The organism is Pseudomonas sp. 2 (assembly GCF_056627435.1).
This window is the reverse complement of record NZ_JBWXNG010000028.1, coordinates 1-41,108: the sequence shown is the minus strand read 5'-3', so window position 1 is coordinate 41,108 and position 41,108 is coordinate 1. Positions and strand designations below refer to the sequence as shown.

Genomic DNA, 41,108 nt, shown 5'->3' with positions numbered 1-41,108 from the left:
TGGTCAGTGGATTCTGGGTGGTGATCAGGCCCTTGCTGTTGTCGAGGTCGGCATTGTTCAAATCCAGATTCAGTGCTGCGGCGCCCAGCAGCGAGCCGCCGATGTTATTGATACCCGTGGCCTTGGCGTCGAGGGTCTGCGCGGCGTTGATCAGCCCGTCGTCGTTGTTGGTCAGCAGCCCATTGACGTTGAGTGTGAGGTCGCCGCGGCTGGTCAGGGTGCCGCCGCTGTTGTCCAGCATGCCGGCCTGAGCGTCGACGCTGGCCGCAGCGATCATGCCCTTGACGTTGCTCAGCGCGTTGGCGAGGCGCACGGTCAGCGCCTGGTTGCTCAGCAGTTTGCCGTTGCCGTTGTCGAGGCTGTCGGCGCCAAACGTGAAGCCTTGGGCGCTGGAGATTTCGCCATTCTGGTTGTTTACCGCGCCGAGGTTTTTCAGCAGCAGCGCGCCGGGGGCGTTGAGCAGGCCGTTCTGGTTGTTGAGCTGACCATGATTCAGATCCAGGCTCAGGCTGCCATTGCTGAACAGCTCACCACATTGCTGATCGAGGCCGGTGACGCTGGCGGTGAGCGCTCTTTCAGCGGCGATACGGCCGCTGTCGCGGTTGCTGACCTGGCCTGCGTTGAGGGTCAGGCTGTCGGCACTGGTCAGTTGACCGCCCTGGCTGTTGTCCAACGACCCGGCGTTGACGACGGTCGCGCCTTTGCCGGAAATCTTGCCCTGATTGCGGTTGTCGAGGCTGACAGCGGTCAGGCTCAGGCCTGCGTCGGTCACCAGTTGCCCGCCCTGATTGTCGATCAGGCCGGTGCTGGTGAGGGTCAGTTGCCCAGCACTGGACAGCACACCCAGGCGGTTGGCGATGCTGTTTGCACTGACGCTGAGCAGGCCTTCGCTGCTGATCAGGCCGCCCTGGCCATTGAGCAGCCGGTTGGCAATGACCGCTACATCTTTTTTGCTCAGCACACGCCCGCTGCGCTGGTTGTCGAGGGTGCCCGCCTGAATCCGTGTGCTGCTCTCGCCGCTCAAGGCTCCGGTCTGGTTGGTCAGTGTCTGCGAGGCGCTGGCCTGCAACGAACGACTGGCAATCACACTGCCGTTGTTCGTCAGATTCTGCGCACTGATCACCACATCACCCACGCCATTACGGCTGTTGTCGGCATTCACCCCCGCTTCGACGATCGCGTTGTTGGTCAACTGGCCGTTGCTGTTCAGGCTGATGCGGTCGCGGGCGGCGATGTTCTGCTGCACGCTCAAGGCGTCGCGGGTCTGCACATCGACGCTGGCGCCATACATCGCGCCCTGCACGTTGGCGCTGGCGGCTTTGACATTGACCGCGCCTGCGGCCGAGGCCTGGGCGATGTTGAGCTGGCCGTTGGCGTCGATCTGGACATCGCCTGCGCTGGCGGCCAGGTTGCCCGCCAGTTTCACGCCGACCCCGGCTTCGGTACCCACCAGTTTGATGGCGCCGGCGTACATACCGCCCAGCGCCGAGCTGTCGATGGCCAAGTTCGGGGCATTACCGTCGGCGGCGCGGGCGGTGGCGTTGAGGGTCTGGGCATCGACGTCGTTGTGACCGGCGACGATGGTCAGGCGCTTGGCATTGATCTGCGCGTTGATCTGCGCGGCGCGGGTGATGATTTCGAACTGGTCGACGTTGTCGGCATTCAGCCCGGCGCCTTCGATGGCGACGTTGCCGCCGTCCACCTGAAAATGATCGAGACGGCCGTTGTCCAGCACCGGTTTGCCGGTGGTGAGGGTCGCGCGCGGGGTGTTGATGAAGCCGCAGCCATTGCAGCTGATGCCGTACGGGTTGGCGACGATAACCCGCGCCGCCTGCCCCGCCACCTCGGTGTAGCCCTTGAGCTGGGTGGCGTTGGCGCCGATCACCTCGTTGAGGATGGTGCCGGCCGCCACGCCGTTGAGGTTCGGGTTACCGAGGATGATGCCGCCCAGTTGCGTGCTCTGAGTACGGTCGGTGGCGTTGTTGAGGATCACGCCCTGCGAGCCGACGTTGTACTGCTGGTATTGGTTGTGCGACAGGCCGCTGGCATTGGGTGCGGCGATGTTGACGATGGGCACGCCATTGCCGGCCTGGCCCAGCGTGGTGTTGGTGGTGCCGCTGACGGCGATGCCGTCGGCCTGGGCCAGGAGCGGCTGCCAGAACATCGCCTGGATCAGGATCAGCGCGATGCCTTTGTTCGGCAGCCCGCAGAAGGTCGAACGCTCGATCAGTTTCGCGGAAGGCTGGCGGGCGAGAAAGTTGAAGAAGCGAACGTCCATGTGGGGCATCCCGGCGAAACGTTAGAGGAAAAAGTCCAGGCGGAAATAGACCGGCGATTCGCGCTCGATCAGGCCGGCTGGGCGTTCCAGAGAATGGGCAAAGGTCACGGTCGCGGCGACATGCTGGCCGCGGGCGAAGAATTCGAATGAGTTGCTCGACAGGCGGCCGTGCTCATCGCCGTTGTAGCGGTCGTTGCGAATCACGCCCTGGTCGTAACCGGCGGCGGCACCGTAATCAGTGAAGGCCGGGCGCAGCCAGTCGAGGGTCACCGGGCGTGTCAGGCGCAGTTCGTTGCGCCAGTAACCGCCGCTGTCGCCGGACAGGAACTGATCCTTGTAGCCGCGCACCGACGACGATCCGCCCAGGCTCAGGCGCTGCGGGCTGAACAAGACGTCTTCGCTGCGCTGCCCGGTGGCCAGGCTGGTGAAGGTGAAGCTCTCGCCCCACAACTTGAATGGCTGCAGGTAGCTGACGGTGCCGGTGTACTTGCGATAGCGTGCATCGGCTTCGCCTGGGCCCGGATGGTTATTGTCCTGAGCGCCGAATGCACCGATGCCCTGCTGCATGCCCAGATCGATGTTGAGGAAAGCGCCACCGATCCGCCGACCGTGGTTGATGCCGTATTGCACTTCGGTGATGCGATTGCTGCTCAGCGCCAGGCGGCTGTCTTCGAGGTGGTTGTTGGTGCGCAGGCTGGACAGGCCGACGTTGAGCGAGGTCTTGCTCAGGGCATCGCGGTAGATCACCCGGTCGGCGTGCAGCTGGTGAGTCTGGCTGTCGCCGCTCTGCTTGAAGTTGAAACCGTTGGCCTGCGCCTGCGAGCGATAGTCACTTTCGCTGTAGCTGTAACTGAAGTTCCACCAGCCCCACGGCAGGTTGTACGCCAGCGCGGCGTTGTGCGAGGTGTGCGCCGAATCGCTCATGGCATCGTGGCCGCCGCGCAGGCTCAACTGGTCGGCCAGGCCCAGCGGGCTGTCCCACTCAAGACCGGTGTTCCACTGCTGTTCGCCGGTGCTGCGCTGGCCATCGTTGTTACGCGACAGGCTCGCACGCCAAGGCTTTTGCGGGCTGTTCTTGACCAGCACATCGCTGCCGCCGACCTGCTGGGCCGGGCGTCAGCTCCATCTGCGCCTGATTGGAGGGCAAGCGGTTGAGCTGATCGACCATCTGCTCGATCTCGCGCAGATTGACCAACTGCCCTTCGCGGCCGGGAAAGGTCATCGCCAGCTCGCGCTCGCTCAGGCCGCTGCCCGCATCGCTCTTGAGCTTCTCCAGCCGGCCTTCGATCACCAGTACTTGCAAGTGCCCCTTGGACAGATCCTGCTGCGGCAGATAGGCACGGCTGGTGACCAGCCCCTTCTCGATGTACAGATTGGTAACGGCCTTGAGCAGCTCGTTGAGCTGCGAAACGCCCAGGCACTGGCCGGTGTAAGGCTGCGTCAAACGTTGGCGCTCGGCGTCGGAAAGCGAGTCGGCGCCCTTGAGTTCGATGGTGTCGATGGTGAAGCAGCGGGTGTCGGCTGGCGCAGCGGACTGCGAGGATTCTGTCTGCTTGCCGGGAAGGTCTTTCAATTCCTCAAGGCGGCGTTGCTGCTCTTGAAGCAGACGTTCCTGGCGGTCACGGATCAGGTCCTGATCACCGGGAGTCGGGGCGGCGATGGCAAACAGCGGCGCGGCTGTCAGCAGACAAGACAGCGCGATTTTCTGAACGGAGGATCCCACAAAGCGTCCCTGCAATGGCACAGTGATATCAAGCGGGTGGATCCTATTCAGTCATTTGTTTGGCGTCAATTAAATTATTTCAAGATGTAACCAAGACGAAACGCAGTCGATACTCCCAACAATTTCCTACACGGCTGGAAAATCAGGATCGTACGATCAGCTACAGATACTGCGAATAGATTGCTCCAAACTTTGCACTTCATGAGGGCTGCGGTTACCGGGCTGAACCGGCAGCACCGCCCTGCCGCTGGCCTCATCGACGGGAAAGGTCGAGTGTAAATTCGCCCTTCATAGTTTATTGACGTGCGTATTAACCGAGCTCGTCATCGGAACGATGTAGCTGGTGGTGCGGCAGAATTGACGACTGTCCGCTATGGGCCGACTCCTGCCGGTCAAGAGTTACCCGTGCGCTGCTCACGTCCGATGCGAATGGCTGGTCAAGTCGAATGCAAGCAGGTGGCCAAGTCGGATGCAAACGCTTGGTCAAGTCCGGTGCAATATCCCAAGGGTAGCGCGTCGGACTGATCGAGCAGATCCTCCATTCAAATACTGTCTTGCAGCGGCTTCATGCTCTCGTCCATGACTAGTTGAAGAATGCGCCTTAGGCTAAAAAATAAGGCCACCCGAAGATGGCCCCAATTCAAACACCAATCAACTGCCTAGCCAGCACCATCTCCACCGAATCCCCATCCTGATTCAACGAATCCAGCCCCGACTCAGGCACGTCTCCCGACGTACTTTGCGCCACAGCTATCTTCTTGGCCATCAGTTGCAAGCAGGTGATCTGCGATGTGCCGGCATACCCGAAGAAAACCACCCGAACCGGGTGCTTCTGCCCAATCCTCCATGACCGTCGCGCTGCCTGCTGCAGGGTGTAGACGTTATAGCCAGTCTGCAGAAACGCGATAGTGGGAAAGTCGAGCAGATCCAGTCCGGTCTTTACCAGCTCCGGATTGGTGATGAGCACGTCGACGCCACGATCGACCTGGTCGAGGATCCAGTCTTCGCGCCTGGCCGTATCAACCGCGGCGCGCAGCACTGCGACCTTCAAACCTGCCTGTTCAAGCAAGCGCTTGAGTCGGCTGGTGGTATCGCGAGTGCCGGTGTAGACGGAGTAGGCGAGCACCTTACGGTTCTTGCTTTTCTCCGACAGGCACAGATCCAGGAGCGCTTGCTCTTTGGGCATGAGGTCCTCGTCTGCGAACATGGTTGGCACGAATGCCAAGGTGTCCTTGGTGCGAGGATGTTTCACCACCTCCGGGGTAAAGCAGCAGTCTGGCCAGGCCAGCAGCACGTTGAGCACGACACCCATCAGTGTGGTATCGCGGCGAGCCAGTGCCTGCCGCAATTCAGTGGTAAGTGAGGTTGCCAATTTCTGGTAGGCCGAGGCCTGGTCCGGTGTCATGGGTATGTCGATGAACTCCTCTCGGTAGTCGGGCAGGACGTTGCCGCCGATGTCTTTGAGTTTGAGAAAGACCGTAAAGGGCAGTACGAAACGATGGATGCCTTTGGGGCCGAAGCCTGGGGCCTTCACTGTTCGCACGGAGACCTTTTTGCCCTTTGCAGTTTTATGCGACTCGCCGTCGCGCTCGGTGTAGATGTCTTTGAGGACTCCGTGGTCGCGCATGAAGGACATGGCCGCAGGTGCCATGCTTCCTCGTTCGTTTGGACGGTAGCCGTCCTCGATCATGCGGCGGGTGAGGATGCGGAACAGCAGGTAGAACAGGTCATCTGCGTAGCCGCCCATAAGAGTGCCGGTGAGCAGCAAGGTCTTGCGAGCCTTGGCTGCCAGCACACCCATGGCTTGGCCTTGGGCCGAACCACTGTTTTTGTATTCATGCCCTTCATCCACTACCAGTAGGTCGAAACAACCGCCCGGGAGGTAGCGTTTGATGAACTCGGTGGGTTGGTAGCCGCCTTCGCCAAAGCCGAACTCGATGTTGGCCATCTCGCGTTCCATGCGTTTTGCCTGGCGGTCTGTGAAGATAAAGTCGCCCTGGGCGTCCATCAGATTGATGAACTCGGACACGTTGTCGATCAGCATCGAAGCGAGAAACTCCTCGCCGAAGTCGGTGAGTAACCTTTCGGCCTTGACTGGACCGATCGTGGGGATGCGGCACATGGATTTGAGAACCGTTGAGCGGCGATCCCCACTCGTGGTTTTGCCAGGGCGCATCAGTGTCCAGAGTGCGGCATTGCAGCGAGAGCAACGCCGGCGGCGCTCCTCACGCTGAAACTCCTCGACGGTGATGAAGTTTCCTTCTTGGTCCTCCATGACCCGTCCGCAATCCGGGCACGCGACAAGCTTTCGTCCGCCGTCGGCATGTCGTTGCCAACATGCCAGGCGCCAGTGGAAGCCCATGCGCATACGGACTCGGCCCAGGATGAAGAACTCCTGACGGCCGTCGTCTGGCTGCCCGAGCTGCTCGCGCAGCTTGAGCAGCTTCATCAGAGTGTCGGGTCCGTTGAGCACCCAGACACGAGCATCCGGGATTGTTTCGAGAATCTCGCGCCGCCACTTGTAGACCAAGTGTGGAGGCGAGATGACCATGGTTCGGCGATACCCGGCTGCGTGCATGACTGCAGCAACAGCGATAGCCATCATGGTCTTTCCGGTGCCCATCTCGGCGTTGATGATGCCCGCCTGTTCGTTGCGATCGAGCAGCAGCGCGGTGATTGCCTGCACCACTTCGGCTTGTGCCTGGAAAGGCTGGCGTTTGAGTCGGTCCATTGCCTGCTGACGCGCAGCGTTGGCATTGCCCACGTAAACAGGCGGGTTGGATCGGTTGAGGGAGTCGAACAGTTCGTCGCCGAACTCCTCGATGAAGGTGGTGAGGCCGATGGTGATGTCGTTCATGGTGTTTCTCCTTGAGGGGATGAAACAGGGCACGCACGACACCCGGCGGGTATGGTGAGTACCCTGTGGGTTGGCTGATTTGCCTGGGTGGCTAGGGGAAGGCTTAGTAGTCCGAAGGCAGCAACATGGTGGTTGCCCCTCGGTTCATGTCGGTGATGATCCACAGCCGGGTTTCGTTGCCTGCGTCGATGTCGTAACCAGAAATCAACCGTCCCCCGTTTGTGAGCGAGTGTTGATTGTTGCTCCAGTCTTCCTCGCAAATCTCGCCCCAGTCGCCGGCGAGGTGCCGGTTGTAGTAAGGCGTGATGTTGAGAAGGCGACGCTCTACGAGGCCCTTCACCGACTGCGAGAGCAGCAGATAGCCGGGGTCGAATGCTGTTTCAGATGCCGCGTCTGTTGTGGGTGCTGGGCGTGAGTCGTCCAGCTCCGGTGGTTCATCCGATGATGAGCTTATGGTGATCACTTGCCCCAAGGTCGCCGAGCCTGGCGTCAGGTCCCATGCCCTGATGACGGGGATGAACCGGTCAGTCAGGATCCTGGACTCAGAGACATTGCCGTTTTCGTCCTCAGTGAATTCGGTTTTACTGATCTTGTCCTTGTGCGTGTCACCCTTGAGGGCAAGCACGCGGCCTGCCGGCGAGGTCACCACGCCGGAAATCGCTCCAGCCGCCAGCGCAAGCGCCAGATGCCATCGCGATAGTTGTTTGACTGGTGGGCGAGGTTGCACGCCGGTCTGCCCATAGTGGAGAGTGAAGTCAGGCCAAAGGCCTCCCAACTGCTGAATTTCGGAGCTGAATTGCGCGGGCTCCAGGGTGATCTTGTAGAAGTGTTCCAGCTCAGTGACGGCTGGCAGCACCTCGTAAGGTTCGCCGGTCCAGATTTCAGGTAACTGGGGGGCAGCTTCCTGACCCGTGCCAATCGCCTTGAGAAGATCGCGTGTCTGCGCCACTTCCCGCGGCTTGGCCAAGTCCTGTCGCCGAATCCGGATACCGAAAACGACAACCTGTTTGAAGGTCGGGTCAGCGGCTGCGTAAATCTGCAGGGCGGTGAAGTGGTTGCCCAACCATCCCGAGAACTCGTCGTCCAAGACGTAATGGGGAATGATCAGCACCATGACTCCTCCGTACTGCAGGAGAGGCAGGGATCTTTGATAGAACAGCTTTTCCAGCCTGCGTCGGCCACTACCCTGGTACTGAGATGCGCCGGCATGATTGCCGACGAGGTCCCCGTACGGTGGGTTGAGCCACAGCAGGCCGAATGACTGGCGACTGATCATCGTGTCCATCAAATCGCTGTGCAGTACGCGGTCCAGCATGTTCCGAGCGTGGTCTGCACGCTCACGGTCGTACTCGACGGCGAACGCTTCAATCTGATCTCGCCCAAGCCTGTACGCAGCCTCTGTCAGTGCTATCCCTTCACCGGCACAGGGGTCGAAAATTCGCATCCTGCCGGTTGAAGGGGCCAGCGCCTGGAGCGCACGTTCAAGCGTGATTTCGTCTGTCGGGTAATAGCCGTTGCACGCAAAGTTGCGCGCCAGCCGGGGAAACATAAGTGCCATAAGGCCTCCGGGTAATTTTGCGTGAGCGGGGTATGTGATCGATCAGCTCGAGGTGAGCTGACCGTTGCGGATGAGCTCGCCGATGGCGGGTTCCAGCGCATCGAGCTGCAGTTGGAGCCGCCAGGCCTGAACCACGCCTAGCGCGCCTGGAAGCCTTTGCAGCATCTGAAGTTGGGTCAGAACGTCCGTTACCGGTTTTTGCCAGTGAGGCAAAAGCGGTAAGGGGCAGGTTTCTGTGATGAATGGCCAGAGCTCGCTGCGCGGATCCGGGCTCTGGTGTAGGAGGGCGTAGGCAAGGTGATTGGTACGATCCGGGTGCACGCAGCGCCGGTCGAATAGCCAAAGGTGCAACAGGCTGCCGAACAGAGTGCTGCGGCACTGGCGGGTAGTACGTTTCTCCAGTTGATCGGTGTTGATGAATACGGGAAGGCGTTGTTCCTCATGGATGATGTGGAAGTGATCCAGTCCACCTTCTGTCGAGCCCAGGGTCAGCCTCGCCAGAAACTCTTGCAGAGCAGTATCACGAGCCCAAACAGACAGAAAAACCAGGTTGCGGGTGTCATCGCACACGCAGGCGTCAACGTAAAGATCAGAACATTCCGCGATCTGGAACAGCTGGGTGATTGTCATGGAGCCTCCAAAGCGATGGGGCTCCGCCTGTAGGGGCGGAGTAGCCCCTCAAGGGAGATGTGAAGTCAGATGTCGTTGCTGCTGAGCATTACGCGTCAGGCAGGTTCCACGTCTGTTGTTTGAAATCGAGTTCATACCCGAGCTCGCCAAGGCGTGCGCATTGCTGACGCAACTGTTGGCGATCGACTGTTGTGTCCAGTCGGACAGAGGCGCCGAGGGGCCAGATGGTGCCGAAAAGCATTTCGTCTGCTTCAAGGGCCGTGGGAGTGGGTGGCGCAGATTGCTCCATGCCGAAAGGTGCTTCATCGTTCGCCTCTTCAGACAAACCTGACGCGAGCGGTGAGGATTTGCGGGGTGCGTGGGCGGCCGACTTAGCCGGTGGCTCCTCGTCGATGGGATCTGTTTCGGTGCTTGAAAGCCGCGCAGCCTCCTCGTTTGTGAGATCGGCTACGTCCTCCAGCCTCATGCTGTCCAGCCTGGCGCGGATCTCCACCACCAGCCTGCCACCATTGGTGTAATACGAGGGGCGGATTTCAGTGATCAGAAAATCACCTCGATATTTGCCTTCGTTGTACTGATCGAGGAGGGCGTCCTTGATGACGAACTCGCCGATCGAGGTTGAAAGGCGTCCGACGTTGAAATCACCATTGCGGCCGCTGATGGTACGAATGGCCAATTGGCCGGGAAGATTGATCATTGGGCTGCTCCGTAGATGCACCGAGCAACCGCCGCAAGGTCAGTGCTCGCGGTGAGGGCAAGCCCGACAGTGTCGGGCTGATGGTGGGTTTGTGATCGTTTGGTGGGTCAAGAGATGGAGGAGGCCGCTTCGTCTCTGAGCGAAACGCACAGATATTCAGCGCCTGTCTCTGAAGCTATACGGTGAAGCTTGAGGTCCAGCCAGACCCGTTCTGACCGGTCTCCCTTGGGAGGGAATCGATAAAGGCCGAAGTCGATCTGGCTCAATTCTGGCTGGAAATGAATTTCCCGGTAGGCGAGCCGGATGACGTCGCCCAGGCGGGTGGTGATCTCTTCCAGATGTTGAGGCAGTTCCAAATGCACGGCTTCTTGCCAGGCTTGAGGTGTCAGCACCACAGGCAGTTTCAGCAGATCAGCAGACAGTTCGTTGGTAGGGATGGGCATGTCGATTCTCCAGGCATGAGAAAACACCTGGCCCGACTGGGAGGTGCGTTTCCCAGGTTCGGTTGATTGTTTGGTGTGGTGCCTAGGCGGCAGAGGGGGATTAAATCAAGGCACCCGAGGGCGCCTTGTCAGATGGTTTCAGGCCACTTGATTCTGTGGTTCCTGATCATCAGTGCTTTGAGAACTGTGCTCAGGTTCAGCTGCGTCAGCCTCACGAGGTTTGGCCTCGTAGACCGTTTCACCGTCCACCTTGATCCAGCCAATAAAGAGCAGTCGACCCTTGAGGCTTGCGCCAGGCTGACCTTTTTTATCGCCTTTCTCATAAGTGAAGGCATCGGCCCGTATGTCTCCGATCCGAAAGCTTACGAGCACTTTCTTCTCGGCAGCGACTGCGTCTTGGCAGCGACGAATCAGCTTCTCAGCCTCGGCGCCGACGACGTTGCAGTCAATATAGGTGTACTCCACGGCATCGGATGAGCCATGCAGCGCAGCGATGGCGACGGCCATGAAAGGCTTGCCTTTACCGCGGGGTTTCACTTCCCGGATACGGTTCAGATAACCAATACCGGTAGTGTGAAGGTCGAAGAATTTCGCGTTGTTGGATTCGTTGCTCATGGTGATTCTCCAGATTCGAAAAGCAGAATGCGGAGAAACACTTCGCCCTGAGGGGAAATGAATCCCCGCGAGGGTGTAGAGCCAGCGGTGGTGCTAGAGCATGATTCTCATCGCTGCGATCATGATGCCGATGGCAGCGGAGAGCATGACGCCCGTGCGAATGGTGAGCTTGATCTCAAGCTGAGCGATATCACTTTTCAGGTCTGCTCGAAGAGCGGCCAGATCAGCTTTAGTCGCGAGGAGCGAGTGCATATCAGCCTCCAGAGCTTCAATCACTGCGTTTGCTTTCTGCTCCGGAACGTTGATCGAAATCAGCGCTTGGTAGAGAGCGAGTTCGGTTTTCATCAGACCTCCAAAAGTTATTCGAGAGGCCTGCCCTGACGGAGAAGGCCCGTCGAGGGTTGAGGTAATACGGGCTTCCATCGAGCAAGTCGACTGATCGCGCCTCCGGAAGCTTAGCGATCTGGGCGATCAATGCGGTGAACCGCATCGCAGTCTTGAAGATCACGACTGCCTGGGCATGTTGCTGACGACGTCAGCGATACATGGGGGAAGAATGGAAAGGCACCTGAAAAAAGTCAACGGCATGAGTGAAATTCGGAAATGCCCTACATGAGGCTCGCTTTCGTTTGTTCAGATCAGATCTGCCAGCGGCCCCATAGTGAGTGGAGATGGCTGAATCTCAGAGTGCTCGGTTGCCTGTTTCTTCGGGCGTCGCTTGCGTGGAGGTTTGACGGTAGCGCGAGTATTCGCGTCATACCATTGGTGAAGGTCCACGCCGCGCTTTCGGACTATGGCGGGTATGAGGTTCAGCTCTACGACAGCTTCAGCCGACAGACATGGCGGAGGCAGTGTTGGAGCAGAGAGTAAATCGGTGTCAGACGGTGACCAGTCTGTTTGAACTGTCGATTTTCTATTCAGCTCACGCAGGAACTCGCGCGTGACAGTGCCAAGAGTGAAGCCGAGTTGGTAACTGAGTTTGGACATGGTGTTTCTCCATCAGGTTGATGCGGAGGAACACTGGCCCTGTCGGGGAAGTGATTCCCCGCGAGGTGAGTACATCGAGATGCTTCCATCGACAACGCCGACCGGTCGCGCTACCGGAAGCTGAGCGACCTTGGGTGGATCGGCCACGGTTACGACCGTGGTGCAGTCTTGAGATCCGGACTGCCTGGGCATGATGCTGACGAAGTCAGCGGGTCATTTTTTGAGCATGATAATGGATCCGTGAAAAGTCAATCCTCTGTTCGGGTTAACGTCGGACAGGTCAGATTGCTGGCTGTAATCTTGATTCACAGAAAGCATGAGGGGGGCAGGTCGATATTTACGGGATCCAATTCGATGGGCAAAATGGCATCATTGCGAGATGGCCGAGATTCGAATCGAGTATGCGTTCAGTATTACCCCACTGTTTTATAGTGCTTTTGACATGCGCTAACTGTTTTGGAAACGTGGCGACTGCTGCAGGTTCTGAAGCATGCAATTCACCTGAGCTGAATGTCACCAAACCTGCAACTCCGCACAAGTCGTCTGCCAAACCCTCTCCATCCGCAGTCGTTCCGTCGATCTCGGACGACTCTTCTGCTCAACAGATTTCCAGTAATATTCTGGTTTGTGATGGGGATGGTTTCTCTGCACGTGAGTCGAAAGCGAGGCCAGGGAATGAGTCAGCGGCCTCCGACCCGTTTGGGGGCTGGGCGAAGCTGATTGATTCTATCGCCAAAGTGTTAGCGAGCTTAGCTTGGCCTATCTCCGCTGCCGTGATCGCGAATTTTTTCAAGAAAGAGATAGCTACCCTTTTAGGACGTCTAAAGAAGTTCAAGGCGGGCGCAGCGGAAGCCGAATTTAGTGAGGCTCTTCGGAATGTCGAGAATCTGGGTGATCACCCCGAGCCCACAGAGGCACCTGAGGTAAAGTCAGAGGACATTCGTAATGAGCGGTTGGATCCTCGAACCACGATCCTGACAGCATGGCTAAAAGCCGAAGCTGCCCTCAACCGGTTATATGACTCAAAGATTCCACCTAGTATCACCCCTGCTCTGACAACTTCATTTCCAGCGCGTAGATATCGACAGCCCATGCGGATGCTCAATGAGCTGGTAAAGAACAATGTGATCGACAAAACGGTCAGCGGGCTATTTTTGGAGCTGCAGCATTTGAGGAATCAGGCAGCACATGAATACGATTTCTCCCCCGCACCCGAGGATGTGGTTACCTACCTTAAATATGCTAATGAGTTGACGGCAATGATCAATCAAGCTGGCAACGATAATGCCCCTCGAAGTGATCTGGAGTAGCCATTAAGCGCCACTGCAGGTGCGAATTAGGTCCGGATTTCGAATAGCGGTGCGGATAAAACGAAAGGGAAATGTGCTGAGAGCGGTTAGGTAACCGAGCTCTCAGCCGAAGTGAAAAATAAGAAGAAAGATATACCACTTGTGGGATACGAATCGTCTAGATCCTTCGGGTTTGACCGAGACATATCTGCGCACTCACCTGGCCAATCATCGTGGCTAAGGCCAGTAAACATCAGGCGCGCATCCGCGCACAAAAGGAGCCCTGCGTTTCGCCGGCGGGCCACCGGCAGGGAGAAGCGTCTACCAATGGGTAGCCTGATGGTCCTTCGCAAGGCCATCAGGCTACCCATTGCAGGGGCAAAAAAGAGTGGGCCACAACACCAGTGCGACCCTTGGATGACGATGCTTCGAACCTGCCGATAACCCTATGTGCCTTTGAACTCGCGATTCACGAGTTGACGGCTGCGTGTCTTGCTGGGAACAGGGAGACACAGGGAGAGTTCTCGAACAGATCTGCACGCGCTTCCCGGAGCTAAGCGTGCTTTGGGGTGGTAATGGGTAGTGCCGCATTACCGGGTGCTACTGATGACCGTCAGTAGCCAGCGGGGTGGAACTGTCGATGACTGCATTATGTTGATGCAGGGTCGCTTGTGCAAGCGAGTGGACTTGAGGGCGCGGTACTCTTCAACTTGGGATCAGGAGCAACTCTGGTTCAGCCGCTGCTTAAGTGGGGCGGGAAATCGGGTTGACCTCCGACTTTCGGACCTCTTCAGTATTCAGACCGTGCTGAGCGATAGCCTCGAATGCGAGTCGCAGCCTATTCGGTCTCGACATGCTTAGTCAGTGCCTCGAAGGCAGTTTGCACTCGATACTTCTGACGCAAATCGTAACAAATCTGGCGATTTACCTCGTCAACTTTAACCTGCCACGCCGGACCTCCCAGCACCTGGAGAGCATCGCCCAAGGACATTGGACCCATGAGTACTGCACGATTGGCAGCGGGCGCTTGCTGAAGAGGCTCGAATCGCCGTTGTGTTCGTCGCAAAGGGAGTATCCCGATTGACGCAGGACATACTGCAATGCGTCGCGCACAGTCGGTTTGATGTGGGTAGGGATTTTGATGTCGATGATCTGGGTCATTAGGTCGAGTTGCCCGTCCTGTGGAAGGGTGCTCTGCAACGTGTATCGTCCAGCTCGCACGACTGGACCTTCTACTGAAACGGTTCCGGCAGAATACAGATCGGGCGTTAGTATTTTGAAATTCGTACTGGAATCAGACTCAGGCTCGTGTTGGTCTGTGTGTTGCGCGGTGCAACCCGCGATGGATGTGAGCAAGATCAGGGTGGCTATAGCTCTGGTCATTTCTTTGAAACCCCATGTGTGATGGGGCAGCGTGGTCAATTGACGATTTCCAGACAGTAAGAAATGAGTATCTGGAGAGCGGACCATATGAAGCGTGCTCTGCAGGCTGCGCCTCGGGAAGAGAGACTTTCTCACCTCGGGCGAAACGCTATATGGTGTCGCTCCTTCGAGTCAGCCAAGGAAGCTAGAGTGCTTAAAGATTTTTTCGATGTACTCAGCAAAGTAAAGTCTCGCGCATTGCTGGTGGTATTCGTCGCCCTTGCAATCTCAACCTTTACACCAAGTGGTGGGCCCATCCATGACCCTTGGACGTTGGAAACTTTAGCGCTGCCGGTCTTGGTTTTCATGGCCGATGTTTTGATCGTGGCTTGGGTGCTCACGATTAACTACCTCAATAGTCGGCTGGAATCGCACGACCACGGTAATTGGGGCCGGGCTTTGGGTGGAAGCGTCTTGGCGTTCTGCCTTTGCGTGACCCTCTGGTATGTATCGAACTTCCCGGATCCGTTCAGCATCAAGCTGCTTGGCAGCCCTGAGTTCGTCAGGATGGCGGCCCTTTACCTGCTGGGTGTCGAGACCATCAACATCAAGCGCTACTACGGTCGTACGGCATAGCAGAGGACCTCAGCAGGCGCTCATCTCACTCGCCAATCTCGCCCTGTTGTTGGCCGCGGCATCAGTCTCAATCAAATCCTGCGTCAACTGCCGCTTCTCCTGCAGCATCTGCCACAGCGCCTGGTCAATGGTGTTTTCCACCAGCGGGATCTTCACCACGACCACGCGCTGTTGCCCATTACGATACGCACGGTCTTCAGCCTGATCCTGCAGACCCGGTGTCCAGGGCAGTCCCAGGAACATCACGTAGTTCGCCGCCGTCAGGTTGTTCCCCGTTCCAGCGGCCGAGGTCGTCCCTATGAAAACACGCGTATCGGCCGACGTCTGGAATGCATCAATCGCTTTCTGCCGCTTGCCGATAGAGTCGCTGCCGATCAGCGTGACGCATTCGTGGCCAGCCTCTTCGCAGCGTGTCCTGAGCGTGTTGACCGTGTCTTTGAACTCGCAGAAAAGGATCACTTTGTCATCGACATCCAACTCGTCGAGCAGCTCCATCACGACCCGGACTTTCACCTGCTCCAGCATTTGACGGAGTGATCCGAGCCTGGCCAAGCCGGGTCGATCTTCCTGGCGAATCCGCTCGTACTCAGCGCGTTCCTCATCGGATAGTTCAACCGTCAGCGTCTGCCGTTGCTTGCCTTTCAGATTCGGGAGGACGTCTTTGCTGCGTCGAAGCATCCAGTCGCCGATCGCCTCACGAAGATTTTTGCGGAAGTCCTGGCTCCCCGCGAATTGCTCACAGAAGTCTTTGAGCGGCAGCCGGCCGACGGGATGACCGGAAAGGCGCAACAGCGTGTGCAGTTCTGATTCGCGGTTTAAAACCGGTGTGCCAGTCAGCAGATAGCGGTTGGGGATTTTCGCGGCGATATCGAAGCCGTGACGGGTCCATGCAGCTGTAGGCTCCTTCAACCGGTGAGCCTCATCGATGATCATTACCTCGAAGTGGCTGGCCTGCAGAACGTAGTCGGCCAGGCGCTCGTAATTGGTGATTACCCACTGGGCTTCAGGGGCTAGCGTCTGTTTTGCGATCCGGGCTTCTGGGTACACCATCTGGATCTCGCGCTGCCAGTTGATGATGAGAGTGGACAGGGTAATGACCAGGATCGGACGACCTTCGGCGCGGATCGCTGCAGCAATCACAGCCTGTCGGGTTTTCCCCAGTCCCATGTCGTCAGCCAGAAGGGCGCTGGTTCGCTGAAGCAGGTGTTCGATGCCGGCGGGCTGATGGTCCAGCAGTGAATGTTTTTGCAAAGCTCGCGCGATGCCATCGGGAGTGAGCTCGGTTCGTTCGATCGAAGGGACTGCCGCGAGGTAAACGTCGGTTGATACCTCTTCAGTGGCATTGCTCGCTCTTTCCTGCGCAGGTCCGCCGAGGCTGATCCGGGTGAGCGTCTCTGCAGGTAGGAAGGAGCCATCGTCCAGCAGCTCCTGAACGGTGTCCAGAATCTCAAACTGGTTCTCCGATAGTCCCATCTCCAGGGCAAGGTTGTTGCGTACCAGTTCAGCTGTTGCATCGATACGCCAAGAGCGGGAGCGTCCGAGGAACACGCCGCGCATGCGTTTGGCCACCGCCACCATCGCCGGATGGTAGTCTCCCGAAAGCAGAACTCCGCCTTGGGCCAAGGGCGCCAGACGAAAGACCTGGCCCCAGGTGAACGCTTGCCGGTTCGGCGTGCTTTGGGCGTTCTCCAGCTTTTGGCGGAAGGTCTCCCAGCTCTCGACGAGTCGATTATCGCTAAGCTCAATCAGCTTCCGGAAGATCAGATCCAGGTTATCCAGCAGCCTGGCCTTCGGCAGCCGCCAGTAACGATGTAATGGATGTCCCGCGCGGCGAATGTAGAAGCCGTCATGCTCGAGCAGGAGCCGGTTGGCACCTTCCACATAGTGAAGCTGCAGGCCGAAGTCATATCCGTCGAACACCGCTCTGTTCAGGAGAACAGGCGTACGATTCATCATTCGGGCACGGCTCATGACGGTTTCCGCCGGCGACCCAGAATGCCGGAGGGTGTGAGTGGGGTTGGTGTCGCTGCTGCCACGCCAAGGCTCCTGTAAATGCGTGGACGCACTTTTGATCAGGCATGCGCAGGCAGCTAGGAGAAATGGGAAGCGTGAGGGCAGGCGTTTCGCGTTCATGGGCGATAGGTGTTGCGGCCCGCAACACCTCTGACGGTCAGACTCCCTTGGGCCTGCTGAAGTCCGGTTGGCCATTCAGCGCAGGGTAGGTCGCTTTGCAACCGGTCGATCTGAACCCGGAGCATCCCCAGAAATCCCAGCCGCCTTTACCGGCTTTGGTGCGCCGGACCAGTGCTTCGCCGCATTTGCCACATTTGAAATCTTCACTTGCAGGGGAGGGTGATCGGTTACCGGATTGCGTTGGCGCGGCAGGCAGCCTGCGCTGGCTAGAAAGTTCTTGCTCGAGGCGCTGATGTAGTTTGAAGGTCACGGCTCGATAGGTCTCCTCTCCCTGGGCGATCCTGTCCAGATCACGCTCGAGTTCACGGGTGAAGTTCAATTCCAGGAAGCTGAAGATACCTTCCAGCCTGGCGATGGTTTCTTCGCCGAGTGCTTCAGGTACAAGCTTGCGATTCTTCTCGCCGATCATGCCCTTGCTGGTGATGTTTTTCAGAATCGAGGCGAAGGTACTTGGGCGACCAATGCCGCGCCGCTCCATCTCCTTGATGAGTGAGGCTTTGGTGTAGCGCGCAGGTGGCTTGGTTTTTTTGTCGAGACATTCCCCTTGCTGGACTACGAGCACCTGTCTGGGTGTCAGCCGCGGTATAGGGTTGTTGGCGCCAGGTTCATCTGATTGCTCGTCCTCAGCGGTGTCGTCACTCTGCAGCAACTTCAACCAGCCAAGGTATGCGACGGTGCGCCCGGTCGCAGCAAAGCGGAGCGGTTTGCCTCCCGGCCCGAGCGAGATCAGTTTTACCGTACGGACGTCATAAACAGCAGCTTCCAACTGGCTGGCGAGAGCGCGTATCCGGATGAGGGCGTATAGCGCTTGTTCTTCAGCATCCTCTCCAGCAACCGCTTCGGCCCAGTGCGTGGGCGTGATAGCCGGGTGACCTTCTTGAGCACCTTCGGCAGCGCTGAATGTGCGACGCTTGGTGAGTGCCTTCATTCCGAGGGAACTGGCTACCGCCTGGATGTCGGCCATGGCCTCGTCCGGCACATTGGGGTTGTCGGTGCGATGGTAGGTGATCACGCCCTGCTCGAATAACCGCTGAGCGACTCTCATCGTTTGATCCGGGTCCCATTTGAGCGAGTTGCTTGCGGCCTGCTGCAGTGTGGAGGATATGAAAGGCGGCGGTGGATATCGCTCGGCGCGGCGGTCCTCACAAGACTCCACGATCACGTTTCTTGTCGCGGCAACCTGGCCAGCCAGCGCCTGATCGAGGACATAGGGATGCTCTGGCGTGGCGAAGTCCGGAACCGGCTGCCATTCGGCGCTCCACGTAGAGCGTCCATCAGCGGCTGGGAAGTGCAGTCGGGCGCCAAAGTGCGCGATCACAACGAAAGTCCGGATTTCCCGTTCGCGTAGCACCACCAGATATACCGCTGGCGACTGAACCCTTCCCGCTGTCGTCGGCTTGCCCATCAATCGCCGCAGCTCTTTAGTCACCAGGTAGCCGACTATGCGGTCCATGGCCCTGCGACACTCCTGGGCGGCGACTCGATTCATGTCGATCAGGCGTGGGTTGGCCAGTGCTTCGGATACCCGCTTTAGAGTGATTTCGTTGAAGGTGATCCGCTGGTAGTCCTTGATGCCGGCTGCTTCTTTGATGTGCCAACTGATGCTCTCGCCTTCACGATCCGGGTCGGTGGCCAGGTAGATCTCGTCGGCTTTCTTCACCGCATCCTTGATTGTGCGAACGTTGCGAGCGCTTTTGTCGAGGATTTCGTAAACCAGGGAGTAGTTGCTGCGCACTCCGGTCGTAATCATCGAGTCGTCCTGTCCGCTGACAGGCAGATCGCGTATGTGCCCACCGCTGGCAATCACATGCCAGTCCTCGTTAGGGCGCAGTTTCTTCATCATCGGCCGCAGCTTCTTCAGCTTGCCGGGTGATTCGATGATCAGGAGTTTCATGCAGAGCTTCCTAGTCCTAAGGCAGGAAGCAAATGTCGAGGGTTCCGGGTTGACACCTCAATAGGAAATGGTTTGAGCGCAAGTGAGGTAATCAACAGAAGAATGCGTCAGAGGCATGAAATCTGACGTTCAAGGTTTTGCGCCTCGCAGTATCTTCATTGTTTTTAGTGAGTGCGAGATGTTAAATTGATATCATTCATGCTGCTTTCGTATCTGTGTCGAGACTTGAAGAGCGGCATAGACCAACCAATTGAAAGGAATCCGAGATGACCGCAGAAAAAGAGGAAGGTAGCTCTTCATTGATGAAGATGGTGGAAGCCATTGCCATTAGCCCAGAAGATGCACGCGAACTGGTCGCCCAGTATGAGAAACAAGCACGTAGCTCCGCGCCGTTGGCGACGGATGAAAAGATTCAAGACGCAATCGTAGACAAGATTATTAGCCGATATGCAACCCTGGCCGCGACATCTGGAGCAGCCACAGCTCTTCCTGGCATTGTTCCGGGAATTGGTACTTTGGTCAGCGCTGTTGGGGGTGGAGTGGCGGATATCTCTGTGTGCATGAAGCTACAGATCGACATGACAATGTGCCTTGCGGTAGCGATCAACGGAAAAATGTCGAATGAGGACGCCAAGCATATGTCTTACATCATTGCGCTCTACGGCTCCTTGGAGCAGATGGGATCTGCTGGTGCAACACGAATTGCCAGCAAGGCTGGTGTGCGCATGGTGCACCAATATCTGAAAGGACCAACGCTGACGGTGATCAAGGAGTTGTTCTCGAAAATTGGTATCTCGTTTACCCAGAAAGCTGCGGCAAAAATAGTGCCGCTTGGAATCGGAGTCATCATCGGCGGAGCTGCAAATTACGCGCTTACTACGTACGTAGGGAAAGCTGCATGTGACACTTTCCGGCTGGATTTAAAAGGGGACGACGGCGCTGAGTCGAACGTCGTCGCTGAGTAGATCTCGTATTCGGCTCGTTGAGTTGATTTAGAAAGTTGGGCGTTGAGAAGCCATCCTTGATAGGGGTACCAGTTCCATAGGGGCTGGTATTTTTGAAATGATCTTTGGAAAACAGGCTGAAGCAGCTCTCGTAATCTCGTCCTACCGCGTCACGGAGTACTAATGCTAGACATTGAGATATCCAGCCTGCTACCAACGATGAAAGATCTCATCGTGCCGGCGATCATCGGTGGGATGCTGTGGATTGCGAAAAAATTCCTCCCAGTGGTGTTCGGCACGCTTCAAGGTTTCGGGAAGAAATGGGTCGCCAGTGACCTAAAAAAAATCAGAAGTATTCGCGGGTGTCCGTTCGCAATTCAGCGGCAGATTGCTAAGGAGGGTGCACTTTTCAGTGCATTTCTTACTATCACCGTCTTCATGCTGGGAGCTCTTATGGTCCTCTCTCGCCAGCTGCAATTTACTCAGCAGCTCATCTATTTCAGCATATGTATGGCTCCCGTTCTGGTGTTGGAGTGGTGGTGGCTCGTCGTCCGCAGCTTCAACGAACAACTGCTTCAGGAGTCAATCAGAATTGGCCCCGGCTTCAAGCGGGTGATTCCACCGAGAAAACAACATGAAAGACGCTTTCACGCACGATTACAGCGCCAGGTAGCAATTGAGACATCGAAGTCAAGAGTGAAGGCTTCAGCTCGAGTGGTTGCGCGGCGTTTGTCTTGATTGCCGCGCACCTGCCGGGCCACTGAAAAGCTTTGTTTCGATATGGAAAATGCGTGCTAAGTCCCAGCAGCCGTTTACGTGCCCCGCGAAGTGTTCACTAGCCTCCAACATCATAAATACTCTTCCCACTGCACGCCTCGCATAGCTAGCCGCCCGGTAACTGTTGACAGTAGCGCTATGAGGCGTGCAAGGCCGACAGCCGCATCATCAAATCGCAGGTACGAGCCAATGCCTGCTTGGTCGAAAAGCATCCCTTCGTTTTTAATCAGTATCCCTTTAGTGAGGTCCAGATAGACATCTGGTTCACATGACGCAGATAGCTTTGCGAACTCGCGTTCGATGCTATCCAATGATGAACCACCGTACGTGAGAACGACGTTCAATATTCTGTGGTATGGCCAACGCAGGTTTCCGAGCTGAACGCCTTCAAGAGTGCTCGGTATGAGCTTCTTGACGCTTTGGATATTTGAGAAAATTTTCTTCAGAACAAATGGTGTTATTTCGGTTTTGATCTCAAACGTCGCCACAGTCCCCTCTTGGAAAATCAAGTCGTGTCCGCTGGCGAATGGAAGTCTGGGCATGGACTTCAACATCAAAACGATGTCTTGCTGCTTTGAGCGTCGTCCAGCCGAGTCGACGATCACACCACTTACAACGCTTGTCATTTCAGGAAGGTGAGCCACAAGAAAATCTTGGATGAGTCGCTCTCGTGCCGATCCTGCAGTCGCAGAATGTCCCAGCACCTTTGTCATTTCGTATTGAGCTGTGAGAGCTTTCACTGCCCCTTGGCAGTATTCAATTAGCGGTTTCGTTTGGGCATGCATGATTATGCTTCATTAGGAATTGAAGGCCCGTTGCCGGGGGGGGCGTACTTACACGGTTTGGCGTTCGGAGAGTTATTCCGCAATCAGAGATCAAGTGTCAGCTGTTGGGCATTGGAAAACCCTTTGAGCCAAGATGCTTTCATCGAGGGATGACGGTAAGGGCAGGTCCACACCCGTAGCCCTTTCTGCGCGGCTGTTGCACCGGCGGCTTCAATAGCTGGGTGAGGATTGTTGAAGTGACGACCGTCAAAAGGCTTTGGGAGGTCTTCAGTTTTCAAGGCTGTAGTTTCCGTTGAGACGTCAGATTCATACGACAGATTTCCGATCTGGCGACTCCATATCCAAAATGTTAGAGAATCGCTCGCGTCTGGGGGGAGGATACGGGATTGGAGCCGGTAAACACCATGGTCCAACGGCTCCGAGGTCTAACGATTACCCTTGATTATCAGGAGTGCCTGATGGCGCGCGCCCAGCGGTGACACCCTTCGCGATAGCGAAGCCCGAAATGGCTGAGAGGATGGGAAGACCGGCTTCGGCGGAAATCGTCTTCGTGAGTAGCAGGATCGTGAGCATGATAATGATCAGTGAGGCCACTACGATCTGACCGTATGAGGTCCAGAACTCATTACGACGCTCTAGTAGTTCGGAGAAAGCCTCTGATATGTACCGTGGAAGATTGGCTCGGTGCCCGCTGGATACCCAATTGTGGAAAAAATGATCCATAAGCCCATGATCCATTCCCAAAAGTCGACCATTGCCCCTATAGAGAAGCATGCCGAAGTATATGATTCCGACAACAGTGGCAACGCCGATGACCGCTACAACAAGACAAAGCCAGAATAAATATTGATCGTTCATAGTCAACCCTCGTCGCGCCCAACGGTTGTCAGGCGGTATTTACGTTGGATTAAGCTCCTTGACCCCTGTACTTCCATGTTTTCCTGATGTTGTTCACTCAACATATGCGAGGAGAACGCGACACGGATGGCAAGATCAGCTGCAAGGTGAGTGTAGGCGGGAAAAGTCGGTCTGTGGTATCCGCGAGGTTTGATTACTAGACGGCATCAGAATTGCGAGAGCATTACCGGGCATGAGAGGCGTTGAGCAAGCCGAATTTTTGCTTTCTCAACACCTGAGTCCTCACGATTGGCGTGAAAGTTTACACTCCCTCAAATCGGCTGATCTGGATCCGGGTAAGCCTCGGGTTCCAGTGTCGGCTGCTGTTGGGGCTGAGCCGGTGATCGTTGCCCATGGCCTAGCTGAGCCGATTGCTGTGCCTGGGACGGTGCCAAGTTAACAATCGTGACGCGGTGCGGCAGGATCGCAATCCGATTCGCCTGAATCTTCAACGCCTCGAACTCACCCTCATCGTTCTCCCATCGGTCCATGACTGCGCGACCCGCGACTGTCACTCTCATGCCTTTCTGAAACAGCGCTGAATAGTGCTCCGCATCCTTGTGCCACCACTCGACGTTGGCCCAGAAGCCTCCTCGATCTTCGTAACCGCCACCTTCCTTCGGAATTGAGTTGTCGAAGTACACATTGATCCGCAGCAGGCGCCGCGGCTCTTTGTTGCCGTTGGGGAACTCCTTGAATTCCGGGGTGGAGCCGATGTTGCCTTCCCAAGCTTGAACGGGCGTACTCATCAGTAGCTTCCTTGTGATTGCTGTATTGGATTGGTGAGCTGCTGCAGGCGGGTGTGGTAGGCCGCTTGGGCCAACTCCATCTTCTCTGCACACTCGCTGGCCTGCTTGGCGATTGAGCGCATCAGGCTCATCTGCATGTTCAGGGCAATACGCTGAAGCTCCAGTTCGTATAGCGGCTGCAGCATCGATTCTGGTGTTCTGGGGGAGGCGATCATCGCGGCCCATACACCGACCCCCATGCGTCTGTTTGAGATTTGTTGCCATCGCAAGTACCGAGTACCTGCTTCGGCCTTCTGCTCGATCAGGTGTACAGGCAGTAACGGGAAAGGGTGGCGCCTGACTTGCGCGAGTACGCCTTGGGCCAGGTCTTTCAAACCCGCCTCCAGAGCACGGCACTCGTCTGCAAACTGGGCCATCTCCCCCTTACCTTTAAAAGGCTTTAAAAGGCCTTTTAGTGAGGCACTCTGTTGCAATGCCTGGAAGGCACTTGGTTGTAGCGGACGGAAAGAGGGCTGTTGCAGTGGCCCTGGTGCATGATGGTTGTGGTCCATGGCATCAACCCTCGGGATCAGTTTCAAGATGCTCGGGTTCTTCGGCCGGCGGTTGGTGACGCGTGATGAGTGGAGCAAATTCAGAGCGACGGCTGCCTTCCAGGATGTCCTGTGGGATTTCGCCATAACGTTCGTACATCTTGCGGGCAGCATCAGCCTTGGCATTGTTTGCGGCGAAGTCATCCCGAGCAGCGCCGGAGTACTTGTAGAGTTGAGCCAGCCCAAACAGTTTGCGCAGAACCGATGCGCCTTCGTCGATCCAGACTTCCATGTTGCGGCGACCGATCAGACCCACGTGCTGGGCCAGCAGGATGCGACGAACGAGCTCATCGTAGTGGGTCAGCAGATAGACCGCCTGAAAGCCCAATGGGTTGGATATATAGAGGGGCTGGCTGACGGGCTGAATGGAGAGGTTGTTGCTGATGGAGATCATGGGGGGCAAAGACGCCATGGCGACATCCAGCCGATCCTCGACGACCTTCAGCGCTTCCTTGGACTCGGTGATTTTCTCTTCGATATTGATCATCCACCAGTCGGAATAGGGGTCGTCCTGTTGTGAGCCGCGAGACATGCGATTGATGATGGCGCAGAAACCGGCCAGGCCGATGATCCCGGCTTTGACGTCGCTCTTGGGTCTGCCCATCCAGATCCGCGCGGCATGATGGGTATGCAGGGTCAGGCTTACATCGCTTCTAAGAGAGCCGATATTGAGTCGGTAACTGTCGGTCATGGTGCGTTCATTCCAGGGGAGGAGATGTGCCCATGCTGCGAACTGAGCAGTGTGCCGACAGCACAAAAAGCGTTTCCCGATGGAAGGGGATTTGTTGTGTGGTTAGGTGTTGCATGGCGCAACACTGCAAGGGGGGGATGACGTCGGATCTGGAGGCGGCGGTTGGGTGTTGCATGGCGCAACACTGCAGCGGTTGATGACCTCGGATGTGAAGGAGGCGGTTGGGTGTTGCATGGCGCAACACCACCGCGGATTGATGGCCTCGAATGCGAGGATGTGTGGACGTTGCGGGATACACACCGCAGCGCATAGGGGATACCAGAGGATCAGGCATCTGGCCTCCCATATCGCAGTTCGCTCATCATCGCTTCAATCTGCTGTCGGGCAGTCGCGTGGGCTTGTGAGGTGATGATTCTGGGCTGCATAGCCTGCGCAGGTGATTCACTCGGGGCGGTTGGGACGTTGCTATCGGGTGCAGCCTGGTCAAGATCGTTGAATCGCTGATTCTTCGGAGTGTCTGGCGATTGCTCGGGATTCCAGGCGCCGTTGAACTCCCCGCGCATTGAGCGGCTGACGAGGCTCAGCAAGTAGCCCAGAGGTTTTCGCAGTGAACCGGTGTCCAGTCGGTGCAGCCATTGGCCGACCACTTCGGATCTCGTCTGCTTGGGAAGTTTTTGCAAGGCTTGCAGCGCCTGGTGTTTTTCGTTGGGCGGCAGTCGGTGCAATGCGTCGAGCAAACCGGCTTCGAGTCCAGTGTTCTCGGGCGGTACAGGTACAGAGCTTTTACATACGTTTTGGTGTGTATTTGTATACGTACTATATGAGTTCGGATTCCGAACTGAGGGTGTACCCGGCGTAATTCCACTGAGTTCGGAATCCGAACGCGGCGTCACATCCGTGTTCTGATCCGGACCGTCACAGAGTTCGGATTCCGAACCCTGTGGTTTGAGTGCAGTATCGGACCGCGTTCGGATTCCGAACTCTGTCGCCTCGATGGCGTGCGAGCCTTGCACGTCTTTCACCCACCGTTGCTCGGTCAGCCTTGCTTCGATCGTGTTCACGCGGGTGGGCAGTCGGTTACCCACGTCCGGATCCTGGGCAAACTCGTTCCAGGCAATTTCGGCGACTTCCCGGATTGTCTTGTTCTGATGACGCAAAGAGTGGTTCAGCAGTTGCAGGTAATCCTTGTCGAACTCCATGGCCTCGGCTGGCGATACGGGCTCGTCATGGAGTAAGTAGACATTGCCTTGCACCTGGCCACTCAGGTCACTGCGTACTCGTCTGCCCAGACTGAGCCAACGAGTCAAACGCAGGGTGATCAGGGATTTTGAGATGGTTTCGCGCGAGGCAGGTTTGCCTGGCTGCATCCCGAGGTAGGGGCGCAATTGGTCGTATGTCGGGAAAGCGGTGAGGCCGTCGTCGTTGATCAGCAACCTGAAGACCTGCCATGCATTGCGTTCAAGGGGCGTGAGCCTGTCATCGAGCAGCAAGCGTCGGGGTACCGTCTCATGAGGATTCCCGCTGAAAATGATGCCTGCATAGGGCTCTGAGCCAGTGGAGTCGCTGGTTGCGCATTCCTTCTTTTGAAGCAAATGGGTTTCTAGATGTCCGGATGCCGAGTCCAGAAGTGTCGACAGAGGAAACCGGGACAGCTTCATGATTCGGTTTCACCATTAGGCGGATTGGCCTTGCCGGACTGGCGTGCGCCTTTGGTCGCCCTGTTCCGGGTTTCTCGCTGGGTAACGTTGTTGCCTTGTGCTGGGGGATAAAGCCCCTCCCTGATCCAGCTTTGAATTCGGTACCAGACGACAGCCAGGGTCAGACCTTCGGTCGGCTCTTCGCCTTCGCTTTCGGTTCCGCTGGGCTCTTTCATTTCCTCTGCGACCATCATCGCAATGTCCAACATGGCGGTGCTGTCCGCCAGGTCGACCTGGTGCTCTTTCATCAGATGCGTCCACCGGTACCAGAGGTTGGCGTCTGTCTTTTCGCTGGATTCCCGCCAGCGACCTCGGCGTGCAGTGAGGCCCATGACCAAGCGCTGAAGGGCGACATCTTGAGGAGACATCCCGAAGAACTGTTGTAGCATTTGAGTCGTTGCGCCCAGCCGCAGTGCCCGCTCGACCATCCGCACTTCTTCGTCCGAGCGTTGCGCGCTGGTCAGGATCTTCTTCACCATTTCCCCGTCGATCGTGACGTTGCACCAAGAGACAGGTGTGTTGAGCAGGAGGCTGAGTGCGGAAGGTTGCTGGAGCTGGGCCAGAATCTCTGGCTCCAGCCCCATCTCGAAACACCGTCTCAGTTGTCCGTTGCGAACGTTGTGCAGCACTTGAGCCAAGATCGCTTCATTAATAGGGGTTTTGGACATTGCAGATCCTCCCTGCCTTCACACGGCATCAGCTTCAGGCAATGGCAAGGTTTCGGTAAGGGACGCCAGTTCGAGATCGATGAGTCGTCTGGATAGCCGGATAATTCGAAAGACCTTCACTAGCGCTCCATCGCTCAGCCGGCCCGATGCGTCCGGATCGCAGTTCTTGAACCTTGGCTGCCCCAGTAGCAAGTCGCCGAGGCCTGCGGCGAACTCGAACTCAGCGAGCTCGTCTTTATGCGATTCCGGGTTCGCAAGTACGCCGTCCACGACGACTCCATAGGTACCGCTCAAGGACAGGAGGAGTGTCAGGGTGTGGTGCGCTGCTGCGTTTATTTCAATCGCGCCTTGAGGGGGGCGATAACCGAAACCGATTCCTGCTTCAGTCTCGAAGATTTCACCAGGTGCGTTCACCGATCCTGCGACTTCACGAGCCAGTTGAGCGATGTGCTGACGCAGATTGTCAGGGGTGTCGATCTCGCGCTCGATGTACCAGAGATCGGAAATCGGATGCAGGCCGCCAGCTTGAACTGGGATTGCCACGAGAGCATTGGCTTCGAAATCGGGCAGTTGCTCTCCCTCCAGCGCAGCCAGCTGCTGTTTGACCTGCGTCACCCGTGGGGATGTCGTTACTGGGCTGGCAACGTGGCCGTCCAATCGAGCTTGCCGTTCTTCACCCGTAAATTGCTCTGCAGCTATGGGGTTTGCGCTCGGCAGATGTGTTAGTACCCCCTCAGGTGGCGAAGGGGACGGTGGTTCGGCAGGAGGAAGAGGCTGCTCTACGGACGGCGAATGCGGCTCGGGGGCTCCCGCAAAAGAGGCCGCTTCGGTCTTCATTTCCAGCGGGGGAAGCGACCGTCTAAGCTGATCCTGATTCTGGCTGATCTCCAGCAGAATTGACTCATACCCCAGGCCCAGCGGGACTTTGAGCTGATGGATCAGCTCGTCTTGAAACCGCTGCAGCAGGAACTCATTGGCATCGCCTTCAAACTGAGTCAGCACATCTTGAAAGATCTGATCAAAGTCCAGCGACTGACTTGGGTCGCGGTTGTTGTTCTCCCAGCACTGCAGTGAAGTGCTACGCAACGCCAGGACCTTTGAAATACGGTTAACCCCAAGTCCCGAATACAGAAGCCCTGGCACAGCCGGCAGCAGATAACGAATGGTGTCCTGCATCCGACTCAGGTGCGACGCAGACACTGGGTACCCGTCAGACTTTAGCCGGCGGGACAGCTCGCGCAGTGACACAGGTTCTCCCGCCTCTTGTTCATACAGTGCGCGAGCCTTGTCGACGCCGAGCGCGCGCTCGATAAAAAGCAGCTGCCCCTGAAGGTCGTTCTCAGCGAGGTGGCCGGTCAACGAAATGATCTCGCCGCGCAATTCATCCCAGGGACGGAACAGAGTGTGGAACCGGAAGAACCGGTCTTCGCCAGTCTCCTTGTACAACTCGTTCAGGATCGCAAGGCGTGTGTTTCCACCATTACGGATCCTGAACTTGTCCTCGCCAGGTCGTCGGGTGACCGGGGGCGGGGCATCCAGCCCTCGCTCCCTGATCGATTCCTTGAGTTCGTCGTATTTCGGGTTGCGGGTGGTCCGTGGGTTGGTGTCCCACGGCAGGGTTTCATCCAGCGTCAGCACCATGGGCGTATCCACGATGGGGTCGCTCATGCGCTGGGCTGGGGGTGTGTTGTGCTCGAATGAAGGCTTCAAAAGCTGATCCTTAATGCTCTCCAGGGACGGTTTCATGCCTTGGCCCCGGGTTCATTCGTGCAAGGAGTATCTGCGAGCAACTGATCGATGATTTGGTGCGCGCGCTCCAGGGATGACTGCAGCTCCTCGGATCGTTCAAGCCGGTGAATCATTTCCGAGTTCATGGAGCGGTTGTTGTCGCGTGCCTGCTCGGCAATTCGACCTCGCATGCCGTTGGGCAGACGAATCACGAATTTTTCGTCGTTGGCGCGTTTCTGTTGGTTGCTCATATCGTTCTCCAATGGCAGGTCGGGTGAGACTGTTTCAGCGGATCTGCAGGAAGAGGTTTTCCTGAAAGCCGAGGAAATCCTGGAAGTGGTTCGAGCTCTTGTTGCTGAACACGGAGATGTACTGCTGCGAACCGCTCGCCTCCTGCCAATGAGAAAGGTTGATTCGGGCTGCCATTTGCAGGCGGGTCAGATCCAGTTGGGCCGACGGGATGACCTCCAGGTCTGGAGTCATGGCGACGCCCTCGCTGGGCAGGAGCAACGCAATCAGCAGATAGTCGGTCGGGCCGTGCAACACGTGGGCGAAGAGCACATACCCACCTGAGCTGTTGGAGCCGGCCAGTAACCTGGCCAAATGCTCGACTGCTACTTGGCTGAATCCGATGAAGTCGATATCTCCATCGCAGTATTCCTGCAGCCAGCCCCTCAGCGGATAGGCACTGGATTCAGGCTGGAAGAAACCCCACATCTTCCCGGGCCTACCGTTATAGGCGCCGTTTAGGCTGGCGATCATCCCTTCGATGACCTCTGATTGAGGCAGGGCGGTATTGCGAAGGTGAAGAGGGCAGGGTAAGCCATCCTTCCCGGGAGCAATCAAGTGGACAATGCAATGACGGACTGGCATCAGAGCGCCTCCTGAGTCAGGTTTTTCAACTCCTCGATCTGGTAACTGCCGCAGGTGGTGCACTGCAGAACTTCTTCCTCACCAAGCGCTGATTCTGGGACCGGAATGCATTGGCGGATCTGGTTTAACTGAAAGTGCGTATCGCAACTGCGGCACCAGTGGGAAAGCTCATTTTTTGAAGGACGGGTCATGCGCAGGCTCCTTGCCATGTGCTCGCGCTCAAATTGGCGAAGCGGGTTTGATGGGGGATGAAAGCGGTTTTGACGGCACCGGTAGGGCCGTTGCGGTGTTTGCCGAGGATCAGCTCTGCAATGCCTTTGAACTCGGTTTGCGGGTTGTAGACCTCGTCCCGGTACACGAACACGATCACATCCGCGTCCTGCTCCAGAGCGCCGCTGTCACGTAAATCCGCGTTCACCGGCCGCTTGTTGGGGCGCTGCTCCAATGAGCGGTTGAGTTGGGAGAGGGCGATGACGGGGCAGTCCATTTCTTTGGCCAGCGCTTTCAGCGAGCGAGAAATGGCACTGATCTCGTTGGCCCGATTTTCCTGCCCGGGGCAGTTCATGAACTGGATGTAATCGACCATGATCAGCGAGGGATGACCAAATTTGCGCGCGGCACGTCGCGACTTTGCCCGCAGTGCTGCAGGGGTCAGGCTTGCTTCATCGTCGATGACCAGGCGATCGCCATAGGCATTCATGCGGCTCATCGCAGCGGTCAGTTTTGGCCAGTCGTCTTCCTCAAGCTGGCCTTTGAGCAGTTTGCGCAGGTCCAGATGGCCCAAAACCGCAAGCAGGCGGTAGATCAGTGCCTTGGTCGGCATCTCAAGGCTGAACACCTGCACAGACTTGGCTTTTTCTTTCTGAAGGGCCGCGTCGACGAAGTTGAGCGCCAAAGCCGTTTTGCCCATCGACGGCCGCGCAGCGAGGATGATCAGGTCGGCGGGCTGCCAGCCTGTGGTCATCTCGTCCAGGTCATCAAGGCCTGACGGCAGGCCGGTGAGGGGCGAGTTGCGGTTGAAGCGCTCATCGATCTCTTCAACCACTTTACTCAGGTGCTGGTTCAGGCTGACGAACTCGACCGTGGATCTGTCCTGACCCAGAGCGAAGAGCTGCTGCTCGATCGATTCCTGCACATCGGTGGCAAGCGCACGCTGATCAGAAGCTTCGCGCGAGCATTGGAAACCCACGGACATCAGCTTGCGTAAGTGCGAGCGATTGCGAACGATCCTGGCGTAGTGCTCGATATTGGCGACCGACGGCGTGTTCTTCGCAAGCTCTGTCAGATACCCCAACCCGCCTGCAGCGGCAGGTTCTGCCAGCGCGTCGTTCACCGTGACAACGTCGAAGGGTGTGGATTGGGTCGCCAACGCCGCGATTGTCTTGAAGAGTGTCCGGTGCTCTTGGCGAAAGAAATCATCTTCGGTCAGTTGGTCCGCAATCAGATCCCAAGCGTTGTTGTCGAGCAACAAGCCACCGATCACGCCCTGTTCAGCTTCAACAGAGTAGGGAGGAGACAAGTCGAGAGCGTTCACTTGTCACCCCCGGTCGCCAGTCGGTCCTGGTGATGTTGCCCCACGCCGCGGTGAAGGTTGGCTTTGCTCCCCTGACTCCAACCGGCAAGGAGGGAAACGCTGTCGTGCCCTTTCGCAACCATTGGTTCAATGGTGGAGGTTTTAAGGTTGGGGTGATGAAGTTCCAGGTAGGCGTTGATCTCACGCTGGATGCTGTCGTCCAGTTTCCCTGCGAATTGAGCAACCTTGTGCGAAATCGCATTCAGCCAGCCCTCTGCAAAAAGCCGACCCCGGCGCCGTTTGGTCGTGAGCTTGCAGCGTTTCTGCAGGGCTACATGTTCGCGCCGAGCTGCTACCAACTGGTGATGCAGTGAGGAGTATGCGTATGCGGCCAGCTCCGGAGAGATGCCCTTGCCAAGAAACTTGAACGACCAACCGCACGAACGGTTCAGGTAGGCCATGTGGCTGCAGTCGAATGCTGTGGCGCAGGTTCCGGCCAGTGCGTGCAGCCAGTTTTGCGGAGAGCGGCGCGTCTGAGTCGCCACGCTCACCTCGTCTACTGCATGAGCCGCAATTTCGATAGATTCCAGGTTGTACTGCATCATCAGGCTGCGCGCCTGGCGGAGTGCTGTTTCAACTTCGTTCGGGGTGGCGCCTTGGCACTCCGCCAAGGCCATGAGCTTGGCAACTTTATTGAGGACCTTCTGTTTGTCGGTCATTGGCCAGCTCCTCGTTGAGGAGTGGCGAGCAACCCGGCCCAGATGCGCATGGTCTCAGCTTCATAAGGGTCGCTGCATACCGCTGGATGATGCACCTGCACCTTTGTCTGCAGCTCATCGAATTTCTGCCGGACAGATTGATCATCATCCGCTGCCAGATACAGTTCGATTTCTTCCCGCAGTTCGGCGGCTAGCGCGCGAACGCGAGACTCCCAATACTGCTGTTCACTGTTCCAGCCAATGAGCCGAGGACATTCGCGTGCGTCGTTGCGAAGACGCAGCGATATTTCGCTAGACGAGTAAAACGGCTGATAGCATCCAGCTCGGCTGAGGGTCAGGACGATACGGACAATTTCAAGCTTCTGTTCTAGGGTTTCGCTTGGAAGGGGATAGGCAGAGATCGTGAGTTTTCTTGCCTCGGTCTCACGTGCTTTGCGGCGAGCCTTGGCCAAGGCTTCTGAACGCTGGCGCTTCTCTTTCGCGTGCTGAATGTTGAACCCGATTGTTTCAATCAGCTTGGTTGCATCGCGCAGGAGCTGCTTTTGTTCTTCACTCAGTGTTTCACCTATGCGGCCTAGCAGCTTGTCACCGCAGGTCAGCGCACGGATATCCCTAGCAGTCCCGGTGAGCTTGGCCTGAAGCTTTCGCAGATCATTGGCACCTTGGTATTTGCCGAGCGAAAGCACGAGATCAGCGGTGATGGTGGATGTGGTTTGCATCTCAGCGTCCCCCCTTAACCAGCGACTCGATTGCGGTTTCCGTCAGCGCCTCAAATCGGTCGCGCCATTCTGGAAACAGCTCGATGGCCAGTTGGCGAATGATTGTCAGCGCAGCTGGGGACTTGCGATTGGAAGGCTGTCGATATTCCAGACGGTGTGCGGGAGTTCCTTGCGAGGCAGCATTGCGAAACACAACTGCGGCCGGGATCGTGCAGTCCAGGACTCGGATCGCATGATTGTCATGGAAGATTTCGCGCACCGAGCTTTCGATCATCTGCGCATCCACGGTCTGATCGAGGTTGTTGATGACGATCTGCACTGGAGGAATTTTCATGCCCAAGCGCTCGTATGAGCGCAGCCCCTCAAGCATCTGCATGGTCCCGCGGCTGAACTCCCGCGCAGCGAGCATGTTTGGCAGGAGAGGAGAGATGACCAGGTCTGATGCCAGAACCACCATTTCCAGCATGGCCGAGCGAGCGCCCTGAGTATCGATCAGGACCAGATCAAAATGCTCCTCGAAAGCCGGCATCAGGTTCGCCAGGCGCAGGCGGCCGTCGGGTGCCTGCAGGAGCAAAGTGTTGAGCTGATTGTTGATGTCGTTCGAGATCACAACCGACAGATTCGGGATCGCGGTGCTGGAGATCACGCGAACCGAATCGGTGATGTTGAACGCCAGCAGGTCGTAGATCCCGCCTTGGGCTTCCTCCACCAGTTGGTAATACGAGGAAAGCGAAGGCTGGGCCGGGTCCAGATCGATCAGCAGGGTTCGAAGCCCGGCATCGGCACAGAATGCGCCGAGGTTGGCTTCAACCGTTGTCTTCCCTACGCCGCCCTTTGTTGAAACGACCGAGGTGGTTTTCATGTTTAACGCCTCTAATGTGAGTTCATTAGAGGCTGCTAAGCCATGCGCGCTGGCCTGAAAGCCCTACACCACAGGGGTTGGATCGGATTCGACGCCCAGTTGGCTTTTAACCAATTGGTCGTAGGTTCGAATCCTACACGACCCACCATCTTCAAAACCCGAGAGGTCCACGTCAGTGTGAATTCTTGGGTTTTTTTTCGTCTGCATGAAAGTGTGCTCCAGTAGCCGGTGCACACTTCACAACTCCTACCAAATCGACGGCGCGACCGTCACCTCACTCTGCCCACTCTCATCCAGCGCCGCGCGCACAAACCCTTGTGCCTTCTTGCGCTCGACAAAACCCCGAACAAACGCAGCACCCGCATCATGCCCCCGTGGCACGGCCATGGCCTGGCGGATGGACGTGAACGCATCGTCCAGCACCCGATATGCCGGATTACTGGCTGCCACTTTCGCCAAGGGCTGGCGAACACCCGCCGCAGCATCCAGTTGTTTCTCGATAAACAGGTCCACCGCACCCGCCGAGGTATCGGCGCGTTCCAGTTGCGCGTGCTGTAGGGTGCGGCTCAGGAATAGGTCGTAGGCTGCGCCTTTGCCGACGGCCAGTTTCAGCCCCGGCTGGTCGAGGTCGTTGACGCTGGCATACGGCGCATCGGCGGGCACCAGGTAGGTGCCCTCGATGATGACGTAGGGTTCGCTGAAGGCGATCTGCTGTTCGCGCACCGGTTCAATGGCCAGAAATGCGACGCTCCATGCGCGGTTGTCCAGGGCGGCGAATACTTTGCCGGCGGCGTCGAAGGTAGTCAGTTGCAACCCAACGCCCAGCTCCTGGGCCAAGGCCGTGGCCAGTGCCACTGAAACGCCTTGCGCCGATCCGTCGTTACGTTGCTGCGCCAGCACCGGGTTGCCGAAGTTGATGGCGGCGCGCAGCACGCCGTCGGGCGCCAGATCGTGGAGTACAGCTGGGGAAATCGAACTCATTGATTGCTCCGTCAGAAAAAGGCTGCATCAGTGTCAGTGTGCCTCGTGGCTCATGGAGCCGGTAGGCGGTGTGGCTTCTTTATAAGTGACGCGCATCAGCAGGGTCATCAGGAAGCCGATGACCAATAGGGCGCTGAGGAACAGCAGGCCATTGGCGGCGCTCTGGCTGTCGCCCTTGACCACGCCGATCATCGAGGGGCCGACGAAGCCGCCCAGGTTGCCGACCGAGTTGATCACGGCGATGGACACTGCAGCGGTGGTGCGGTCGAGAAACAGGGTGGGCAGCGCCCAGAACGGCGACTTGAAGCTGTACAGGCCCGACAGCGCGACACAGATCATCGCCATCGCCAGATAAGGGCTCTGCAGCAGGCCGGCACCGACCAGGCCGACGGCGGCGAACAGCAGCGGGATCGCCGAATGCAGCTTGCGCTCGTTGCGTTTGTCCGAGCTGCGCGACCAGAGAATCATTGCGGCAGTCGCGACGATGTACGGCAGCATCGCGATCAGGCCGATCTGCGTGTGAGTCAGCGATGCGGAGAAGCCCTTGATGATCTGCGGCATCCAGTAGCCCACCCCCAGACTGCCGCACTGGTACACGAAATAAATGAACGCCAGATACAGCACCTTCGGATTGCTCATGGTCTTGAACACGCCGAGGCTCTTCACGTTTTTGCGCGATTTGCGATCGCGTTCGAGCTCACCTATCAACCAGTCGCGTTCTTCTGACGTGAGCCATTTGGCCTGTTCCGGTTTGTCGGTCAGGAAGAAATAACAGGCGATGCCGAGGAACACCGCCGGAATGCCTTCCAGAAACAGCATCCAGCGCCAGCCGCTCCAGTTCAGCCAGCCGATGTTGTCCATGATCCAGGTGCTCATCGGCGCGCCGATGATGTAACTCACCGGAATCGCGGCGGTGAACAGCGCCACAGTGGTGGCCAGTTCCTTGGAGCGGAACCAGAACGTCAGGTAAACGATGATGCCCGGGAAGAAGCCGGCTTCGGCGACACCCAGAAAGAAGCGCAGTACGTAGAGCTGGTTCGCTGTCTGGGCGAAGGCGGTCAGTGCGGCGATCAGACCCCAGGTCACCAGAATCCGCGCAATCCAGACCCGCGCGCCGAACTTGTTCAGCATCACGTTGCTGGGCACTTCGAACAGGAAGTAACCGAGAAAGAAAATCCCCGAGATGAAACCGAACGCCTCGCTGGACAGCGCCAGCTCCTTGTTCATTTGCAGGGCGGCGTAGCCAATGTTGGCGCGGTCCAGATAAGAGACGATGTAGAGCAGGAATACGAAAGGGATGATGCGCAGGGTGACCTTGCGCACGATCGCGGTTTCATCAGGCTTATTGTTGTTCATGATGACCTCACTGGAAGCAGGCGCTGGCCTGCCTCTGTCATGGCTTTATTTTAGATCCGGCGATATTCAGGCTGAGAAGACCATGCACACCGGGCTGCCAGTGCTCACCGAAAATCCGGTCTTGCTGAGGGCGCCGCGCTGCGGGTCCACGGCCATGGAAATGATCGTGTCGCTGTCCTCGTTCAGGGCGAACAGAAAGCGTTCGTTGGGTGTCAGGGTGAAGAAGCGCGGGGTCTTGCCGTCGGTGGGCATGAACTCGACGGGGGCCAGCAGGCCGGTTCCCTGATCGATGCTGAAAACGGCCACGCTGTCATAGCCGCGGTTGGAGGCGTAGAGAAAGCGCCCGCTGCGGTCCACTTCGATCTCCGACGCGCGGCTGTTGCCGGTGAAGGTCGATGGCAGCGATGGCAGCACTTGAATCGGCGACAGCGCGCCGGTCTGCGGGTTGAAGCGGTAGGTGGTGACGCTGGAGTCCAGTTCGTTGACCACATAGGCGAAGGCCGCACGCGGGTGAAACGCCAGGTGGCGCGGCCCGGCACCTTCGCGCGATGCCACGAAAGGTTGCTCGGCCGCAAACAACTTGCCGTTGTCGAAGCGGAAACTGAACACCCGGTCCAGGCCCTTGTCCGGCACCAGCACGAAATTGCCGCTGTGATCGAAAGGGTTGAAGTGCGGCTTGGCGAAGGGCTGCTCCACACGATGCGGCCCCAGCGGCCCTTCGAGCTTGAGCAGCTGATTGATAGCGCCGAGCGAGCCGTCTTCGGCCACGTTCAGCACCGCCAGCGAGCCGCCGATGTGGTTTGACACCACCAGAAACCGCTCGCTGGGGTCGAGCGCCAGGTGCACCGGGTTCTTGCCTTCGCAGCTCTGGGTATTGATGAACGTGAGCTTGCCGCTGGCCGTGTCGACGGCGAATGCGCTGACCTCGGATTTGTCGCCATGCACGGTGTACAGGCGATCGCCTGTCTTGTTCAGCGCCAGAAACGACGGGTTGACCAGATCCTTGACCACTTGAACGAGGGTCAGCGTGCCTTTTTCTTGATCCACCCGATAGACCGTGATCCCGTCTCCGCGGGCGTTGCGCTCACGGGTGGTGCGTGACCCGACATAGGCGTACATAGGGTTTTTTCTCCGAGTGGCGGGTTGATTATTCAGAAGGTTCGCGGCCTGGGCCAGCCCTGGCGGTAGCAGTGAGCCCAGTGCCGATACGCCGGCAACGGTGGCCAATTGTTTGAGCAGGGTTCGGCGATTGGGGCCTGCGCTGGCGTGCGCCGGGTTGCCGTTTTCAGGCGAGGGGAGGCCTGCGTCGTGTTCGTCGCATTGCATGGTTGCGTTTCCTTATTGTTGTTAATCGCAGGGTCCGGGCCTGGGCCGGCCCGGTGGTGAAATCAGTTGCGGGTGCGCTTGAGCACTTTGCGAATCACGTAGGGCAGCACGCCACCGTTGATCAGGTAACGGATTTCCTGCTGTGAATCGATGCGCAGGCCCAGTTCGACGCGTTGCTGCTCGCCGTTGGCGCGAACGATGTTCATGGTCACCGGGTTGTCGCCCACGACCAGTTGCTCAAGGCCGAGAAAGTCGAAATGCTCGCTGCCGTCGAGCGCCATGTCGCTGGCCGACTCGCCCTGTTTGAACAGCAGCGGCAGCACGCCCATGCCGATCAGGTTGCTGCGATGGATGCGCTCGACGCTCTGCGCGACCACCGCCTTGACCCCGAGCAGGGCTTGCGCCTTGGCCGCCCAGTCGCGGCTGGAACCCGCGCCGTAGTTGATACCGGCGAACACCACCATCGGCGTGTGTTGCGCGATGTAACTGGCGGCCGCTTCATACAGCGGCAGGCACTGGCTGTGATCGGCGTTCCAGGCCCAGGCACCCGGCCCCGGCTGATCGTCGCCCAACAGGCGGTTTTTCACGGCCTTGTTGGTGAAGGCGCCACGCACCATGACCTCATGGTTGCTGCGCCGGGTCGAATACTGGTTCAGGTCGGCGGGGTCTTCGCCGCGTGCCAGCAGCCACTGGCCGGCCAGGCTGTCTTTCGGAATCGAGTAGGCGGGTGAGATGTGGTCAGTGGTGACGTTGTCGCCCAAGACCAGCAATGCCCGGGCGCCGCTGATGGCCAGGCTGGCTTTCGGTTCGGCGGCGATCTCGGCCAGGTACTGCGGACGACGCAGATAGGTCGAGTCCGGATTCCAGGGGAATTGCACGCTGCCCTCGGCCGACAGCGACTGCCAGTGGTGAGTGCCGTCCCACACCTGGGCCAGGCGCTGCTGGAAGAATTCGGGCTTGAGCACCTGAGTCAGTTGCGTGGCGACTTCGCTGTCCGATGGCATCAAATCATGCAAATACACCGGGTTGCCCTGGGCATCTTGGGCCAGTGGCTGAGATTGCAGGTCTATGTCGATGGTGCCGGCAATGGCATAGGCCACACACAACGCCGGCGAAGCCAGATAGCCTGCCGGAATCTTCGGATTGACCCGGCCCTCGAAGTTGCGATTGCCCGAGAGCACGACCACGCCCCTGAGGCCCTGATCGGCAAAGCGCTCAACGTGCGCTTGCAGCGAACCCGAGTTGCCAATGCAGGTCATGCAACCGAAGCCGGCGAGATCAAAGCCGAGCGCAGAAAAATCCTCAAGCAGACCCGCTTCCTTTAAATAGTCGGCCACGACCCGGGAGCCGGGAGACAGCGAAGTCTTGACCCAGGGTTTACGCTGCAGCCCCAACTGGCGTGCCTTGCGCGCCAACAGACCGGCCTGGATCATCTGCGCAGGATTCGCGGTATTGGTGCAACTGGTGATTGCCGACATCACCACCGCGCCATGGCTGATCGGTTGGCCGAACGACGGCTCGAAAAAAAACTGTTCGCTAGGCCCTGCGATCAGCCCTTCGCCACCCAGTACTTCATTACGAAACGACGCGGCGGCGTCTGAGAGCTTCTGGCGTTGGTGCGGTTGGTGCGGGCCGGCGACGCTCGGCTCGATACTGTGCAGATCCAGTTCGATCAGCTCGTCGAACTGTGGCTCGTCCAGATCATCACGGCGCCACAGCGGCTGCGCGTTCATATAGCTGGCGACCTTGCTGCACAAGGCCTCGGAACGACCGCTGAGTTTGAGGTACGCCAGGGTTTCGTCGTCGAAAGGGAAGAACACCACCGTCGCGCCGTACTCCGGGGCCATGTTCGACACCGTCCCGCGCGCCGCCCAGCCGAGGCTGGAAAGGCCGGGGCCGGTGAATTCCACGAACTTGCCGACCATCGACCGCTTGCGCAGGATTTCGGCAACATGCAGCGACAGATCCGTGGCCGTCACCCCGGGGCGCAGAGCGTTGCTCACGCGGATGCCCACCACCTTCGGAAAACTCAGCGGAACCGGTTCGCCCAACATGGCAGCCTGGCCTTCGAGCCCGCCAACACCCCAGCCCAGCACACCGATGGCATTGATCATCGGCGTATGGCTGTCGGTGGCAACCATGTCGTCAGGGTGCAGCAGGCGCTGGCCGTCGGCGGTGTTGCTCTCCCAGACCACCTGCGCCAGGGCTTCCATGTTCATCTGATGAATGATGCCGGTGCCCGGCGGGATCACGCCAAAGTTGTCGAGGCTCTTCTGTGCCCATTTGATGAAACGGTAGCGTTCGCTGTTACGGCGAAAATCGATGTCCAGATTTTGCTCGGCTGCATCGGCTTCGGCGTAGTGTTCGACGATCACCGAGTGGTCGATGGTCAGGATCGCCGGGATCAGCGGGTTCATCGTTTCGGGGGCGCCGCCCAGTTCGGCCACCACGTCACGCATGCCGGCGAAGTCTGCCAGTGCCGGCAGGCAGGTCGTATCGTGAAACATCAAGCGGTTGGGCTGAAACGGCACCTCACAGTCCGGGCCTTGACCCAGGGCGCGAGCGAGCACGGAGGGCAGTGCGTCGGGCGAGCAGCGCGCAACGTTCTCCAGCAGGATACGAATCGAGTAAGGCAGCCTAGTGATCTGCGAAGGGGAGAGGATCTTGTTCAGATCGATGTAGGCAAACGCCTCGTTATCGATCAGCAGATGATGGATGAAGGCGCAGGCAGTGTCGGTCATTCTCGAATCGCTCAGGCTTTTTATAGTAGTGCGGCCTCTGTGCAGGTCGGGCCTGGCCGCTGATGAGCCGATACTAGGAGCTGGGCGCGGTGGTGAAAATTGATCAATTACCAAGGCAGCCTTCTCGTTTTGAGAAGGCTGGGCATGGTCCGGTTCAGACGTCGGGCTGTCTGAGGTGATCGATCAAGGTCTTGAGGGTGGGCGTTGCCGCATCGTATTTCTTGAAGGCCAGCTTCAGCGTGCGCTTTGCCCAGGGCTCATCCAGAGACACGATTTTCAGTTTGTGACTGCGCATGTACTGCTTGACCACGCTGGCGGGCAGAATCGCCAGCCCCAGGCCACTGGACACCATCCGGCACATGCAATCGAAGCTGCTGATGCGGATGCGCAGCTTGATGGGCATTCCCAGTTTTTCTGCCTCGCCGGTGAGCAGCGTGTGGACCGAGCTTTCCAGATGAGGCCCGACCAACTCATGCTGCAACACTTCATGGAAGCGGATGGATTTGCGATTGGCCAGTTCATGTGCCGCGGGAACCACCAGGCTGAGTTGGTCGGCGCGGTAGGGCAGGGTTTCCAGGCCCTGGGCAGAGGTCTGCATGGCGATGATGCCGATATCGGCGCGCCCGTCGGCCACGGCACGGATCACCGCCGAGCCGACACGCTCTTCAATGTCGAACTTGATCTGCGGATAGAGGGATACAAAGCGGGCGATGTCGTCCGGGAGAAACTGTGACAGAGCCGAGGTGATGGCATGGATGCGCAGGTGGCCTTTGACGCCTGACGCGTACTCGCCCAGTTCGTTGTCGAGTTGCTCGACAGTCTGCTTCAGCTGCCGGGCATAAAACAGCATCGACTGCCCGGCCGGGGTCAGGTCGACCCCGCGCGCGTTGCGGATCAGCAGGGCCGAGCCGACCTGGGATTCCAGTTCGCTGATGCGTTTACTGATGGCCGAAAGCGCCAGGTGATGAATTCCGGCAGCACGGGTCAGGTTCCGCTCTTGCGCGACGGTGATGAATAGCGCGAGCGTGGTCAGGTCGTATCTCACCGAGTGTCCCTTATAGTGCTGTCGCTGTTTTGTGGGCGTGAGTTTCAAGTCAGTAGTCGCAAGCTGCAAGTCATAAGCTGCAAGAGAGGGTGGCACTGCCCCTTCTTGCTGCTTGTCGCTTGAAATTTGTCGCTGCTGTGAAATAAGTGCTTGACGTGCCTCTCGATCTCTCTATAATTCGCCCCACTTCTGACGCAGTCGGAACGAAAAACTCCTTGAATATCAACGAGTTGAGCGTTTCGGATAGCAGGGAAGGGCTTCGATTCAGGTCACTGAATCGGCAGT

Annotated in this window: 37 protein-coding genes, 1 tRNA gene and 1 pseudogene; 5 read left to right on the top strand and 34 right to left on the bottom strand. The window is 57.8% G+C overall.

Going from position 1 to position 41,108, the window contains the following annotated elements; translation table 11 throughout:
• The 10 genes and pseudogenes from AC1MEK_RS29255 to AC1MEK_RS29210 form a co-directional block, all read right to left on the bottom strand.
• On the bottom strand, positions 1-2,278 hold a 2,278-nt coding region (locus AC1MEK_RS29255), incomplete at its 3' end, for a two-partner secretion domain-containing protein (protein ID WP_480399739.1).
• 21 nt (positions 2,279-2,299) lie between these two features.
• A pseudogene (locus AC1MEK_RS29250) lies at positions 2,300-3,980 on the bottom strand (ShlB/FhaC/HecB family hemolysin secretion/activation protein).
• Positions 3,981-4,641: 661 nt separating this feature from the next.
• Positions 4,642-6,858 carry an SNF2-related protein gene (locus tag AC1MEK_RS29245; protein ID WP_480399738.1) on the bottom strand — a complete coding sequence of 739 codons (2,217 nt, stop codon included), beginning with the start codon at positions 6,856-6,858 and terminating at the stop codon, positions 4,642-4,644.
• Between the two features lie 103 nt (positions 6,859-6,961).
• Positions 6,962-8,416, bottom strand: a complete 1,455-nt coding sequence (locus tag AC1MEK_RS29240; RefSeq protein WP_480399737.1) for a DUF6094 domain-containing protein — start codon at positions 8,414-8,416, stop codon at positions 6,962-6,964.
• A gap of 42 nt (positions 8,417-8,458) precedes the next feature.
• The gene (locus tag AC1MEK_RS29235; RefSeq protein ID WP_480399736.1) at positions 8,459-9,046 is read right to left on the bottom strand and encodes a hypothetical protein; all 588 of its coding nucleotides are present in this window, start codon (positions 9,044-9,046) and stop codon (positions 8,459-8,461) included.
• Between the two features lie 88 nt (positions 9,047-9,134).
• Positions 9,135-9,743 (bottom strand): DUF3275 family protein, encoded by a 609-nt coding sequence (locus AC1MEK_RS29230; RefSeq protein WP_480399735.1) that lies wholly within the window; start codon positions 9,741-9,743, stop codon positions 9,135-9,137.
• Positions 9,744-9,850: 107 nt separating this feature from the next.
• Complete coding sequence (locus AC1MEK_RS29225) at positions 9,851-10,186, bottom strand: hypothetical protein (protein ID WP_480399734.1); 336 nt, start codon at positions 10,184-10,186, stop codon at positions 9,851-9,853.
• Between the two features lie 138 nt (positions 10,187-10,324).
• Complete coding sequence (locus tag AC1MEK_RS29220) at positions 10,325-10,801, bottom strand: STY4534 family ICE replication protein (protein ID WP_480399733.1); 477 nt, start codon at positions 10,799-10,801, stop codon at positions 10,325-10,327.
• Between the two features lie 93 nt (positions 10,802-10,894).
• On the bottom strand, positions 10,895-11,146 hold the full coding sequence (locus AC1MEK_RS29215) for a hypothetical protein (protein WP_480399732.1): 252 nt from the start codon (positions 11,144-11,146) through the stop codon (positions 10,895-10,897).
• Between the two features lie 288 nt (positions 11,147-11,434).
• On the bottom strand, positions 11,435-11,788 hold the full coding sequence (locus tag AC1MEK_RS29210; RefSeq protein WP_480399731.1) for a hypothetical protein: 354 nt from the start codon (positions 11,786-11,788) through the stop codon (positions 11,435-11,437).
• Between the two features lie 401 nt (positions 11,789-12,189).
• On the opposite strand from AC1MEK_RS29210, the gene AC1MEK_RS29205 reads away from it, so the two are divergent.
• Positions 12,190-13,098, top strand: a complete 909-nt coding sequence (locus AC1MEK_RS29205) for a hypothetical protein (protein ID WP_480399730.1) — start codon at positions 12,190-12,192, stop codon at positions 13,096-13,098.
• A gap of 903 nt (positions 13,099-14,001) precedes the next feature.
• On the opposite strand, the gene pilL2 is transcribed toward AC1MEK_RS29205, so the two are convergent.
• A complete protein-coding gene (gene pilL2 / locus AC1MEK_RS29200) occupies positions 14,002-14,460 on the bottom strand; it encodes a PFGI-1 class ICE element type IV pilus protein PilL2 (protein WP_480399741.1) in 459 nt (152 codons plus the stop codon).
• Between the two features lie 189 nt (positions 14,461-14,649).
• Between pilL2 and AC1MEK_RS29195 the strand changes: the two genes are divergently transcribed.
• The gene (locus tag AC1MEK_RS29195) at positions 14,650-15,075 is read left to right on the top strand and encodes a hypothetical protein (RefSeq protein ID WP_480399729.1); all 426 of its coding nucleotides are present in this window, start codon (positions 14,650-14,652) and stop codon (positions 15,073-15,075) included.
• 9 nt (positions 15,076-15,084) lie between these two features.
• Here AC1MEK_RS29195 and AC1MEK_RS29190 read toward each other — a convergent pair whose 3' ends face one another.
• Both AC1MEK_RS29190 and AC1MEK_RS29185 read right to left on the bottom strand, forming a co-directional pair.
• Positions 15,085-17,046 carry a DEAD/DEAH box helicase gene (locus tag AC1MEK_RS29190; RefSeq protein WP_480399728.1) on the bottom strand — a complete coding sequence of 654 codons (1,962 nt, stop codon included), beginning with the start codon at positions 17,044-17,046 and terminating at the stop codon, positions 15,085-15,087.
• A 199-nt stretch (positions 17,047-17,245) separates the two neighbouring features.
• Positions 17,246-19,162 carry a type IA DNA topoisomerase gene (locus AC1MEK_RS29185; protein ID WP_480399727.1) on the bottom strand — a complete coding sequence of 639 codons (1,917 nt, stop codon included), beginning with the start codon at positions 19,160-19,162 and terminating at the stop codon, positions 17,246-17,248.
• Positions 19,163-19,428: 266 nt separating this feature from the next.
• On the opposite strand from AC1MEK_RS29185, the gene AC1MEK_RS29180 reads away from it, so the two are divergent.
• Both AC1MEK_RS29180 and AC1MEK_RS29175 read left to right on the top strand, forming a co-directional pair.
• Positions 19,429-20,127 (top strand): hypothetical protein, encoded by a 699-nt coding sequence (locus tag AC1MEK_RS29180; protein ID WP_480399726.1) that lies wholly within the window; start codon positions 19,429-19,431, stop codon positions 20,125-20,127.
• 162 nt (positions 20,128-20,289) lie between these two features.
• Positions 20,290-20,844, top strand: coding sequence for a hypothetical protein (locus AC1MEK_RS29175; protein ID WP_480399725.1), 555 nt, complete (start codon positions 20,290-20,292; stop codon positions 20,842-20,844).
• Positions 20,845-20,954: 110 nt separating this feature from the next.
• Here the strand turns inward: AC1MEK_RS29175 and AC1MEK_RS29170 are convergent, their stop codons facing one another.
• The 16 genes from AC1MEK_RS29170 to AC1MEK_RS29095 all read right to left on the bottom strand — a co-directional run bounded on the left by AC1MEK_RS29170 (position 20,955) and on the right by AC1MEK_RS29095 (position 33,374).
• Positions 20,955-21,668 carry a DUF6602 domain-containing protein gene (locus tag AC1MEK_RS29170; protein ID WP_480399724.1) on the bottom strand — a complete coding sequence of 238 codons (714 nt, stop codon included), beginning with the start codon at positions 21,666-21,668 and terminating at the stop codon, positions 20,955-20,957.
• Between the two features lie 83 nt (positions 21,669-21,751).
• A complete protein-coding gene (locus AC1MEK_RS29165) occupies positions 21,752-21,946 on the bottom strand; it encodes a CrpP family ICE-associated protein (protein ID WP_480399723.1) in 195 nt (64 codons plus the stop codon).
• A 154-nt stretch (positions 21,947-22,100) separates the two neighbouring features.
• Positions 22,101-22,526, bottom strand: a complete 426-nt coding sequence (locus AC1MEK_RS29160; protein WP_480399722.1) for a hypothetical protein — start codon at positions 22,524-22,526, stop codon at positions 22,101-22,103.
• Positions 22,527-22,837: 311 nt separating this feature from the next.
• Positions 22,838-23,314 carry a single-stranded DNA-binding protein gene (locus AC1MEK_RS29155; RefSeq protein ID WP_480399721.1) on the bottom strand — a complete coding sequence of 159 codons (477 nt, stop codon included), beginning with the start codon at positions 23,312-23,314 and terminating at the stop codon, positions 22,838-22,840.
• Positions 23,314-23,865, bottom strand: a complete 552-nt coding sequence (locus tag AC1MEK_RS29150; protein WP_480399720.1) for a DUF3158 family protein — start codon at positions 23,863-23,865, stop codon at positions 23,314-23,316. The genes AC1MEK_RS29155 and AC1MEK_RS29150 overlap by 1 nt, the downstream gene beginning before the upstream one ends.
• A 4-nt stretch (positions 23,866-23,869) precedes the next feature.
• Complete coding sequence (locus AC1MEK_RS29145; protein WP_480399719.1) at positions 23,870-24,595, bottom strand: PFL_4669 family integrating conjugative element protein; 726 nt, start codon at positions 24,593-24,595, stop codon at positions 23,870-23,872.
• Positions 24,596-24,921: 326 nt separating this feature from the next.
• The gene (locus AC1MEK_RS29140; protein WP_480399718.1) at positions 24,922-26,253 is read right to left on the bottom strand and encodes an STY4528 family pathogenicity island replication protein; all 1,332 of its coding nucleotides are present in this window, start codon (positions 26,251-26,253) and stop codon (positions 24,922-24,924) included.
• A complete protein-coding gene (locus tag AC1MEK_RS29135; protein ID WP_480399717.1) occupies positions 26,250-26,960 on the bottom strand; it encodes a DUF2857 domain-containing protein in 711 nt (236 codons plus the stop codon). The genes AC1MEK_RS29140 and AC1MEK_RS29135 overlap by 4 nt, the downstream gene beginning before the upstream one ends.
• Positions 26,961-26,978: 18 nt before the next feature.
• Entirely contained in the window at positions 26,979-28,706 is a 1,728-nt protein-coding gene (locus AC1MEK_RS29130; RefSeq protein WP_480399716.1) for a ParB family protein, read from the bottom strand.
• The gene (locus AC1MEK_RS29125; protein WP_480399715.1) at positions 28,703-28,939 is read right to left on the bottom strand and encodes an Arc family DNA-binding protein; all 237 of its coding nucleotides are present in this window, start codon (positions 28,937-28,939) and stop codon (positions 28,703-28,705) included. Before AC1MEK_RS29125 ends, AC1MEK_RS29130 begins: the two co-directional genes overlap by 4 nt.
• Positions 28,940-28,973: 34 nt before the next feature.
• Positions 28,974-29,561 (bottom strand): nucleoid-associated protein, encoded by a 588-nt coding sequence (locus tag AC1MEK_RS29120; protein WP_480399714.1) that lies wholly within the window; start codon positions 29,559-29,561, stop codon positions 28,974-28,976.
• Positions 29,561-29,752 (bottom strand): hypothetical protein, encoded by a 192-nt coding sequence (locus tag AC1MEK_RS29115; protein ID WP_480399713.1) that lies wholly within the window; start codon positions 29,750-29,752, stop codon positions 29,561-29,563. Before AC1MEK_RS29115 ends, AC1MEK_RS29120 begins: the two co-directional genes overlap by 1 nt.
• Positions 29,749-31,095, bottom strand: coding sequence for a replicative DNA helicase (gene dnaB / locus AC1MEK_RS29110; RefSeq protein ID WP_480399712.1), 1,347 nt, complete (start codon positions 31,093-31,095; stop codon positions 29,749-29,751). The genes AC1MEK_RS29115 and dnaB overlap by 4 nt, the downstream gene beginning before the upstream one ends.
• Positions 31,092-31,793 (bottom strand): DUF2786 domain-containing protein, encoded by a 702-nt coding sequence (locus AC1MEK_RS29105; protein WP_480399711.1) that lies wholly within the window; start codon positions 31,791-31,793, stop codon positions 31,092-31,094. Before AC1MEK_RS29105 ends, dnaB begins: the two co-directional genes overlap by 4 nt.
• Complete coding sequence (locus AC1MEK_RS29100; protein ID WP_480399710.1) at positions 31,790-32,512, bottom strand: hypothetical protein; 723 nt, start codon at positions 32,510-32,512, stop codon at positions 31,790-31,792. Before AC1MEK_RS29100 ends, AC1MEK_RS29105 begins: the two co-directional genes overlap by 4 nt.
• 1 nt (position 32,513) lies before the next feature.
• Positions 32,514-33,374: a ParA family protein gene (locus tag AC1MEK_RS29095; protein WP_480399709.1), complete on the bottom strand. Its 861-nt coding sequence runs from the start codon at positions 33,372-33,374 to the stop codon at positions 32,514-32,516.
• Between the two features lie 74 nt (positions 33,375-33,448).
• On the opposite strand from AC1MEK_RS29095, the gene AC1MEK_RS29090 reads away from it, so the two are divergent.
• Positions 33,449-33,522 (top strand) — tRNA-Lys (locus AC1MEK_RS29090).
• A 98-nt stretch (positions 33,523-33,620) separates the two neighbouring features.
• On the opposite strand, the gene AC1MEK_RS29085 is transcribed toward AC1MEK_RS29090, so the two are convergent.
• The 5 genes from AC1MEK_RS29085 to AC1MEK_RS29065 form a co-directional block, all read right to left on the bottom strand.
• Positions 33,621-34,355, bottom strand: coding sequence for a transporter substrate-binding domain-containing protein (locus tag AC1MEK_RS29085; protein WP_480399708.1), 735 nt, complete (start codon positions 34,353-34,355; stop codon positions 33,621-33,623).
• Between the two features lie 33 nt (positions 34,356-34,388).
• Complete coding sequence (locus AC1MEK_RS29080) at positions 34,389-35,711, bottom strand: MFS transporter (RefSeq protein WP_480399707.1); 1,323 nt, start codon at positions 35,709-35,711, stop codon at positions 34,389-34,391.
• 66 nt (positions 35,712-35,777) lie between these two features.
• Entirely contained in the window at positions 35,778-36,830 is a 1,053-nt protein-coding gene (locus tag AC1MEK_RS29075; protein ID WP_480399740.1) for a lactonase family protein, read from the bottom strand.
• A gap of 269 nt (positions 36,831-37,099) precedes the next feature.
• Positions 37,100-39,778 carry an aconitate hydratase AcnA gene (acnA, locus tag AC1MEK_RS29070; protein WP_480399706.1) on the bottom strand — a complete coding sequence of 893 codons (2,679 nt, stop codon included), beginning with the start codon at positions 39,776-39,778 and terminating at the stop codon, positions 37,100-37,102.
• A gap of 154 nt (positions 39,779-39,932) precedes the next feature.
• Positions 39,933-40,823 (bottom strand): LysR substrate-binding domain-containing protein, encoded by an 891-nt coding sequence (locus AC1MEK_RS29065; RefSeq protein ID WP_480399705.1) that lies wholly within the window; start codon positions 40,821-40,823, stop codon positions 39,933-39,935.
• Positions 40,824-41,108 lie beyond the last annotated feature (285 nt).

Bases quoted from the DNA above. Each gene is read 5' to 3' on its own strand.
- AC1MEK_RS29245 (WP_480399738.1), bottom strand. From the start codon at position 6,858: ATGAACGACATCACCATCGGCCTCACCACCTTCATCGAGGAGTTCGGC.
- AC1MEK_RS29240 (WP_480399737.1), bottom strand. From the start codon at position 8,416: ATGGCACTTATGTTTCCCCGGCTGGCGCGCAACTTTGCGTGCAACGGC.
- AC1MEK_RS29235 (WP_480399736.1), bottom strand. From the start codon at position 9,046: ATGACAATCACCCAGCTGTTCCAGATCGCGGAATGTTCTGATCTTTAC.
- AC1MEK_RS29230 (WP_480399735.1), bottom strand. From the start codon at position 9,743: ATGATCAATCTTCCCGGCCAATTGGCCATTCGTACCATCAGCGGCCGC.
- AC1MEK_RS29225 (WP_480399734.1), bottom strand. From the start codon at position 10,186: ATGCCCATCCCTACCAACGAACTGTCTGCTGATCTGCTGAAACTGCCT.
- AC1MEK_RS29220 (WP_480399733.1), bottom strand. From the start codon at position 10,801: ATGAGCAACGAATCCAACAACGCGAAATTCTTCGACCTTCACACTACC.
- AC1MEK_RS29215 (WP_480399732.1), bottom strand. From the start codon at position 11,146: ATGAAAACCGAACTCGCTCTCTACCAAGCGCTGATTTCGATCAACGTT.
- AC1MEK_RS29210 (WP_480399731.1), bottom strand. From the start codon at position 11,788: ATGTCCAAACTCAGTTACCAACTCGGCTTCACTCTTGGCACTGTCACG.
- AC1MEK_RS29205 (WP_480399730.1), top strand. From the start codon at position 12,190: ATGCGTTCAGTATTACCCCACTGTTTTATAGTGCTTTTGACATGCGCT.
- pilL2 (WP_480399741.1), bottom strand. From the start codon at position 14,460: ATGACCAGAGCTATAGCCACCCTGATCTTGCTCACATCCATCGCGGGT.
- AC1MEK_RS29190 (WP_480399728.1), bottom strand. From the start codon at position 17,046: ATGAGCCGTGCCCGAATGATGAATCGTACGCCTGTTCTCCTGAACAGA.
- AC1MEK_RS29185 (WP_480399727.1), bottom strand. From the start codon at position 19,162: ATGAAACTCCTGATCATCGAATCACCCGGCAAGCTGAAGAAGCTGCGG.
- AC1MEK_RS29180 (WP_480399726.1), top strand. From the start codon at position 19,429: ATGACCGCAGAAAAAGAGGAAGGTAGCTCTTCATTGATGAAGATGGTG.
- AC1MEK_RS29175 (WP_480399725.1), top strand. From the start codon at position 20,290: ATGCTAGACATTGAGATATCCAGCCTGCTACCAACGATGAAAGATCTC.
- AC1MEK_RS29170 (WP_480399724.1), bottom strand. From the start codon at position 21,668: ATGCATGCCCAAACGAAACCGCTAATTGAATACTGCCAAGGGGCAGTG.
- AC1MEK_RS29160 (WP_480399722.1), bottom strand. From the start codon at position 22,526: ATGAACGATCAATATTTATTCTGGCTTTGTCTTGTTGTAGCGGTCATC.
- AC1MEK_RS29155 (WP_480399721.1), bottom strand. From the start codon at position 23,314: ATGAGTACGCCCGTTCAAGCTTGGGAAGGCAACATCGGCTCCACCCCG.
- AC1MEK_RS29150 (WP_480399720.1), bottom strand. From the start codon at position 23,865: ATGGACCACAACCATCATGCACCAGGGCCACTGCAACAGCCCTCTTTC.
- AC1MEK_RS29145 (WP_480399719.1), bottom strand. From the start codon at position 24,595: ATGACCGACAGTTACCGACTCAATATCGGCTCTCTTAGAAGCGATGTA.
- AC1MEK_RS29140 (WP_480399718.1), bottom strand. From the start codon at position 26,253: ATGAAGCTGTCCCGGTTTCCTCTGTCGACACTTCTGGACTCGGCATCC.
- AC1MEK_RS29135 (WP_480399717.1), bottom strand. From the start codon at position 26,960: ATGTCCAAAACCCCTATTAATGAAGCGATCTTGGCTCAAGTGCTGCAC.
- AC1MEK_RS29130 (WP_480399716.1), bottom strand. From the start codon at position 28,706: ATGAAACCGTCCCTGGAGAGCATTAAGGATCAGCTTTTGAAGCCTTCA.
- AC1MEK_RS29125 (WP_480399715.1), bottom strand. From the start codon at position 28,939: ATGAGCAACCAACAGAAACGCGCCAACGACGAAAAATTCGTGATTCGT.
- AC1MEK_RS29120 (WP_480399714.1), bottom strand. From the start codon at position 29,561: ATGCCAGTCCGTCATTGCATTGTCCACTTGATTGCTCCCGGGAAGGAT.
- AC1MEK_RS29115 (WP_480399713.1), bottom strand. From the start codon at position 29,752: ATGACCCGTCCTTCAAAAAATGAGCTTTCCCACTGGTGCCGCAGTTGC.
- AC1MEK_RS29105 (WP_480399711.1), bottom strand. From the start codon at position 31,793: ATGACCGACAAACAGAAGGTCCTCAATAAAGTTGCCAAGCTCATGGCC.
- AC1MEK_RS29100 (WP_480399710.1), bottom strand. From the start codon at position 32,512: ATGCAAACCACATCCACCATCACCGCTGATCTCGTGCTTTCGCTCGGC.
- AC1MEK_RS29095 (WP_480399709.1), bottom strand. From the start codon at position 33,374: ATGAAAACCACCTCGGTCGTTTCAACAAAGGGCGGCGTAGGGAAGACA.
- AC1MEK_RS29085 (WP_480399708.1), bottom strand. From the start codon at position 34,355: ATGAGTTCGATTTCCCCAGCTGTACTCCACGATCTGGCGCCCGACGGC.
- AC1MEK_RS29080 (WP_480399707.1), bottom strand. From the start codon at position 35,711: ATGAACAACAATAAGCCTGATGAAACCGCGATCGTGCGCAAGGTCACC.
- AC1MEK_RS29075 (WP_480399740.1), bottom strand. From the start codon at position 36,830: ATGTACGCCTATGTCGGGTCACGCACCACCCGTGAGCGCAACGCCCGC.
- acnA (WP_480399706.1), bottom strand. From the start codon at position 39,778: ATGACCGACACTGCCTGCGCCTTCATCCATCATCTGCTGATCGATAAC.